Genomic DNA, 57,234 nt, shown 5'->3' with positions numbered 1-57,234 from the left:
GGGCCGCAGGTCCAGCCGGTACAGGTACACCCGCTCGTGCCGCACATCGGTGCGCACGCCAATCAGGTCACGCTCATCGGCGGTCACGTAGAACAGTTCGTAATGGTGGAAGAACCCGGCAATGGTGGAATAGGGAAAACGCGCCTGCCGCCGCGTCTCGATGGAGATGGCCAGGTGCTGCCCGTCACTGAAGCCGAAGCTCAGGAACACATGGGCAATGTTCTCCCCCGCCCAGTAGGAGGTGACAAGGTCCACGCTGTCCAGCCGGTTCAGGTCATAGCTGGCATCGTACCACGCGGGCAGGTAATCATTGACCGTGCGGTAGCGGAAATTGCGCACGTTGCGCACATGGATCACATCGCCCGTGCGCCAGGTATCGGCGGGGATGGCGTATTCCCCGGCCCAGACCCGGTCATTGCGCGGCGGGTCGGTCACGTACCACACGCCCGCCATCACCCCCAGCGCCGCCCGCACGCCGTGGCGCGCACAGGCCCCGCGCAGCCACCCCGCCCCCAGCATGCAGGCGGGAAAGGCCACCGCCAGCCCGACCCGCAGCGCATCGGGCAGGATGGTGGAATAATATAGCGCCCCCGTGCCCAGCGCCGTGCCCAGCGCCGTGCCCACGCCCCCCGCGATCCGCCCCGCCCATGGCCCGACGGCCGCCCGGCGGCCCGCCCTCATGGCCCGGCCAGCCGGGCGGGTGTGACGGACAGGCCCGGATTGGCGGCAAGCTGTTCAAGCAGGATGCGCTGTACCTCGGCTATGGTCAGGGGGTTGGACTGGGTGGAATGCTCCGAATTGCGGACAACCAGTTCGGATTCCACGCCGGGAATATGCGCGCTTTCATAGGACACCACGCCATCATCGGCATGGGCCAGGTCACGCGGGTTGCCGCACACGGGTATGATGGAATGGGTGTGCACATCGGCCACGATGGGAATGGTGGGCAGCGTGCGCATGAACGCGCTGCGTGGCGACATGGCGTAAACGCTGCCCAGGCGGGGAATGCTGTTGCGCAGGTGCGTGCTGTCGCCCGCCGCACTGGTCACGATCTCACGCGCGGTTTCCGTTACACTCAATGGCAGGCTGGCCATGCCCCCGATCAGGCGGGCCACCGACAGCCCGGCCAGGTAGCTGCCATGCTGGGGGGTGGAGATGAACACCACGCGCTCGATTTCCGGCATGGGGGTGGGGAACATCGTCTTTTCCACCAGCGCGCGGGTTTTCGCATCCAGATGGAAGGACGAAAGCGGGCGCCCCGCCGTGCCGTCCCACAGCCGGCTGCCGGGGTCGATCACCAGCATGCGCGCAAGCAGCCCCCCCTGGCTGTGGCCCACCAGCGTGATGTGCCCCAGCGCCGGGTCCGCCGCAACGCCACCCAGATCCGCCACCGCCTGTTCAATGGCATGGCGCAGCTGCCAGGCGGAATAGGGTATGGGACTGGCGGTGGCGTAGGAGAAGAACCAGAAGTCAAAATGGTTGCGGATGGCCGGGTCTTCCAGCAGGTCGTTGACCATGCTGGCCCAGCGGTACGGGCTGGAGGCGGTGCCATGCACGAATATCACCGGCATGCTGCCCCGGTGGCGCGGCGTCATGGCCACCAGGCGCGGGCGGGTGCCGTCAAAGGTCGTGCCATCAAAAAAGCCCCGGTATTCCTTCGTGCCCAGCGCGGTATCAACCAGGCTTAGCGCGCGGCCCGCCGTCTGGTCATACGCCACCGGCACCCGTGCCGTGCCAATGGGGGTGGTGGCGGTGCCCTGTTCCATCACGCGCAGCACCAGCCGCCCGTGCAGCCGCGTGCCCAGCACCTGCGCGCGCGGGCTGTCCAGTTCCATAAGCAGGCTGGCGGGCATGCGCAGCCGGTCGGACACGCTGAAGCTGCCATCGGGCACGGCCGCCACGTCCGGCACGGGGGCGGCGGGGGCCGTGGGGTCGGGACGGGCCTGCACGGTCAGGGCCTCCCCCAGGCCGGGGGTGCGGTAGATGTTGTTGATGCCGCTTACGCCCATCGTGGCGGTGGGGCGGATATTGTCCAGCACGCGGCCGTGCCAGTGCAGCTGCGCGGGATCGGCCACAAGATCGATCGTGCCAAAGGGCAGCGCCAGGTGCTGGTCCGCCACCGTGACCGACGCGCCGAAGGCCGCCGCCAGCCCCAGGTTGTACAGATCCCCCGCCTGCCGGAAGCGCGGATCATATCCGTCCGGCCCACCCGCCTGCCCCGGCTGCAGATAGGCATAGGCATAGACGGCGGCAGCCAGGAAATCCTGAGGCCGGTGATGGCGCAGCCCCTGCCGGTAGCTGAGTTCGGCCAGCGCGAACAGCACGTCCGCCCCGTCATCATGGCCCGACGCCTGCGTGCGCAGGGTGGCGATGGCGCGGTCGGGGCTGGCGCGCCACAGGGCCAGAAGCGCGTGGCGGCGCAGCACGATCAGCGTGCTGTCACCGGGCCTGCCGCCCTGCAGGGCGGTGCGCGCGCCCTCACGGTAACTGTGCACCAGCGAGACCTGCCGCACGCTGACCGGCCCCGCACAGCCCGCAAGCCCCGCCAGCGCCAGCAGGCAGGCAATCCGGGACGCGCGACCCGCGCGGGCGGTGGGGGGCAGGGCTGTGCGCGTTTCGGTCCATTTCATGGGGCAAGGTTAAGCACCAGTTCGGGCCAGTGGGAAGATAGGATGGGAAGAAGGGGACGCAAAGAGGGTGTTGACAGCCCCGCCCCCCTGGCGTGCATGGTGGGGTGATGCAGCAGCCCTTTACCTGCGCCAATGCGCGCTACCGCACCGATACGGGCACGGGCCACCCCCATGGCGCGGGACAGGCACGGGGCAGCGTGCTGCCCGCCCCGCTGGTCACCCGCGCCGATACGGGCGATACATTATGGCTGGAATACGTGGCCGGGCCGGAAGGCCGGGTGTTCTGGCTGATGTGGTACGACGCCAGCGGCCAGCCGCGCCTGACCCACAGCGCGGTGATGGACCGGGCCAACATGCAGGTCATGCTGCACCGGCTGAGCCATGGGGGGCACGGGCCGGCCCGGCCTGCTGTGGCAGCGGTTTCAGGGTAGGCCGCCTGCCCCCGCACCGGGGCGGCGCGTTCGGAATACGGGCTTTTCTGGCAGCCACCGGCCACGGCGCCGCGCCGCCCTGCCCAACCAGTGAAGGACACGACATGACCCCGCCTTTCCCGCCCCGCAGGCACCACGGCCCGCGGGCCGTCATGGCCCTGACCGCCCTGTCCGCCGCCCTGGCGGGCCTGTGCGGCCCGGATCTGGCGCATGCCGCCCCCGCGCGCACCGGCATGGCCAACCCGGCTTCGGTTTACTGCCAGCAGCGCGGCGGCACGCTGGAACTGCGCCACACGCCACGGGGGGTGACCGGCTGGTGCCATCTGCCCGATGGCACGGTGGTGGAGGAATGGGCCCTGCTGCGCCGCCAGTACCCTTTGTCCACCCCCACACCCTGACGGCGCGGCCGGGATGAACCGCCGCCGCGCGCCCCTGCCCATCCTGCCCCTGCCCAGCCTGCCCGTGCCCGCCCTGCCCATGCCCGCCCTGCCCATGCTGGTGCTGCTTGTGCCGGTCCTGCTGGTGCCGGGCGGCTGCACCGATGCGCTGATGGCGCGCAACCTGCCCCCGCAGCAGGACTGTGCCCGGCGCGGCGGCGCATGGCAGGTGACGGACCAGGGCCATACCGGCCTGTGCCGCCTGCCGCCGGGCAGCCGGGTTGCGGGATGGGTGGTGGGATAGCACACGGGGCGCTGGCCCCGGCGGCGGCCATGCAACCCCGTCCCCGGCCGCCCGTTCTGGTGGGCATGCCAACGGAGGAAAACGTGTCCATTCCCTTCCCTGCCCTGCGGCGGCTCCCGGCCGCATCCCGCCCCCTTGCCCTTCTGGCCCTGTGCGCGGGGCTGGCCCTGCCACTGGCCGCCTGCACCGGCAGGATTGGCGAGGACGCCTGCTTTTCCTGCGCGGCGGAAAAGAAAGCCGCCAGCACCGATACCGCGCAGGCCACCCCCACCACCCTCCCGGTGGGACAGGGCACGGGCGACCAGCCGGGCTCATCCCGCCCGGCGTCCCAGGCCCGCGGGCCGGGCGTGGCCACCGCGCCGGGCCTGTAGCCCCGCCGCCATGCCCGTGGCGGGACAGGCCCGTGGCGTCACATCCCCATCGTGTCACACCAATGTGTTCGCCCGCCGTCCCGCCGGGCTGAACCCCTGCCCCGCCCGCCACGTTGACCCCATGCCAGCCAGTCGGGGCGCACACCCCCTACAGACACGGCCGGGCATGGCCTGCCACGGCGGACGCGACAGGCCACGGGACGGGACGACGGCAGACCGGGGCAGGACACACCGCCTGCCGGCCACGGCGCAGACAAGACGGGCCACAAGCCCGCGCGCCCCCCCCGCCCGCCTGCATGCCGGAACGCCATGCAGGGCTGGTAGATGCGTGTTCCATGACTGTCACACCCGCTATTGCTGCAGGAGGCCCACCATGGCCATCACACGTAATGTAGCCCATCTGACCACCCGCATCGGAGATTTCCTGACCGGCGCGCAGGGGGACCGTTCCGGCGCGCTTTCGGTGCTGAATGACATACTCGGCCCCCTGCCCGCGCCCGAACACCCCAGCATGCTGGAAAACCGGGCCGAGGCCGCCGGCCTGCTGCCCACCATCCGCGCCTGGCAGGAACACGCGCAGAGCCCGCCCGCCGATGAGGCCACGATCCACGCGCTGTTCCGCCCCGCGGAGCTGGAACGGTTTTCCACCCAGACCGGGCTGTCCGAACCTGCGGCGATGAACATCCTGCGCGAAATGCTGCCCACCGCCGTGCGCCACCGCGCGGTAACCGCACAGGCCAGCCGCGCCGCCCCGCCGGTGCAGTAACCCCGGCCCGTTCGGGCCATACCGGCACCAGGCCGGGATACGGGCCACCACCTGCCCGCCCGCACGGGGTCCACCCCGCCGCGTGGCGGGCTTTTTCATGCATAAGCGGCCCTGCCGGCCGGACGATGCGATATCGCAACATGTCCGTGAATTTTTCAGGATGGGGGACTGGATTTTTTTATACTGGTCAGATTATATGAAAAACGGAATGAAACAGTTCTCCATGCAGGAAAATATGGCCTGTATCCGTTTTTTTTAATAGCGAGCGGCTTGTGACAGATATTTTCTATAGTAGATATTTTGACGCCCTGCAGGCATGCAGGGGCCACTCCAGGGATGATACTGTCGAACGCAATGGAATATCCGGCGAGGCCCTGAATGACCGGTATGGACCCGATCTTGATAATATCTATACTTTCCTGAAAAAACTGGCCCACAGGGTCGCACTGTGCGCGGACGGCCTGAATGACGGCCGGGCCGGTTACCTGGAATGGCATAACGACAAAGGCATGCCGAAACGGATCGATTCCGAAACAGGATTCAATACCGAGCCATGGATCCGTCTCTACCCCCACGTCGCAACCGACAAGGTGGCATACCGGCTGGGGGTTACCGCCAACCTGAATGGCAGGTCCGTGCGGGCCTTCACGCTTGGCATGCTGGCAGCCAGCCCCAGGATGAAGTCTGTGGCGCTTGAGGAAGTCGACGCCAGTAAACTGGCCGATGCCAGTGGCAACATATCCATGGATACGCTTGTGAAATGGTGCTGCGGGGCCATGACAAAACTTCCGGCCTATACCAGCCCGTTCGAAAAGACCGACGACAATACAAGCCTGCTCCAGTCCGCCACGTGGAAAGTCATGGAACAGCCGCTGAACGTCATTTATTACGGCCCCCCCGGCACAGGCAAGACCCACAGGGTGCAGGGCATCATCGAGAGGATGCGCAAGGATGGTGAAAGGGAGGATGATTTTTACCGTTTCGTGACGTTCCACCCCTCCTACGCCTATGAAGATTTTGTGGAGGGCATCCGCCCGGGCGTGACGGAAAACGGACAGGTCGATTACAGCGTCAAGGACGGCGTGTTCAAGGAACTGTGCAACCAGGCGCGCGAAAACCCCACCCAGCCCTATGTCATGGTCATCGATGAGATAAACCGGGGCAACATCAGCAGCATATTCGGGGAACTGATCACCCTGATCGAGCAGAGCAAGCGCGAATTCATGCCCGGCGGGCTGAGTGTCACGCTGCCCTATTCGCAGGAGAAGTTCTCGGTACCCGCCAATGTATTCATTTATGGCACCATGAATACGGCCGACCGTTCGCTTACCCTGATCGACACGGCGCTGCGCCGCCGCTTTGAATTCGTGGAAGTCAGCCCCGATCCCGCGCTGCTCGACAAACTGATGGTTCCGGGCGCCAGCAAAGAAAAACCCATCAATATCCGGCGCATGCTGGAAGAAATGAACAGGCGCCTGGAGCTGCTGTATGACCATGACCATACCATCGGCCACGCCTATTTCACTGAACTGTGCAAGCTGCGGGAAGACATGCGCTTTGAGCGGCTGTCGCGGATCATGGAGAAAAAGATCATTCCCCTGCTGGAGGAATACTTCTTTGATGACCTGAAAAAAGCCGCCATCGTGCTGGGCGACAACCGGAAAAGCGATCGCGACTGCCGGTTCCTGATTACGGGCAGCACGGCAGAAGACCGCGAAATACTGGACGAAGCCGGCAGGTCCGTCCACGCCACCTGCAAGCGCAACGCGAAAGCCCTGAACAACCCCGATGCCTATATCGGCATATACGAAACATCGGGCGCGGAGGGCCAGAAAAAGGCATGACACGGGATACGCCCGATCCGTCCGGAAACCCGTTTTATGAATATGAAATCGTAACGCTTGACCGCTGCAGGGCAACCTATGACGATGATCAGGCCACGATGGTATTCGAATGGCTGAAGCACGAAGGCCGCGCCGGCGGCCGCGCCCTGCCCCGGCAGCATGACACCAGATCCGACCCATGGGTCGGCACGCCCTTCCAGCACCGCATGATGGTGGACGGGCGCTGGCAGGTGGTGGATGCGGTCAGGTTTTCAAGCTGGGTCGGTGTGGTGCGTACGCCCTGCGGGGCCCAGATCGAGATCCTGCCCAAGACGGGCAATGACAGGGGGGCGGACAGGAAAGCGGCGCCTGCCAGCACACGCAGGCAGTTCATACAGATGCTGGCCTGCCTGCCGGAAATGCAGCATATCCGCCATCCCCTGCGGGCACTTGTGGACACGCAGATGGATATGCCGCTGGGGGACATATTCCTCAGCGCCTTCCTGCACAGCGTGGCCGGCCTTCTGGGCCGGGGCATGCGGCGTGATTATGTCCGGCACGAAGACAACCTGCCCACCCTGCGTGGCAGGCTGTGCATGGCCGCGCAGATGCGCCACAACCTGGTCCGCCGTGACCGCTTTTACACCCGCCATGACGAATTCAGCGCCAACAGGGCGGAAAACAGGCTGATCCACACCGCCCTGCTCCGCGTGCTGGAAATGGCGGGAACGGACGCCAACCACAGCCTGACGCGCCGGCTGCTGGTGGCGTTTGATGGCGTGCCCCTGTCCACCGATATTGCCCGTGACATGGAACTGGTTCGGCATGAGCGGGACATGCATTACTATCACGAAGCCCTGTCCTGGACGGTGTTCATCCTCAACGACCTGTTCCCCCTGACCGCGCGGACAAGGAAAAACACGGACACGCAGCACGAAGCCGCCTTCATGCTCTTCCCCATGGAATGCGTGTTTGAAAAGGCGGTGGCCGTGGCGCTGGCCACCCAGATGCCGCAGGGCTACCGGCTGGAGGAACAGTTCACGTCACGCCATCTGGTCACCTGCCTGCCAAAGGCGGGACAGGAACCGGAACAGCGCTTTTCCCTCAGGCCCGACATGGTGGTGCTGCGGCCTGACAGCCGTACGGTCTGCATGGTGCTGGACACAAAGTGGAAACGCCCCGTACCTGACGCCTCCGTTCCCCTGGCCTTCCGTGACAGCTGGATAAACCAGAGTGACCTGTACCAGATGAAGGCCTATGGTGATAATTACCTGAACGAGGGCAATGGTCCCGTTGTGCTGGTCTATCCCCGCACCAACAACTTCATTACGGCATCGCAACCCTTTATCTTCAACAGCGCCGACGGCACAGTGGCCGATATGGAAGACAGGCTGCAACTATGGCTTGTGCCCTTCTGCCTGGACCGGCACATCCTTGTCCTGCCCGATGCGGACGGCAAGGCGGAAAAGGACATGCCGCCTGCGGAAAATGCCTCCCGCCCGCTTGATTTCGGGCAGTTTATTACCGACACGCCCGCCCGGCGCTATCAGCTGGGCCTGGACATGGGCAGGGCGGACTGACGCTGGCACGCCGCCACGCCCGCCCCGGTGGGCGTGCCCCGATTAGCATATACCGGTTAGCATGCACCGGTTAGCATGCCCTGGGGCCACTACCGGGCGGGGTGGCGGAAACAGCCGGGTTCATGGTCATGCACCATGCCGGCCGCCTGCATCCAGGCATAGGCAATGACCGGCCCCACAAACCGGAACCCCCGCGCCCGTAGCGCCACAGCCATTGCATGGGACAGCGGCGAGGACGCCAGCACCCGCCCCGACAGGTTGCGCACCGGCGCCGCGGGCACCATGCCCCATGCAAAACGGGCAAAATCCTCCCCCCCATCGCGCATGGCCACATAGGCGCGCGCATTGCCAATGGTGGCGCGGATCTTGGCACGCGCGCGGATGATGCGTGGGTCCGCCATCAGCCGTTCCTCATCCGCCGCATCAAAGCGGGCCACGCGGTCGGGGTCGAAACCGGCAAAGGCGGCGCGCAGCCCCTCGCGCCGTCGCAGCACCGTGCGCCATGACAGCCCGGCCTGAAAGCTTTCCAGCACCAGCATTTCCCACAGCATGCGGCTGTCATGCACGGGCTGGCCCCATTCGTGGTCGTGATAGGCCATCATCATCGCATCCGCCTGTGCCCAGGCACAGCGCGGGCGGGTGGGGTCGGGTGCGGGAGTAATGGCCATGCAATAATCCATAATAAAAAGTTTTTGGTGAAGCTTTTTCCAAAAAGCTCCAGAGAACGCCGCCTTTTTGAAAAAAGGCGGCACCCAAAAACTTTTATACGTTTTTCATACGCATAAAAAAACCGGGACCGCATGGTGCGGCCCCGGTTCCCTCACCCCGCAGGGGGATCGGATCAGTTCACGTTGTCCAGCGCATAGACTACCAGGTCATCCGTCACCGGCGTCATCATGAAGTGGTGGCCACCGGCCATGATGGCGACATACTGCTTGCCCTTGTACTCATACGTCATGGGTGTCGCCTGCCCGCCACCGGGCAGCACGTCGTTCCACACTTCCCGGCCGGTATGGATGTCGAAGGCATGGATCATGTTGTCCGTTGTCGCGGCAACAAAGATCAGGCCACCAGCGGTAATGACCGGGCCGCCATTGTTGGGCGTGCCGATGGTCAGCGGCAGGTGCGTGGGCAGGCCGAACGGGCCGTTGGCGCGCGCGCTGCCCAGCGGGTGCTGCCACAGCACCTTCTGCGTGTGCATGTCGATGGCGGTGATCATGCCATAGGGCGGGCGGTTGCACATCATGCCCGTATATTCATCCCAGAACGGCGAGACCACGATGCCGTACGGCGTCTCGGCCATGGCGCCCGCGCCCTCGGCGCCACCGCCACCGGGCTTGTAGTTGGGGTCATCGACCGGCATCAGGCCAAGCTGGTCGGCCTTCTTGCGGCTGACAAGCTGGTCATACATCGGCGTGTTGTTCCAGTTGGCGATCAGGATGCCGGTCTTTTCATCATAGGCAACACTGCCCCAGTCGGACCCGCCATTATAGCCGGGATATTCCAGCCACGGCTTGTCAATGCTGGGGGGCGTGAACTCACCCACATAATGCGCGCGGCGGTATTTCAGGCGGCAGTAAAGCTGGTCGATGGGGGACATGCCCCACATGTCGGCTTCCTTGAGCGGGGCAAAGCCAAGGCGCGGCATGCCCACCGACCAGGGCTGCGTGGGCGCGCGCGGATCACCCGGCACCATGCCCGGCGAGGGCGCGGGCCGTTCTTCCACCGGCAGCACCGGCTCACCCGTGCGGCGGTCCAGCACGAAGGTCTGGCCACGCTTGGTGGGCATGATCAGCGCGGGCACGCTGCTGCCATCGGGCTTGGTGAAATCCATCAGCGTGGGCTGGGAGCCGATGTCGTAATCCCACACATCCTTGTGCACCGTCTGGAACACCCAGCGCGGCTCACCCGTCTTGACATCGATCGCCACCACGGCGGAGGAGACCTTGTTTTCCTCCGGTGAACGCATGGCGCTGTAGTAATCGGCGGCCGAATTGCCGGTGGGCACGTAAACCAGCCCCAGCGCGTTGTCACCAATCATCGCGGCCCAGGAATTGGGGGTGCCACGGCTGTAATGCTCGCCTTCCTTCGGCTCGCCATGTTCATGCGGGCGGTTGACATCCCATGCCCACAGGAAGCGCCCGGTCTCGGCATCGTAACCACGGATCACGCCCGATGGCGCCCAGCGGCGCTGGCCGTCAAGGATTTCCTGGTTGGTGATGATCGCGCCATTGACGATGGGCGGCGGCGCGGTCTCGGCCACGAAGCCGGGCACGGACTCACCCATCCCCTTCATCAGGTTGACCATGCCGTGCCAGCCAAAGCCCTCGCACACCTTGCCGTCCTCGCTGTCCACCTCGATCAGGCGTTCATCCAGCGTGGCTTCAAGGATGCGGTGATGGCAGTGCTCGCCTTCCGGCACGGTGGAGGAAGTGTAGTACACCACCGCCTTGCACGCTGCCGTATACGGAATGCTCTCGTATTTCTCATTGGCGTGGAAATGCCAGACTTCCTTGCCCGTGGCGGGGTCGATGCGCATCATGTCGTTCAGTGCCGAACACATGTACATCCCGTCACCCACCTTGATGGGCGTGGTTTCGGCCGCCCATTTGTTCACCTGCCCCGGCCCCGGCTTGCTGCCGGTGTGGTAGATGAAGGCGCGCTTGAGGTGGCTGATGTTGGCCGGCGTGATCTGGTCCAGCGGCGAATAGCGCGTGGCTCTGTCATCACGGGCATAGCCGGGCCAGTCATCATGGGCGGGGTTGGCCACCACCTGCTCGACCATGGGTGTTGCCTCGCTGGGTTCGGCGGGCGGGCCGTCGGGGATGTTGGCGGCATTCACGCCGGGGGCCTGCGGGCCGTTGGGCGACGGGGCCGAGAACGCATCCGCCGGCGGCGTGGGCTGGGCCGGTGGCACGGTGGCATTGCCAGTGCCGGGCGGCTGGTCGGCGGGGGGAACCTGCGCAAGGGCCGTGGCACAGGACAGGCCGGTGATGATGGTTGCGCCCAGCAGCAGGCCGCGCGGCATCGGGGTCCGGGACATTACGCGACCTCCCGCACAAGGGTCGAGCGCGCGGCTTCGGCGCGTTTGAGAACAGGCAGGCACGCCAGCACGCCCAGGGCCAGCAGCGTGGGGCCAAACACGCGGGGCAGCAGGCCCCAGCCGTCAAGCCCCACTTCCCACAGCGCCCACAGCCACGTAAAGGCCACGGCGGCAAGATAGAGCAGCCCGCCGGCCACCCGGCCCATGGCCATGAGAAGGCCCGCCACCGTCACGGCAAGCCCGACAATGACGTAGTACCACGACCCGCCAATAAAGGCGAGTTCCGCCCCCATGTACAGTAGTGGCAGGCCCAGCAGGATGATGATGACCGCAAGACCCAGCGTCGCCCATCCGGCGGGGGTCTGTGGTGTTACGAAAGCAGACATGATGGATGTTCCTCCAGTATCATGATGCGGAGGCTAGTCCCGCCTTCGTTAAACGTGAAAAAACGAAACCGTGAGAGTGGTAACGACTTTATGAGTATTGTTACACCCTTATCAGTATTCCGCCAAAAATTAACAGCGCGCATTCCGCTTTTGACCAGCAGGTCTGCACTATACGGGCAATTAAATATTAATTTTTACCTGTCCCGTTCCCTGACGGAACCGTTTCGTATTCAGGACAGTCCGGCATGACCACAGGGCGCCAGCCATGCGATACGGCGCGGCAATCCGCGCGGGAAGGGACAGGGCACCGCCGGCATGCCCCTGCCCGCGCCGGTGCGGGCGGAAAAGGCCGGCCGGTAATCACGGGCGCATTCCAGGTGAAGCCCTGCCGCGCAAACGCCCCGGCCCCTGCCCGCATACGGGGGCAGGCAGGGCGGCAGGCGTGCCCGCATCCCCCATCAGGGCGGCGGAGACGGGGCACATCTATATATGTACATATATAGACAAGGGCGGCACTACCTCATCCATCGTGGTGGTATCAGGCCCTCCGGTCCGGCAGGATATCGTTCAGCGTCGTCTCGTCCAGAACCTTGAGGAAGGCACGCATGGATTGCGCCAGCAGATGACGCAGGCGACATATGTCTGCCAGCAGGCAGTGCTGGCCGTTTTCCGGCTGGCACGCGACAACGGAATCCATGTCCGTTTCCATCAGCCGCACGATATCACCAATAACGATTTCATGCGGCAGGCACGGCAGCTGCAACCCGCCAGACCGGCCACGACGCGCCACCACCACCCCGCTATGCGACAGGCGGTTGACGACCTTGACCAGATGGTTGTGGGAAATACCGTGACTGTCGGAAATTTCGTGTACGGATACACGCCGTTCGGGATTACGCGCCAGATAGACCAGAACGCGGATGGCATAAGCTGTATGAAGGGTCAGGCGCATGATGGCTTGTCGGTAGCCTCCTTGCGTGGTCTGCCTGATGCGCGCATGGCTGTGGAAAAGCGCTGCCGTGGCACCGGACTTCCCGCAACTGGCGTCAGGTCGGTCATGAGCATGTAACGGGACATCCCTACACCGCACGTCTGGAAATTGTACATCATGGTACCATATTCATTCCATATGTCGTTATAATTAAAAATTATGTTCCAGGCGCACCAGTACGGACCCGCAATACAGGTTCCGACAATAAAAAGCCAGTCCCGCGGCTGTCATATCCGGGCCTGCCGTCAGGTTATGTTTCCGCGTTGTCCGGTCTTTCCATGGTCACACAGCATGTCATGCAATGTCAAGCGGTCCAGCACGGCCATGAAGGCATTCATGGACTTGGAAAACAGTTTCCGCAGGCGGCAGGCATCGGCCAGGATACATTGCTGGCCACTGCCCGGTATGCATGAAACAATGGCCGATACATCTGATTCCATCAGCCGCACGACATCACCGATCACGATCTGACGCGGCGTGTGGGCCAGTTCCACACCCCCGTTGCGGCCCCGGCGCGCCAGCACCACCCCGTTGGTGGACAGGCGGTTGATCACCTTCACCAGATGGTTCTGGGAAATCCGGTGGGTATCCGCAATTTCCTGAATCGCGACCCGCCTGCCCGGGTTCTGTCCCAGATAGATCAGGGCGCGAATGGAATAATCGGTGTGGAGTGTCAGGCGCATGCCCCCTCATGACGCCTGTAGCGTGATTTCGGTATGATCTGGCGCAAAGATATGCTCCGCCAGCACAAGATTCGCGGCCGAAATGGGGGGCGAAATATAAAAACCCTGAATCCGGTCCACGCCAATCGCACGCAGGATTTCCATCTGTCCGCGCGTTTCCACCCCGCTGACCGTAACGCTCTGCCCGAAGGCATGGGCCAGGCCGGACAGGTGGGCAATCACGTCACGGGCCTGCTGGTCATGTTCGATTTCACGGACCAGCTTGCGCGAAATCTTGGCCTGCGTGAAACGGATGTCACGCAGGGCGGAAATGGGCAGGGTTGCCAGCCCGAAATCATCCAGCGCCAGCTGGAACCCCATGGCCGCCAGTTCCTGCAGGCGCAGCAGTTCCCGGTCCGACCGGCGCCCGGCCAGCACGCTTTCCGATATTTCCAGCACGTAGTCGGACGCCTTGCTGCCCTGGCGCTTTATTTCGGCCTCCAGATCGTTCTGGAACCCGATATTGAGCAGGTCCAGCCGCGAGAGGTTGATGGTCAGGTTGGGATAGGTATCCAGCGTGTTGTTCCACAGCCGCATGTCATTCTGGAACGCCTTGACCAGGCGGGGGCTCATGGCCTGCGCCAGCGCCGCATCCAGGAACACGTCATGGAAGCTTTCCGCCGCCAGCAGCCCGCGCTGCGGATGGTGCCAGCGCAGCAGGGCCTCGATCTGGTCGCACCGGCCGGTGGCCAGGTTCAGGATCGGCTGGTAGTACAGCTCGAACTGGTCCTTTTCCACCCCCGTGCGGGCATCGGTCAGGATCTGGGCGCGTTCCAGCGCGTGCTGGTGCAGCGTGATGTCGAACATCCGCGCCTGATGGCCACCGGCGCGCTTTGCGGCATACAGCGCGATATCGGCGTTCTTCTGCAGTGATTCGGCGCTTTCCTGGCTGGCCACGGGGCTGACGCCAATGCTGCCCGACACGTTGACCATGGTGTTGCCCACCTCGATCGGGGCTTCAAGCTCGGCCAGAAGCTGGTCAAGGATATCCTGCAGCGGCCTCCTGGTCAGGGTATGGTCCAGGATCAGCGCGAACTCGTCGCCCCCCAGGCGGCAGACCGCGTCCTCCGGGCTGACCAGCGCCATGAGGCGGGCGGAAATGACCTTCAGCACCACATCGCCCGCATGGTGGCCATGGATGTCATTGATCTGCTTGAACCCGTCCAGGTCGAACATGACCAGCATGATCTCGCGCGTGATGTTCTGCGCCTTGTGCTCCACCGCCTTCTGCAGCACGTTGTTGAAGCCGCCACGGTTGAACAGCCCCGTCAGCGGGTCGGTGGAGGCAAGGGATTTCAGCCGGTCACGGGTGTTCATAAGCTCCGTGATCTCGAAACGCGTGGCCACGTAGCCCTCGATCGCGCCAAGCGAATTGTGCTTGGGCATGATGGTGGTGGCCACCCAGTACAGCGTCCCGTCCTTCGCCCGGTTGCAGATATTGCCACGCCAGATCTCGCCCGTGCGGATGGTACGGTACATCTGGCGGAAGAAGCTGGCGTCATGATACCCGGAATTGACGATCCGGTGCGTGGACCCCAGCAGTTCCTCACGCGGGTAGCGGCTGATTTCGCAAAAGCGGTCGTTCACATAGGTGATCACGCCGCGCACGTCGGTAATGGCCACGATCAGCACATTATCGACCACATCGGCCCAGAAATCGGAATCCTGGTGGGTCAGTGCGCGCAGGCGGTCATCGTGTTTGAGTGACATGGCTTATGGCTCCCTCTGTCGCCCTGAAGGGATCAGGATCGGTTTGTGGTTGTCGTTGCTGCGGCCTCCCCGGGGGCCGTCGTGGACGTGTCCTTTCCTGTGGGTGAAGTAGCCGGCTGCGCGGCCGTGGCGGGTCTGGCGGGGCCGGGCTGGCCTTTATCCGGTGCGGCCTGCGCACCCCCTGTCGCACCCCCTGCCGCGCGTGCCGCCTCGATATCGCGGATCACGGCGGGTGCGCCGCCATGGCGCACCCATTCCTCCAGGTCACGCGGCGCCAGCGGCTTGGCGAACAGGTAGCCCTGCATCACGTCGCAGTTCAGTTCCTCCAGCAGGGCGCGCTGCTGCTCGGTCTCGACCCCCTCGGTCACCACGGTCATGCCAAGGCGCGAGCCGATGCCGATCACCGCCATGGTCACGGCCTGGGCATTGGTGTCGTATTCGAAATCGTTGATGAAGCTGCGGTCGATCTTGATCTCGGTCAGCGGCAGGCGCGTCAGGCGCGAAAGCGATGAATAGCCGGTGCCAAAATCATCCATCGACAGCCCGCAGCCCAGGTTGCGGATGGACTGGAGCACCTCCTCGGTGTCGCTGCTGCTGTCCATCATCACGCTCTCGGTAATTTCCACCGTCAGGCGCGAGGGCTTGAGGTTGTGGTCCTTGAGCAGGGCGGCAATATGCTCGGGCAGCGCGCGGTTGCGGAAATGCACCGCCGACAGGTTGACCGCCACGGTCGGCACGTACACCCCGTCAGCATCCCATTTCACGATCTGGCGGCACGCTTCCAGCAGGGACCACCGGCCGATGGCCTCGATCTGCCCGGTTTCCTCCGCCACGGCAATGAAGCGGGAGGGATAGATGTTGCCCAGCGTGGGGTGATGCCAGCGCGACAGGGCCTCCACCCCGCTCAGTTCCAGCGTGTGGGTGCGCACCTGCGGCTGGTAGTGCAGCTGCAGCATGCCCTGCGCCAGGGAATCGCGCAGGGCGGAACCCAGCACCAGCCGGTCCTGCGCCACCTGGTTCTTTTCCAGGTTGGCGAAGCGGTATATGCCGCGCCCGTCTTCCTTGGCCTGGCGCATGGCGGTATCGGCATGGCTGAGCAGGGATTCACTGTCCGGCCCGTTGGCGGGGAACGTGCTGATGCCAATGCTGCACGAGATGGAAAGCGTGTTCTGCCCGATCTGCAGCGGGCGGCCGATGGTATCGAGCAGGCTGCGCGCGATCTCCTCTATGCGCGGGCCATCGCAGTCGGGCACCACCAGTACGAATTCATCCCCGCCCGAGCGGCTGAGCACGTAGTCATCACGGGCAATGGAGCGGATGCGGGCCGCGATCTCGACCAGGAACTGGTCGGCATGGACATGGCCCAGCGCGTCGTTGATATCGCGGAAGCGGTCGATATCAAGCATGAAGATGGCCAGCGTGCGGTTGCCGGGCTGGGCGATCATTTCCTCCATCACCCGGTGCAGCGCGCCACGGTTGAGCAGGCCGGTCAGCGAATCATAGCGGGCAAGCTGCGTCATGTGGGTCTTGGTGGCGTGCTGCTCCAGCGCCACCGCGCAGAACGGCAGGCACGCACCGACCAGCCGCTGCGGCCAGGCGCCCAGCTGGTTGTTCTCACGCAGGTACAGGGCGAAGATGCCCGTGATCCGCCCGTCGGCCGCCAGCACCGGGGCCGCGTAGCATGACTGCAGCCCCAGCGAGCGGCACATGGACTGGTAATTGTCCCATACCAGCCGCCCGGTATAGGACGGGTTGGCCTGCAGCTTCTCCACATCGGAGGGCGAGGGTATGGTGGTTTCCAGCGCATTGCGGATACGCCGCGGCAGGGCAGGCGTGCAGATCACGCGCCAGGGCTGGTTGTCATCAAGCACCAGCATGGCGGCCACCGCGTTGGGCACGAAGGCTTCCACCTTGCGGCAGATCAGTTCGCCAATATCCTGTATCAGCATGTCGCTGGCCAGCGCCTGCAGCACGTCGTTCTGCAGGATCAGGATCTTGCGGCGCTGGCTTTCGTCCGTGACGTTCTTCATCACGCCCATGTAGTAGATCTGCCGCTTCGCCCCCTGCCCGATCTCCACCTTGGACAGCGAAAGCTCGCCACAGATGTATTCGCCATCGGCGCGGGTGAACTCCACCTCACGCGATGTGCCGACAATGCGGTTGTGGCCGGTTTCGCGGTTGCGGTCGATGTAGCGGTCGTGCTCGTGGCGCAGGCGGACGGGCACCAGGCAGTCCACGTTGCGGCCGATCACCTCCTCACGCGGGATGCCCCACAGGGAAGCGGCGGCCTGGTTGTAGAAGATGATCTCGTTATCCTGGCCGATGATGACGGTGGCGTCGATCGCCTGTTCAAGGGCGGGCAGCAGGATTTCGGTCGTGAGCGCTGTAATCTCGGGCATCTTGGTACTGTCTTTCCTGGGTGTCATTCCGGGGTGGCCACGATCGCGCGCAGGCGGTCCGGGTCGAGAATGTGGATGGCACGACGCTCACGCGAGATGAGCTTTTCACGGTGGAAGGTGCTGAGCAGGCGGCTCACGGTTTCGGTGGTCAGGCCAAGGAAGTCGGCTATGTCGGCGCGGGACAGGGCGGGGTCGACCGGCCACAGTTCATGCGTGCCCATGCGCGTGCCCTGCCCGATCAGGAAGGCGGCCAGGCGTTCGCGCGCGGTCTGGCGCCCCAGCATGAGCAGGCGGCTGTGCATGCCCACCAGCAGGTGGCACGCGCTTTGCAGCGACGCGGCACAGGCACCGGGCGACGTGTCATGCAGGTGGTGGATCACCGGGGTGGGCACGCAGGTCACCTGCACGCCCCGCATGGCTTCGGCGCTGTAGGGATAACGGGCGCAGGGATAGGCGGGCAGCACGTCGCCCCTGTGGGCGAAGCCGATGATCTGCCGCCGCCCGTCGGGCAGGGACTTGAACAGGCGCGCCCCACCACTCACCACATGGAAATGCATGCTGGCGGGGGTGTTTTCCGTCATGAATTCCTGGCGTTCGGAAAAACTGCGTTTCAGTCCGTCGGTCGGAATGGGGAGCTGCGCAAAAGACATGAATTTATTTCTCGTTTCCAACAGGATTGCGGCTGTTTGTTATTCATGACACATTTTTGCCATAAGTTAATTTGTAAAATACATGCATAATAAATGCGGTATCATTCCTATATTTTCAGCATATTTTATTCTTTCATGTAATTATGAAGGACACACCCGCGTGAGCCACCAGCCATTAATGGTCACGACCGGCGTGCGCCCGACTGTATGATTGCGGTATAGAAACAGTAATCATTACTGTTCCGGTCAATATCCGCACCACCAGCATCCCGCCTGCGGGGCGTGAATATTTGCACGCGCGCCGCACCGGTCGTACCGGCATGGGTCGGGGCCGCCATGACGCGGTATGGCCCGGTCTTTCGCGGTCCGCCGGGTGGGGACCGTGCCTGTCCTGTCTCCCCTGCACCGTGGGGCAGGGACCTGTCCTGCCCGGTGCGTCCGTTGCGTTGCCTCGCCTGCCGCCACTTGGTAAACGAACCCGTGGCGTAAAGTTTATTTCCGCCCGCGCGGCAGTGATGCGGAACGGACTGGTCCTGAATGCCCGCGTGGTCAGCATTCAGACCATTGTGGTCCGGTCTATTCCAGTAATGTGCCGGTACGGGCTGCAAGTCGTCCGTCCATTATTGGGTCGCGCCCGTCCCGCATCCACCACCGGATGGCGGCACATGACACGGGAAGGGTCCATTCCTGCCTGTCTCATCTGCCAGCCATGAGTGCCAACTATCGTGCTGACAGTTTAAGATTTCATGAAAGCTTCATAAAATACACGACTGAAAAACATGCATGATCGCCCCGGGCAGCCGGGATAACAGGGTTAAAAAAATCCTGTTTTTTTCCCCATGCCGTGGGGGTCGTGGCACGGCGGCGCCCGCAGGGGGGTCAACACGGCGTGAGGCCCGTCCGGGCGGGCCGTTTCAGCCCGTCACGCCGCCCTTCGCGGCACCGGGCAGGCCGGTCAGGATCATGGCGGTGGCGGGACGGGTGGCGGCCACGTACAGCAGCTGCTGGGCTTCCAGCACGTTTGTGGCGGCGCGGCGGGCAATATCGCCCACATCCACGAACACCCGGCCAAACGTGCTGCCCTGCGCGGTATGCACGGTCATGGCGTACACCGCCTGCAGGTGGCCCAGGCCACGGCGGAACACGAAGCGGTGCTGCCAGCGCGCGCGTTCAGTCGCGGCCTCGGTTTTCAGGCGGCGTTCTATGGCGGCCATGTCGGCGCCGGGGCGCAGGATGGGCACCGGCGTCTCATCACCCGACAGGGTGCGCAGGATCACGTCATACACCGGCAGTTCCGTGGTCCATCCCGCCACCTTCGACGTGGCGGGAAAGGCATGGCGCAGGATACCGGGGCGGATGTCGGCAATCTCGGCTTCCTCGTTGGTGGCCACCACCACGCGGCGGCCTTCCACATCCAGCACCGGGGCGCGGGTGATCACGCGCTCGCCGGGCATGAAGGGGGTGGGCGTGTCACCGCCATGAACCCAGCGCCGCACGGTGCGGTTGACCGCCTCCACCCGCGCATTGGTCCAGCACAGGTAGCGGAAGGCATCGCTGCTGGCGCGGAATTCATCGGATGTGAAGGCGCGCTGCATCCACGCATCGGGCGTGCGTGGCACGAACAGCCCCGCGCCATCATGGTGGCTGGCGCGGCACCAGGACCAGTCCATCGGCCCGCCCTGGCTTTCGCGTATGGTGGTGGCGGCGGCCACAAGCGGGTTGCCCGCCGCCTGCCGCACCACGGTTTCCAGATGGGATGCGGAGCGGATGGCGAATGACGGGCTGATCGCCTCCCCCACCGGGGGCAGCTGGGCCGGGTCGCCCACGAACAGCACGAAGCGGTCGGGCACCAGTTCACGCACCCAGCGCATCAACCCCGCGCCCACCATGCTGCATTCATCTATGATGATGACATCGGCCGTGATCGGTTCCGGCCGGTCGGCGCGCTGCAGCACCTCGCGCCCATCCTGCGCCGAGGGCTGGAGCGAAAGCACGTTATGGATGGTCCGGCATGGCGCCAGGCTGCCCACCCGCGCCCGCAGCACCGCCGTGGCCTTGTGGGTGGCGGCGGTGAACACCACTTCCGCCCCCTGCTTGCGCAGCGCGCGGGCGACGTGGCGCATGAGCGTGGTCTTGCCGGTCCCGGCATAGCCGGTCAGCAGGTGGGTCGCACAGGTGCCGCGCGCTGCCAGTATTTCCGCCAGCGCGCGTTCCTGGCACGCGGTCAGGACCGTGCGGGACATGGGCGGGGCCTGCTGGGGCATGGGGCGCGGTAATGGGCCATGGGGCCGGGCATGTTCCTTGGTCCGGGCGAAGGGGCGGGGTATCGTGCCCTGTATGTAGGCCGCCCCACGCCGCCGGGCCAGTGCAAATGCACGGGGGCGGGCTTGACGGGTGGCGTGCAATCCTTTCACTGGCCGGTGCGTTCCCTGCCTGCCTTCCCTGCCTGCCGTGCCGGGACCACGCAGCGGGCAGGCCCTGTCCGCACGGCCTGCCGGACCTGAAAAACGGAGAGTTCCGATGCCCGCCCTTCCCCCTGCCCCGCGCGCCGGCGCGCCCGTGCCCCCGCCATGCGGCACCGCCCCCATGGCCGCCCGGACGGGACGGGCACGGCCCCACCCGCGGCCGCCGCGCATGCGGGGCTGAGCGGGTTGGCCCTGTCCGCTGCCGCCTGGGCTGCGCGCACACTGCGTTCCCTGCGCCATCGCAACTATGCCATCTGGGCCTCGGGCGCCGTGGTGTCCAATATCGGCACATGGATGCAGCGCACGGCGCAGGACTGGCTGGTCCTGACCCAGCTGACCGCGCATGACGCCACCGCCATGGGCCTGACCATGGCCTTCCAGATGGCGCCGCAGGTGCTGCTGCTGCCCTGGACCGGCCATGCCGCCGACCGCCTTGACCGCCGCGCGCTGCTTATGCTGACACAGGGGCTGATGGGCGTGCTGGCGCTGGGGCTGGGCGCGCTGACCATAAGCGGGGCGGCGCGACTGTGGGAGGTGTGTATGTTCGCCTTCATCTTCGGCTCGGTTGCCGCCTTTGACGGGCCGGCGCGCCACAGCTTTGTCTCCGAACTGGTGCCCGTGGCCGACCTGCCCAATGCCGTGGCGCTCAATTCCGTCTCGTTCAACGCGGGCCGCATGCTGGGGCCGGTGGCGGCGGGGGCGTGCATTGCCGCCATCGGCACGGGGTGGGCGTTCGTGCTCAACGGGGTATCATTCATTGCCGTGCTGCTTTCGCTTACCGCGTTGCGGGGGCGGGCCGTGCCCGTGCGCGCCCGCGGCAGCGGGCGCGACATCCTGGCCGGGTTCCGCTACGTGTGGGCCCAGCCCGACCTGCGGACCATGGTGGGGGTCCTGCTGCTGATCGGCATGTTCGGGCTGAACTTTCCCATCTTCATTTCCACCATGGCGGTGGGTGTGTTCCATGTGGGGGCGGGCGGCTACGGGCTGCTGACCACCGCCATGGCCGTGGGCACCATGGCGGGCGCGGTACTGGCGGCGGGGCGCGAACGGGTAACGCTGGCCACGGTGGAGGCCAGCGCGCTGTTTTTCGGGACCGGCGGCCTGCTGGCGGCGCTGGCCCCCGGCTATGCCCTGTTTGCCGCGGCCCTTGCACTGGTGGGGGTGGCCAGCCTTACGCTTGCCACCGGTTCCAACAGCTTCATGCAGCTTGCCGCCGCCCCCGCGATGCGCGGGCGGGTCATGGCCATCCGGCTTGCGGTCATCATGGGGGGCACGCCGCTGGGAGCGCCGGTCATGGGGTGGGTGGCCAACCATTTCGGCCCGCGCTGGGCGCTGGGGCTGGGGGCATCGTCCGGCTTTGCCGCGGCCCTGGTGGTCAGGCTGCGCAGGCGGCAGGGTTAGGGCCTGCGGCGTTCAGGCCCGGCGGCGGCCTTCCACCCAGACCTCCTGCACCGTCAGGTCGGGGCCAAGCACCACCATGTCCGCCCGGCGGCCGGGCAGCAGCGCGCCCCGGTCATGCAGCCCCAGCCAGTTGGCGGCATGCGTGCTGACCAGTGCCGCCGCCTGTGGCAGGGATACCCCGGCCTGCAGCGCGTTGCGCAGCGCCTGGTCCAGTGTCAGCACACTGCCCGCCAGCGTGCCATCGGCCAGCCTTGCCACGCCATCGGCCACCATCACCTCCTGCCCGCCCAGCGTGCTGGGGCCATCGCCCGCCCCGGTGGCGCGCATGGAATCCGTAACAAACACCAGCCTGCCGCCCATGACCCGATGCGCCAGGCGGAACAGGGCGGGATGGACATGGTGGGTATCGAACACCATCTCGGCATAGGCGGCGTCGCTGCACATCAGCGCCGTGGCCGGTCCCGGCGCGCGCGCGGCAATGGGGGGCATGGCATTGAACAGATGGGTGCCGCCCACCGTGCCGCCGGGGCCGCAGACAAGGCAGATCGCCCGTTCCGTCTGGTCATGGTCTGCCAGCGTATGGCCGATATTGACCCGTATCCCGGCATTGACAAACGCCTGTATGGCGGCATCGGCATGTTCGATCTCGGGCGCAAGCGTCACCACCCTGACCGCCCCGCTGCGCAGCACGGCGGTCATGCGCGCAGGCCCCGGCACCTGCGTAAAGGGCGGCTGGGCGCCCAGCCTGTGGGGATTGATGAACGGCCCTTCCAGATGCGCGCCGGGAATGGACGGCCCGCCATGGATGCCCGTGCGCATGACATCGGCCACGGCATACAGCGCATCCATGATGTCCGACCACGGCGCGGTCATGGTGGTGGGCAGCAGCGTGGTGGTGCCCTGCGCCATGTGGAACAGCGCCATGTGGCGGATCGCGTCCACCCCATCCATGGTATCCGCCCCGCCACCGCCATGGACGTGGCCGTCAATGAAGCCGGGCAGGATGTAACGGTCAGGCACATGCGACAGGGGCCGCACATCGGCAATCATCTGATCGAACATGATGCGGCCGGGCATGACCCGGTCGGGCAGTACGAGGTGGCCATCAATGTTCACGTAGCGGCGTTCCCTGTTCTGGCGGGTGAATGCGTCCGCAATGTGTTAGACCACTGTGGTCCTTAATGCCATACGGTAAGGCAGGGCGTGAAAAGCGCATCTGGCAGACATCGTGCCCCCATCAAGGAATTTCTGGTGGCGCTTTTTTCACGAAGCCCTGGCCCCCGCCCCCTGGACCGGGGGACTGCGCCGCCCCCTTACCCTTCCGGCCCGGCCCGCCATTCGCCACTGCCCAGCCTGACCGCTCCTGCCTGACCGCTGCTGCCTGATCACCCGGCCGGGACGGCTGGTGGCGGCCAGCGGGGACCGGGGCGCCGGGATATATGCCCCCTGCCCCGCTTACCCGGACAGGCCGCTGGGCTGGTAGGCGGCGAACCAGGCGGCCAGTTCCTCGGCCGGCAGCGGCTTGGAGAACATGTAGCCCTGCAGCACGTCGCACTCCATTTCCGCCAGCAGGCGGCGCTGTTCCTCGTGCTCGACACCTTCGGCCACCACGGTCATGCCAAGGCTCTGGCCAATGCGCACCACCGCCATCACCACGGCGCGCACCTTTTCTATGCTTTCCAGCCCGGTCATGAAGCTGCGGTCGATCTTCACCTCGTTCACCGGCAGGCCCGCAAGGTTGGACAGGCTGGAGAACCCGGTGCCGAAATCATCCATCGACATGCCCACCCCCATCTCACGCAGGCGCTGGGCCACGCGGATGGTGCGGTCATAATTGTCGATCATGGTGCTTTCGGTAATTTCTATGGTCAGGCTGTGCGGCGGGATGCCGGTCTCCGCCAGCAGTTCGCTTACGAACCGGGGCAGCGTCTCGTCCCGGAAATGCAGTGGCGAGAGGTTGACCGACACCACCGGCACCTCCACCCCGTCGCGTATCCACTGCGCCATCTGCCGGCACGCGGCACGCAGCGACCATTTGCCGATCGCCTCGATCTGGCCGGTTTCCTCCGCCACGGCAATGAAGCGCGCGGGGGAGACAAAGCCCAGTGACGGGTCGATCCAGCGCGAAAGTGCTTCCACCCCATACAGCGTGCCGCTGCACGCATGCACCTGCGGCTGGTAGAACAGGCGCAGCCGATCGTGGGCTATGGCGTCACGCAATGCTGCCGCCAGGATCAGCCGGTCACTGGCCTGCTGGTTCATGCGCGGGCTGAAGAAGCAGCAGTGCCCGCCGCCATTGGCCTTGGCCTGGAACATGGCGGTCTCGGCGTTCTTGAGCAGCGTGTCCCCGTCCTCGCCATTTTCGGGGTGGACGGCAACGCCCAGACTGGCCGAAAGGCTGACCGGCACGTCGCCAATATGGGTGGGCACCGCCAGCGCGCGCAGGATGGCGGCACTCAGGGTGGAGGCATGCTGCTGTTCGCCATTGGTCACGATGGTGAACTGGTCGCCGCCGCTGCGCACCAGCGTATCATCGATCGAGATCGCCTCACGCAGCTTGCCACCGATCTGGGTAATCAGTTCATCGCCCGCCGTATGGCCGAACACGTCATTGATATGCTTGAAGTTGTCCACGCCCACGGTCAGCAGCATGATGTTGCCGCGCACGGCGCGGCGCAGGATGCGGGCCATGTTCTGGCGCAGCCAGCGGCGGTTGGGCAGGCTGGTCAGCAGGTCGAAATCCGACAGGCGGTTGATGTGTTCCTTCGCCTCGTGCCGCTCTATGGCCAGCGTGCACAGGTGCAGGCTGGTGGCCACCGCCTTCTGGCAGGCGGCGTCGGGCAGTGAATCGGTGCGTGAATAGCAGGTGAACACGCCCGCCACCCGGTTGTCGCGCAATATGACGGGGGTGGCGCGGGCGGCGCGGATGCCGTTATGCAGCGTCTGTTCCCGCAGGTGGTGCCAGCGCGGGTCATGGGCGATGTCGGGGCTTTCGGCCACCGTGCCGGTGCTGGCGGCAATGCCCGAACACGCGGCATCCGGCCCGATGGGCAGCGTGTCATACAGCTTGACCAGCGACAGCGGCAGGCTGGCGCGGCCCTTGCATTTCAGCCGGTCGTCCTTTTCCACCAGATAGATGGCGGGCATGACATCGGGGATATAGTGCTCGATGCGGCGGCAGATGAAGTCCAGCACCTCATGCAGGCCCAGGTCGCTCGATATCGCCTCCAGCGTGTCGCGCTGCAGGCTGTCCAGGAAGTGCTGTTCGGTAATGTCGGTCAGCACGACGACGATGTTCTCGATCTCGCCATCATTGTTGAACACCGGGTTCATCGCCGCCGAAACCCAGATGTCCCGCCCGCTGGCGTGGCGGGCGCGGATGTCCAGCGTGAAGCCACGGGCGTTGCGCGCGCCTTCATGCAACTGGTTGAGGATGCCGATATCCGTCGTATCCCCCGCCAGGATGACCGACAGCCCATGCCCCGTCACCCGCTCGGGGCCGAAGCCGAACATGTCGCTGAAGGCACGGTTGACGTAGATGATGCGGAATTCCGGGTCCAGGATGGCAACGCCGCGGTCGGTCTCGCGCACCACCAGCGACAGCAGGCGGATCTTCTCGCGGTCATCCACTTCCTGCGAGATGTCGCGGATCAGCGCCATGTAGCCGATCTTGCCATCCACCGCGATGCGCGAAAGCGACAGGTTGGCCCAGAAGGTCGTGCCATCGAAGCGTTCGACCAGCACCTCGCGGCTGGTGCCCACGATCTTGTTGATCCCCGTCTCGCGGTTATGGCGGATCAGGTCGTCATGGGTGGAGCGGATGTTGCGCGGCACGAGAATGTTGACGTTGCGCCCGATCACGTCCTGGCGCACGCAGTGCCACAGGCCTTCCGCCGCCTTGTTGAAAAAGGTGACGGTATTGTTTTCATCAATCAGGACAACGCCAAGAATGGTCTGTTCCAGCGCGGGCAGGACCGTAACCTGCATGTCGTCTATCATGTCGCGGGGCATTTGACTGTTGGTCTCCTGCTGGCTGAAAGCGAACGGGGATGGATCTGAACTGTGACACCCGACACGGGCGTTCCGGGCCACTGTAATGAGTGACAGCCAGCATGGTGTTTCATGCACCCGCCGGCGTTAACAAAGTGTGTATGCCCCGCCTGCCGAAATAATGTATCTCATGCACCGGATATGCCCGCCCGCCACGCCGTGCGCCGCATGGCCGCGGGCGGGCCACCCGGCGCGGCACGGAAAAGTGATCTGTGCGCCCCCGGCCCGAAGGGGTATGATCACGCCCGTCCCCATGCGGCCAGGCCGCGCGGGGGACGACACGGGTGGCGGGGCTGGCCGCGCCACCGGCTACGCGGGGGCCATGATGGCACGAACTGGGGCATATCGCGCATGGCGGCGGGCCAGACGCACGGCGGCGGGTGGCCCACCGCATGCCTGATGGCGCGATACAGCCGCATGGCTGGCTGCTGGTGTGCGACGGACGCCTGGACCATGTCATGCGCTGGTCCGCCAATGCCCCCGCCCATCTGGGCCACGGGGCGCTGGAAGCGGGGCTGCGCCTGTCCGACCTGATCGGGCGGGAAGCGACCCACAACATCCGCAACGCGCTGGCCACCCATGGCGAGGCCCATCGCCGCCCGGCGCTGGTGTTTGGCCAGGCGCTGCCCGGTGGCGGCCGCTTTGACGTGGCGATCCACACGGCCGGGCGGGAGATCATGCTGGAATGGGAACCCGCACTCCAGACCGACCGCGATGGCGCCTACCTGTCCCACCTGCGCACCATGATCGACCGCATCCGCGAGATCACGGATTTCGAGCGCCTGTTCCGCACCGTGGTCCGGCTGGTGGCGGGGGTACTGCGCTATGACCGGGTCATGCTCTACCGCTTTTCCGAAGATGGCAGCGGCCGGGTGGAGGCGGAATACCACGCCCCCACGCTGGAAAGCTTCCTGGGGCAGCATTTCTCCCTCAGTGACATGCCCGACCCGGTGCGCAGGCTGTACAGCACCAACCTGATCCGCGTGATCGGGGATGTGGACGCGGTGGCCATTCGCCTTGTCTCCCCGCCCGGCATGGACGCGCCCGACCTGTCGCATGCCCACCTGCGCACCGGAATGCCCGGGCACTGCGCCTATCTGCGCGGCATGGGGGTGGTGGCCAGCCTGAGCGTGTCGATTGTGGTGGACGGACGGCTGTGGGGCATGATCGCGGCCCATCACCACGGCGCGCGCGTGCTGAACATGAGCGAGCGCATCGTCGCGCGCATGTTTGGCGAGTTCCTTTCGCTCCAGATCACCAACCTGCTGCGCACCCGGCGGCTGGGCATGACACGCCAGACCCATGCGCTGATCGAGACGTTCCTGAAAGGTGCCGCCCCAGTGGCGGACATGCCCGCCTACCTGATGGCGCACCTGCCCGACATGCTGACCTTCGTGCAGTGCGATGGCGCGGCGCTGTGGGTGGGGGGGGAATGGACCTATCACGGCGCGCATCCCCCGCCCGATGCCATGCCCGCCCTGCTGGAACTGGCGCGCACGCAGGCGGGCAGCCAGCTATGGCACACGGCCCGGCTGTGCGCCTTCGTTCCCGATGCCGATGCATACGCGACACAGGCGGCGGGGGCGATGGTCGTGCCCATCTCGTCACAGCCGGGGGATTACCTGATGGTGTTCCGCCGCGAGGTGGTGCGGACGCTGAAATGGGGCGCGGACACCACGTCCGGCGCGGCGGGGGATGTCTATTTCGGCCCGCGCAGCGGCTTCGAGATCTGGACCCAGCAGGTCACGCGGGAATGCCTGCCCTGGTCGGGGGATGACCTGGAGGCCGCCACCCTTGTCCGCTCCGCGCTGATCGAGGTGATGGGCGCCTACCACCAGCTGCAGCTGCGCGAGCGCGCCACCGCCGACCTGCGCCAGCGCATGTTGAACGAGGAGCTGAACCACCGCGTCAAGAACATCCTGTCCGTCGTACAGTCGCTGGTCAGCCAGCCCATCGAACCCGGCAGCACGCCCGCCCAGCATGTCGCCCGCCTGCGCGGGCGCGTGCAGGCGCTGGGCCTGGCCCATGACCAGGCGGTGCGCAGCGAGGGGGGTGGCCTGCTGGACGCGCTGCTGGACGCGGAACTTGCCCCCTACCGGGAGCGTTGCTTCGTCACGCGCAGCGGGCCGCGCATCTGGCTGACCGGCCGGGCGCTGTCCGTGCTGGCGCTGGTGGTGCATGAAATGGCCACGAACGCCGTCAAATACGGCGCGCTCAGCCATGCGCGCGGGCGGCTGGACATCACATGGTCGCTTGATGCGGCGCGGGATGTCTGGCGCATCGTCTGGCGTGAAAGCGGCGGCCCGGCGGTCGCCCCGCGCAGGCGGCGTGGCTTCGGTTCCGTGCTGATCGAGCGCGGCTTCCCGCACGAGCTGGGCGGCACGACCGAGGTCGATTACGGCCCCGGCGGCATATCGGTCACGCTGGGCCTGCCCGCCCGCCACGTCAACCCCGCCCCGGACGCCCCCGCCGGGGCCGATGCCGCCAGCCCCCCCGGCCCGGCGCGCAGGAAGGAGACCACAGTGCTTGATGCCGACATCCTGCTGGTAGAGGACCAGTTCCTGATTGCGATGGAAGCCGAGGGAGCGATCGAGGAAATGAATATCGGGCAGGTCCGCACCGTGGCCTCGGTCTATGAAGCGCTGAGCGCCATCCGTGCCCGCCTGCCCGATGTGGCGATACTGGACGTGAACCTGGGCGGGGAAAGCTCGGTCGAGGTCGCGCGCGTGCTGCGCGCGCGCGGCGTGCCCTTCATCTTCGCCACCGGCTATGCCGACCGCACCATGATCCCGCCCGAACTGCGTGACGTACCGGTCGAGCGCAAGCCCTACTCCGCCACCGCCCTGGCCGAACGGATCCGCGAGATCGTATCCTGACCGGCCACCCCAACGGAGAACCGCCCATGCCGCCCACCCCGCTGCGCGCAGCCTGCATCCTGCTGGGCCTGTGCGCCCCCGCCGCCGCCCATGCCGCCCCGCGCATGGACCTGCTGCGGGTGCCCGATGGCTTCAGCATCACCCTGGTATCGGACCACGTCCCCAATGCCAGGGCCATGGCGCGCGGCGCGCGGGGCACGATTTTCGTGGGCAGCCGGGCGGCGGGCAATGTCTATGCGCTGACCGGGGTGGATGGCGGCGGCCCGGTGCGGGTGTACACCATCGCCCACGGGCTGGATATGCCGGTGGGCGTGGCCTACCATGATGGCGACCTGTATGTGTCGGACACGAAGCGCATCGTGGTCCTGCGCGCGATCGAGGACCATCTGGACGCCCCGCCCCGCCCGCAGGTGGTGGTGGACGGCCTGCCCTACCGCGATGGCGACCATTCATGGAAGTTCATCGCCTTCGGCCCGGACAACCGGCTGTACGTGCCCATCGGCGCGCCGTGCAACATATGCGACGTGGGGCATGACTATGCCCGCCTGATCAGCATGGCGCCCGATGGCACCGACCGGCGCGACGTGGCATACGGCATCCGCAACACGGTGGGCTTTACCTGGCAACCGGGCACGGACACGCTGTGGTTTACCGATAACGGCCGCGACATGATGGGCGATGACGTGCCATCGGACGAACTGGACCGGCTGGATACGCCGGGCCAGTCCTTTGGCTACCCCTACTGCCATCAGGGCAACATACCCGACCCCCAGTTTGGCAGCCAGCATGCGTGCAGCGAGTTCACGCCCCCCGCCCTGCTGCTGGGCGCGCATGTGGCCGCCCTTGGCCTGCGGTTTTATGAAGGCAGTGCCTTCCCCGCCGCCTATCACGGCAACCTGATGATTGCCGAACACGGGTCATGGAACCGCAGCCAGCTTTCGGGGTATCAGGTGGTGAGCGTGCATTTCGGCCCTGACAACACGCCCCGGCCGCCCACGGTGCTGGTCAGCGGTTTCCGGCAGGGGCAGAGTGCGTGGGGCCGTCCGGCCGACGTGCTGCCCCTGCCCGACGGCTCCATGCTGATCAGCGATGACCTGGCGGGCGCGGTCTACCGCCTGAGCTACGGGACGGGGCGATAGGAACCGGAAGTCCTGGTAAAGCCCTGTCCGGAACGCTTCAGGGAACGCCGCCTTCCTGAAAAAGGGCGGCGGGAAAGACCTGTGCCTGTCCATCGGGGCCCCGCCTTCCCATATCCAAGGAGAATTGCCATGCCCCCCCGCATGACCGTCCTGCCCACGGCCTGTATCATCGCCCTGCTGTCCGCCCTGCCCGCGCGGGCCACCGTGCCGCCCGCATCCCCGGCCCCGGCCGCCCTGCCCGATCCCACCCGGCCGCCGCCGCCCCAGCGGCAGTACCGGCATTTATGGACCGATGCGCAGGGCATCAGCCACATCACCACCTGCCCGGTGCGGGATTTCTTCCTCAAAAGCATGTCGCCCCCCGCCGGGCCGCAATGGCAGGACCCCATGGCCCCGCAGGTGGCCACCGTCATGATGACCGTCCAGCCCGCGCACTGGAACGGCATCTGGCACCCCGACCCCAGGCCGCAATGGATCATACCGCTACAGGGGCGGTGGTATGTCCGCGCCATGGACGGGACCCGGGTGGAGATGGGGCCGGGTGACATCCTGTTTGGCGAGGACCAGAACGTCCGCCCCATGGAAACCGGTCCCTATCGCGGGAAAAAGGGCCATGACGCGGGCAATGTTGGCGATGGGCCGGTCACACTCATGGTGATCCAGTCCGCCAACGCGCCGGTGGCCGGCCAGCCCTGCCGCTATCATTAACGGCCTGCCCGCGCGTCATCAGGGTGCCGCGTGGAACGCCGTCCTTGCTGAAAAAAGGCGGCACCCGGAAACTTTTGGTCTTCCGGTCAGTCGGTTGCTGCGGGGCTCGCGCTTATCCACAGATTCAGGGGATAGTCAGAAAGATAACCCTGTGGACAAATGGTGGAGATCCCGATTTGCCCGCCATATTCAACATATTATCAGGCGGGTTTGCGGTTTGCCTCCCCGCCTGCCGCCCCTGTGCCATCCGGTCTGGGCAGGCGCGTGCAATGCATGGATAATGGGCCGGTCATGCAACAACAGACCGGAACATCCCGCTATGGATGAATTCGTGATCCGGGGGCCGGTCATCAATCCGCCAACCCCCACACAGGCCGAACAGGTAACGCGCGTGGTCCATGTGGGGCCGGATGGCACCATTGCCGCCTGCCCCGCGGCCGATACGCCCGCCGCCCGCACGCTGCTGGCCCAGACCCGCCAGCGCGGTGTGCCGGTGCACGACCTTGGCCCTGCCCAGCTGCTCATGCCCGGCTTTGCCGACCTGCACGTCCATGCCCCGCAATGGCCGCAGATGGGCCGCGCGCTGGACCTGCCCCTGCGTGCGTGGCTGGAGCAGCGGACCTTCCCGCTGGAAGCCCGCTTTGCCGACCCGGCCTTCGCCGCCCCGGTCTATGAGGAACTGGTCCGCACCCTGCTGGCCAATGGCACCACCACGGCGGTATTCTTCGCCACCATTCATGAGGAAAGCAGCCTGCTGCTGGCGCGCACCTGCCTGCGGCTGGGCCTGCGCGCCCATGTCGGGCTGGTGGCGATGGATGACCCGGACCTGTGCCCCGAAAATTACCGCAACCCCGGCGTGGAACAGGCACTGGACGCAACGCGGCGCTTCATCCACGCCGTACGCGCCCTGCCGGGCAATGCGGCGGGACTGGTGCGCCCCATGGTCACGCCGCGCTTCATCCCCGCCTGCACGGACGCGCTGCTGCGCGGGCTGGGGGAACTGGCGGCGCATGAGGACTGCCTGATCCAGACCCACTGTTCGGAAAGTGACTGGGAACATGACTACGTCCGCCAGCGCATGGGGGTGAATGATACCGTGGCCCTTGACCGCCTTGGCCTGTTGCGCCGGGGCACGGTGCTGGCGCATTCGTGCTTCATGACAGCGCGGGACATGGCGCTGGTGCAGGCGCGGGGTGCCGCCATTGCCCACTGCCCGCTGTCCAACGCCTATTTCGCGGGCGCTGTCCTGCCGCTGCGCGCGGCGTGGCAGGCGGGGATGCATGTGGGGCTGGGCACGGACATATCCGGCGGGTATTCGCCCTCCATCGCGGTCAATGCCGCCATGGCGGTGACCGCCGCACGCATGCTGGATACCGGCACCAACCCTGACCTGCCGGCGGAAAAACGCGGCCGGCCCGGCGCGCGGCTGGGCTTTACCGAAGCGCTGTGGCTGGCCACCCGGGGCGGCACGGCGGCCCTTGGCTGCAATGCCGGGCAGCTTGTGGCGGGACAGGCGTTTGACGCCATCCTGATCGATCGCGCGGCACCCGGCAGCAATATCATGCCATCCGGGCATGATACGGATGCACAGGATCTGGTGCAGCAGATCCTGTGCAATATCGGGCGGCCCAACATCCGCACCGTGTGGGTGGCGGGGCGCAGGGTGCATGAATCCTGTCCATAACCCCACGCAGGCAGGGCAACCCCGCGCAGCCCGGGCAGCAAGCGCCGGCTGGGCGGGCCCCTATGGCAGCCCGCTTACCCCCTGCACCGCCCAGTCCCAGTCATAGAGTTCCAGATCGTTCATGGTCTTCCCTTCGGCCACGCGCAACTGGCCATGCTGGTCATGGATCGGACCGGCAAAGGGGGACCAGCCCGCCATGATGCGTGCGCGCACGCCATCCGCCCGGTCTCGCACATCCTGCGGTACACGCTGGCCCCACGGGTCACGGTCCACGCCATTGCCCATCATCAGCAGTTGCGGCACGGGCCGCCACGTACCCGCCAGCCGCGCGCGGACCTGCGCGATGTAGAACTGCGCGAAGTCCAGCACCACGGACGCCACATAGGCATCCGGCCCGAACTGGCGGATGTCCTTGTTCCACATTGCCGCCCACAGCCCGCGTTCCTGCGCCACGTGCAGGTAGCCCGCCTCGTCCATGATGCCGAACAGGAAGTCACACCCCTTGTCCGCCAGCGCGTTGGCGGCCTGGATGGCGGCCTGCGGGTCGAACCAGGCATTGATGCTGATGACCTGCATGGTGGCATCGGGGTTGACCGTGCGGGCACCCAGCAGCGCGGCATTGGCCCCGGCATAGGCCGAAGGCAGCGGGAAGGAGGCGATGAACCCCAGCTTCCCGCTTCTGCTCAGCAGCCCCGCCGCCACGCCAATCACGTAGCTGACATACCAGTGAGCGATATAATACCAGCTTACATTGCCGCGCAGCGGGCGGCCATCGCACTGCATGAAGGCCGTCTGCGGCGCGCGGGCGGCCACATCGGTCAGGAAATCCCCGTAATCCGCCCCGGTCATGACCAGCTGCGCGCCCTCGGCCACGAATTCGCGCAACAGCCGGGTGGCATCGGCGGAATAGGGCATGCTTTCCACATAGACCGTGCGCAGGCGCGGAAAGGCCCGGCGCACGGCCTGTAGCGCCACATGGTGCATTTCGGTCCAGCCGCCATCGCTGGTCGGGCCGACATAGCCCAGCGCCAGCAGCGCGTCCTCCTCCGCCACCGGGGGCATGGGGGGCACGTTGGCGTACGGGGCGGCAAGGGCCGCCAGCAGCCCTTCGGTCGTGGTGGCGGCATGGCCGTGGCGCGGCACGAAGCCGGAGGCCACGGCCGCCCCCGCCGTGGCCAGAAGCCGCCTGCGGGGCAGGATCATGCGGTCCGTCCCTGTGCAAAGGGCAGGATATGGGCCAGCGTGCCCATGGGGTCGGCCACCTGCGGGGCGTGGCCGGTATGCATGCTGACCACCCGCGCGCCGGGCACAAGGGCCTGCATGCGGCGCTGCACCGGCAGGATGACGGAACGGTCGCCCGTTGCTTCCACATACAGGCGCGGGATGCGGCCAAAGCGTTCGGCCGTAAGCCGTGCGCGCAGGTCCAGCCCGCCCAGCCCCTGTGGCGTCAGGCGGCGGGAGGCGGCAATGGCCACATCGGGCGGGCAGTCATGCAGGAAGATGGCAACGGCGGCTTCCGGCGGCACGACGGATACAACACCCGGCTCCGGCCAGCGCAGCCAGGGGTTGATGCCCGTGGCATCCGGGTGGTCGGTCACCATCCGCGCCACCACCTGCCCGAATCCCACGCCCGAAGGCAGCATCATGCCCGCCAGATAGGCGATGCGGCGCACCCGCCCGGGCCAGCGCTCGGCCACGGCGGAGGCCACGACCCCGCCGCCCGAATGGGCCACAAGGCTGACCGGGCGGCCAAGCCGGTCCATCACGTCGCCCACATGGGCCACGTAGCGTTCAAGGCTGGCATCGCGCGCGGGCAGCCCGTCCACCCCGTTGCCCGGCAGGTCAACCGCATGGACGGGAATGGCGGTATGCCGCCGCCATGCATCCACAAAGCGCGCCCATGCCCACGCCCCCTGCCACGCGCCGTGGATCAGGATGACCGGATCGTCCCCGCCGCTCATCGGCCATAGGTCCGGGCGTACATGGCGCGCAGGTGGTCCTCTACCGTTACGGGGGGCCAGAGCGGAGCCTCCCCTTCAGGCACGCAGCCCGGCAGGCAGGCAATGACCTGATCGGGGTTGCCGGTATGGAAGAACGGCACCGAATAGCGTTCCCGCCCCGATGTGTTGATGACCCGGTGCAGGGTAGAACGGTAGCGGTTGTTGGTCCAGCGCGCGATCATGTCCCCCAGGTTGACGACAAAGCTGCCGGGAATGGGGGCAGCGTCCAGCCAGGTGCCATCGGCGGCCCTGACCTGCAGGCCGCCACTGTCATCCTGCAGCAGCAGGGTCAGGCCGCCAAAATCGGTATGGGCACCCGCCCCCTTTTCCCCCGGCAGGGGGCGCGCGGGCTGCGGCGGGTAATGCAGCAGGCGCAGCGTGGTCAGCGGGTCGTGGCAGAAGGCGGCGAAATAATCCTCCGCCAGCCCCAGTGACAGGGCGATGCCGCGCATCAGCGTTTCGGCCAGACGGGTCATGACGGTGCTGTATTCGCTCATCACCGCGCGAAAATCCGGCAGTGCGGCAGGCCACTGGTTCGGCCCCTGATTGAAGCGCCCGGCCCGCACGGCCGGGTCATCCAGCGGTTTTTCCGGTCCGCTATAAAACCCTTCCTTCACGTCGGGCGGCGTGCCCGGCTCCAGCGTCTGGTCACGCAGCGGCTCGTAGCCCCGGTTGCACGGCGAACGGTTCTTGTGCACCGCCAGCCTGTCCGCCATGGGCAGGGCGAAGAACTGGCGCGACTGCGCGAACACGGCGGCAATCAGTTCCGGCTTCACGCCGTGGTCGATGCAATAGAAAAAACCCGTTTCGCTACAGGCGGCATGCAGCGCGCGACCGACCGCCGCGCGGGCCTGCGGATCGGGCGACTGAAGGCCCGCCACCGAAATGACGGGCAGTGTCCGCGCGGGGATGGCCCGCGTGGTGTGCTGCATCATGAAAGGGTCCCCCGGCTTGATGGTTCGGGCACGCCGCCCCGGCGGCCCTGTGCCCCATTGGAGGGCAGTACGGCCCGTCAGTCCAGCTTCTGTATGCGCCGTGCTTCCCGCGCATGGCGGTGCAGGGCATCGGCCAGGCCGGATTGCAGGGGGCGCCCATCTTCCACCAGCACCTGGCCATTGACAATGGTGGTGCCCGCGACCATCGGCCCGTAGCGCAGCCAGGCCTCGACCGGGTCTGTCATGGCGCCTGCCAGCGCCACCGGGCTTGACTGCCAGATAACCAGGTCCGCGCAGGCGCCGGGGCGCAGGTGGCCGATCTCGTCATCCCAGCCCAGGCAGGCGGCGCCGCCACGGGTCGCCATGTCCAGCGCGTCCCGCGCCACCATGGAGGCGGGACCATTGCGGATGCGCCCCAGCAGCATGGCGTTGCGTGCCTCCATCCACATGCAGGCCATGTCCGTCGTGGCCGAGCCGTTGGTGCCCAGCCCCACATTCATGCCCCGTTCGCGCAGGTCCATGGCATCGGCGCTGCCATTGCCGATCATCATGTTGGAACTGGGGCACTGGACCATGCCCACGCCCGCGCGGATCAGGCGCTCGGCCTCGGACGTGGAGGGATAGATGTAATGCGCGATCCATGCGCGCGGCGTGGCCCAGCCCATCCGCTCGAAATGCTCGGTGGGGGTACAGCCGTAAATGCTCAGGCTGTAGTCATCCTCCTCCACATCTTCGGCCAGATGGGTATGCAGGCGCAGGTCGTCACGTTCGGCCATGGCCAGGCAGTCGCGCATGATCTGTTCGGATGCGGAAAACAGCGAGACCGGGCCAAGCGCCACCCGTGTCATCGCGCCGGGCGCGGGATCATGGAATCTGGCCACCACGCGCTCGCAGTCGGCCATGATCGTGTCCTCGTCCTGCACCACGGCGGCGGGGGGCAGGCCGCCATTTTCCTGTGACCGGGTCATGCAGCCCCGCGTGGCCAGGAAGCGGAAGCCGATGTCACGCGCGGCGGCGAACCCCGCATCCATCAGGTACGGACGCGGATGCACGTACATATGGTCGGTGGACGTGGTGCAGCCGCCCAGCAGCAGTTCCACCATGGAAATGTAGCTGGACAGGTAGACCGCTTCCCCGTCCAGTCCGGTCCAGAGGGGATAGAGCGTTTCCAGCCATGAAAACAGGCCATTGCGCGTAACAGGGGCATAGGCGCGTGTCAGGTTCTGGAACATGTGGTGGTGGGCGTTGACCAGCCCGGGCGTGACCAGCCGCCCCCTGGCATTGATGATACGCGCGGCCGCCGGCATGGGCTGGCCGGGGCCACCTGCGGAATGGACGCGGTTCTTTTCGATCGCGATCCAGCCGCCGGCAATTTCCCAGTCACGGTCCAGGTAAAGGTGGGCATCACAAATCAGGATATCGATCATTACTTACCCAGGTTACTCCAGTCCAATCGCCGGTGGCCTGCATCTGGCCGCCACCTGCTGCTCCGGTTTCCGGAGGTTGGATATCGAACATTACTTAAGTGATTTATGTATGTATTTTTTTCGGAACATGCCATCATCATGTCAGCGTGTCCATATGTATAGACGGGAATATTTTTCGGAATACAGGACAAGACAACCCCGGATTGCAGAAAATTAAATAAATGCCAAATTTGAAACACGACTTGTGCTGCCCGTATTGTGAATTTTTTTGAAAAATAAGATAAAATCCGGCCTGTCCAATGCGCCACAGGGCCAGGACAGGCGGAATCAGAGCAGAAAACAGTTAATTTATACTTTACGGTATATAAGTTTATGCGGTTCAGGCCCCGGCATTTCCAAAGGAATGACAGGTAAGGTTTAGGAAGGTTTTCCTATTTGGCAAGTATCCATATCCGGTTTTTCAATGTGCGGATCACCACCCCGGCAGAACCCGGTAAGGGTATTCTGACATAGGGGTTTTCCGTAACCATATCAGCCAGTATCTGTAAATGACCCGGCGGCCGGACAGGACATCCGTTTCTTGGGCGATATTACATGATTATGTCCAAAATCGGGCGGGCATTACCCCCGGCGGGTGGCGTTCGGGTTCTCCTGTGGAAGAAACGGACAATATACGCGCATTATAATCAAAAAATTGATAATAAATATTCAGTGTTCCGAGCGTATTGACTACTTGCGGTTGCGGAAACGCCCGGAAAACCCGGATAATCGCGCGCATGTGATCGGGATGCCCCGGCAAGGCCCGCACCCGGCGGTACGGGGGCGGGCATTGCATGGCACGCGGTGCTATTTTATCCTTGGTGACATTCCGTCGCGGGCAGGCCCGCACCCATCCGGCAGGAGCCCCCGCATGACAGGACAGACCAGTGCAACCCGCTTCCTTGCACGGCACGGCGTGCCGTTTTCGGTACATGATTACGATTACGCGCCCGGTGGCGGGCTGATCGGCATGCAGGCCGCGTCCTCCATCGGGGCGGACCCGGCCTGCGTGCTCAAGACACTGGTGGTGGAGGTGGACCGCGCCACCCCCGTCTGCCTGGTGGTGCCGGCCGACCACAAGGTGAATTTCAAGAAGGTGGCGGCCCTGTTCGGTGGCCGCAACGCGCGCATGATGGCGCCGGAGCGCTCGATGGAACTGACCGGATTCCGCGCGGGGGGCACCAGCCCCTTCGGGCAGGCAACGCCACTGCCCGTGGTGCTGTCGGACGCGGCGATGGGGTTGCCGCATGTCTATGTCAATGCCGGTGAACGCGGGCTGGTGGTGCGCATCGCCCCGGCCGACGCACGGACGGTGGTGGACGCGCGCGTTGCCGATATTTCCGCCCCCGCCATTCCCGCCCCGCCGGCACCCTGATCCCGCCTGCCCCGCCGCCACGGCGCGTGACCCGATATCGCACGGGCCGGATTGCTGCTATGGCCGGAAGCATGAACACGACCCTGCCTTCCCGCCGGCTGTTCCTTGCCGTGACGGTTGCCATCCTGTCCTGGGCCAGTGCCTATCCCGTGGTACGGATTGCCCTGCGTGGCATCCCGCCGGTGCCGCTTGCGGCCATACGCTATGCGCTGGCGGCGCTGATTGCCGTGGCCTGGCTGGTGCTGCGCCGCCAGCCACTGCCCGCCGCGCGCGACATGCCGCGCCTGGTGGCGTGCGCGGGCATCGGCATTTCGCTTTACAATATACTGTTCAACATGGGGGAGGTCACCGTGTCGGCCGGGGCGGCCAGCCTGCTCATCGCCTCCTCCCCGCTCATGACCGCGCTGATCGCCATGCCGGTGCTGGGGGAACGGCTGACCGCATGGGGGTGGCTGGGCTCGCTGCTCAGCCTTGCCGGCGTGGGGCTGATTGCGGGCGGGCAGGCAGGCGGCATCACCTTCGGTTCGGGGGCGACGCTGGTGCTGGGGGCGGCGCTGTGCTCGGCCACCTACATCATCCTGCTGCGCCAGCTGCTGCGCCGGTATGACGGGCTGACCTGCATGGCCTATATCCTGATCATCGGCGCGGTGCTGCTGCTGCCATGGCTGCCGCGCGCCTGTGCCATCACGCTGCGGGCGTCATGGCCATGCGTGTGGGCGGTGGTGGAACTGGGTGTCTTTCCCGCCGCCATCGGTTACGGGGCGTGGACTTTCGTGATCGGGCAGATGGGGGCGGCACGCGGTTCGGCGCTGCTGTACACGCTGCCGCCGGTCACCATGGTGCTGGCCTTCCTGCTGACGGGCGAGATACCGGGCCTGCGTACCCTGTGCGGTGGCGCGGTCGTGATGGCGGGCGTGCTGGTCATGAACACATGGGGCCACCCGGCACGCAGGGCCACCACCCCCACCAAAAATTAACCTTTGTGCCGCATAACCCCCTGACCATGGATGAAGGACAGGGATGCATGAGGGCTGTTTCCTCCACGCTCGCGGAAACGGCTGCCGGATGGGCCGCGTTCGACCCTGCATGGTACTGCACGCGCCATGCCGCCCTGCTGGACACGCTGGGGGTGGAACCGGGGGAAGCCCACGCCTTCTATACCACCCATGGCGCGGCGCTGGGCCATTCACCCAACGCGTTCTTTGACGAGACATGGTACCGCCAGGCCTATCCCGGCGTGGCGCGGGCCATAGCGCAGGGCATATGGCCCAGCGGCTTCGCCCATTACCTGCAGGCCGGGCTGCGCACCCACAGCCCCCACTGGCTGTTTGACGAACACGCCTACCGCGCCGCCTGCCCCGACCTGACGCAGGCCGTGATGGAGGACGGGGGCTACCGCAACGGCTATGACCATTACCTGCGCGCGGGTGACGGGGAAATGCGTACCGGATCGTGTTTTTTCGATCCCGTCACCTGCCTTGCCCTTGTACCCGAAAACGGGCGGGACGCAGCCGCCCATCCCTTTGTGGACTACCTGCTGCGCGGCATGGCCGCCATGCCCGACCGGGCAGTATCGGTCTATTTCGATGCCGGATGGTACGTGCGGACCTATCCCGCGGTGCAGGCCGCGATCGACCGGGGGGAATGGCTGTGCGCCCTGCACCATTACCTGTGCAATACCACGCCGCTGGCGTTTGACCCGGGGCCGTTCTTTTCCGAATCCTTCTATGCCTCCGTCAATCCCGACGTGCTGGAAGCGGTGGAAAGCGGCAGGCTGCGCAACGGCTATGCCCATTACCTGAGTGACGGGGTGTTCGAGCAGCGCAAGCCGTGCTCCATGCTCGACCTTGCGGCCTATATGCGTGACCCTGCGGTACAGGCGGACCTGGCGGCCGGCCGCGCGCGCGACGGGCTGGGCCATTACCTTGTCGCCCGGCCCGACCTGCGCCCGCCCCCCGCCCCCCCCGTGACCGAGGAACAGACCCGCGCCCTGTTCCGCCACATGTGCGCGGTGCGGCTGCCGCTGCTGCTGGGGGGGCGGATCGACTTTGCCAGTGACGCCCCGCCGGAACTGAGCGTGATCATCATCGCCCACAACCAGTTTGCCATGACGCTGTCCACGCTGGCCTCGCTACGGGCGAACTACCATGGCGCCATGCAGGTCATCGTGGTGGATTCCGGCTCCCGCGATGGGGTGGCCAGTATCGAGCGGCATGTGAAGGGCATCGAGGTGCTGCGCTTCGCGGGCAATATCGGCTTCGTGCGCGGGTGCAACGCCGCCCTTGCGCGGGTGCGGGCACCGGCCACGCTGTACCTTAACAATGACGTGGACCTGCAGTTCGGCGCCATTGCCAGTGCGCTGGCCCGGCTGGGGGCGGAAGACACGACCGGGGCCGTGGGCGCGCGCGTGCTGCGCACCCACGGCATGCTGCAGGAGGCGGGCAGCATCATCTGGCGTGACGGTTCGGTGCAGGGCTACATGCGCGATGCCCATCCCGCCGTGCCGGAAGCGGGCTTCGTGCGCGCGGTGGATTTCTGTTCCGGCGTGTTCCTGATGGTACGCACCGACATACTGCGCACGCTTGACGGTTTTGACGAAGCCTATGCCCCCGCCTATTTCGAGGAGACGGACCTGTGCATGCGCATCCGCGCGCTGGGCCACGCCATTCTGTACGACCCCGCCGTGTGCCTGGTGCATTATGAATGCGGCACGTCGGATTCCACCAGTGCGGCAAGGCTGATCGCGCGCAACAGCACCCTGTTCACCCGCAGCCATGCCCGCCCGCTGCGGCGCAAGCTCATGCGCCACCCCGCCCTGCAGGCCCGCGCGCGCCATGCCGATGGCGGGGGACGCCACATCCTGTTCATCGAGGACCGGCTGCCACTGCGCCATCTTGGCTCGGGCTTCACGCGTTCGAACGACATCATCGCAACCCTTGCGGCGCTGGGCTACCACGTCACGGTCTACCCGGTCTTCCGCCCGGTAGAGGACGCGGCCACGCTGGCCACCGCCTTCCCCCCCGGCGTGGAGGTGATCCATGACCGTGAACTGCCCGACCTTGCCGCTTTTCTGGAAGACCGCGCGGGCAGCCTGGATGCAATCTGGATCGCGCGCACCCACAATGCCGCGCGTCTGGCCGGTATCCTGAACGACGCCGCCGCCGCCATTCCCGCAGGTCGTGTCATTGTCGATACCGAGGCCATTGCCGCCTGCCGGGACGAGGAATATGCCCGCCTGCACGACCGGCCGCCCGGCCAGCCCCTTGCCCGGCGGCTGGAGGCCGAACTGGCCCCCCTGTTCGTGGCGGACCGGGTGGTGGCGGTCAATGATGCCGAGGCCCGGCTGCTGCATGGCGCCGGGTTCGATAACGTATCGGTGCTGGGGCACATGCAGGTGCCACGCCCCACCGGGCCGGGATGGGCCGCGCGGCGCGATATCCTGTTCCTGGGCGCGGTGCATGACATGGCTGCGCCCAATCTTGACTCCCTTGCCTGGTTCAGCGGCGCGGTGCTGCCCCTGCTGGTGGACCGGCTTGGCCCGGGCATACGCTTTGGCGTGTGCGGCCATGTCAACCCGCGCGTGGACCTTGGCCCGCTGCGCCGCCACCCCAATGTCAACCTGCTGGGGCAGGTGGCCGATACCGCCCCGGTCTATGACCACCACCGCGTGTTCGTGGCCCCCACCCGCTTTGCCGCGGGCATTGCCTATAAGCTGCATGAGGCGGCGGCCAACGGCCTGCCGGTGGTCGGCTCCCCCCTGCTGTGCCGCCAGGCAGGGTGGCAGGACGGGCAGGACATGCTCTGCGCCGACGTGACCGACCCGGCCGCCTTTGCCGCGCAGGTGGTCCGCCTCTATCAGGATCAGGCGCTGTGGGATACGGTGCGTGACAACGCACTCCAGCGCGTGGCGCGCGAACACGCCCCACAGGACTACCGCACCCGTGTGGCCGAAATCATGGCGGAGGTATTCGCCCCGCCGGGCTGACGGCGCATACAGGACAAGGCAGGACGCCCCATGGATGACACAGCCGACATTTCCTTCGCACCCGGCATGGACCCGGCCCTGCGCGCCCGCGTGCTGGCGGCCCCGCATTTCCGCCGGTGGCATGACGGCATGCGGGCGCGCTTCACATTGCGCCATGTGCTGGTGCGCGATGCGGTAGCCTTTGGCCCCACGCGCATGGGCTTCATCCTGGTCGAGGCCGATGCCCTGCACCAGGGCCAGCGCGTACCCGGCCTGGCGCTGCTGCGCGGCGATAGCGTGTCGGTGCTGCTGGTGCTGAAATGCCCCGGCTACCCTGACCGCACCGTACTGACCTGCGAGGCCCGCGTGCCCGTGGCCCGGCCGGACCTGCTGGCGCTGCCCGCGGGCATGCTGGATGGGGGCGCGTTTGAAAGCACGGCACTGCGGGAACTGTCGGAAGAAGTGGGGGCGGACCTGCGGGTGCGGGCGCAGGACCTTGTGGCCCTGACGCGGGTCTGGCTTTCCCCCGGCGGGTGTGATGAGGCGATCGGCCTGTATTATGCCGAACTGGACATTGACGAAGGGCTAGCCCGCCGCCTGTCCGACCGCCAGACCGGCCTTGCGCGCGAACATGAGCATATCCGCCTGCATGTCATCGACCTGGACCAGATCCCCCATATCGGCATGACGGATGCCAAGACCCTGCTTTCATGGCACCTGTACCAGGCACGGTAACGGGCCATCGCTTTTTCTTGTTGACACAACCGCGTGAGGACCCGCATAAGGTCGGGAAGCAGCATGCCCTGTGCAACTGCTTCTTGGACGTTTCCTCCCTAAACTCAGCGGTGCCTCTGCACCGCTTTTTTTTGTCCTATTTTTATAGAATTTTTCCATAACTGTACATCGTGTAGTATAATAGCCTCCATTGTAACGAGAGACGGGACCAAGAGCACGATGAGCGGTATTTTCAATGACGTCATGGGCAAGCTGAGCGATCTGGCCGGTTCCACCGGCCTGTCACAGCAGGTACATTCCTATCTGTCGCAGCTGCTGACACCGGCCACCATCACCTCCCTGCTGGCGCAGGCGGACCAGGCCGGGCTGGGCGACAAGGTACGGTCATGGATCGGTGACGGCCACAACCTGCCCATCTCCACCGATGAACTGCGCAGCCTGCTGAGCAGCCAGCAGGTCCAGGCCATGGTGGACAAGACCGGCCTGCCCGCCGCCACCATCCTGCCCGTTCTGGCCCATCTGCTGCCCGAAGCCGTCAATACCCAGACCCCGGCGGGCGACGTCTCCAAAACGGCCTGATCCCGCTGGCCTGACATACTGGCGGAACCGTGCCATGGTCCGGTTCCGCCCCGTTTCATTCCGCCGCCTGCCCCGGGGCCAGCATCCCGCCATAGCGGATGATGTCCGCCACCACATCCATCATCACCGCCTGCACGCGGGCAAAGCCCGCATGGGGCTGCAGGGTGGTCTGGTCCATGTACAGCGCGCGGCTGATTTCCAGCTGCACCGCCTGCACGCCGCGCCGTGGCCGGCCGTAATGGCGGGTGACATATCCCCCGGCAAAGGGCACGTTGCGCGCCACGCTGTAGCCATGGCGGGTCAGGACCTGTTCCATGACCGTGGCCAGTTGCGGCGTGCAGGCGGTGCCCCATGCGGTGCCCAGCACGAAATCCGGCTGGTCCCGCCGCCCGGCCACCACGGGCATGGAATGGGCATCCAGCACGATGCAGCAGCCGTGATGCTCCACCCTGTCGCGCACAAGCCGCGCCAGCGCATCATGATAGGGCTGCCAGCAGGTGCGGATGCGGGCCTCGGCCTCGCTGAAGGGCAGCGGGCGGGGATAGATCGGCCCATCGCGCGAGACGATGCGCGCGATCGTGCCAAATCCCGCCTGCACCTTGCGGCTGGTGGTGTTGCACCAGTGCGGCAGCGGGTCGCGGAACATGGTGGGGTCCAGTTCCCACGGTTCCCGGTTGGCATCGCAATAGGCACGGGGAAAGGTGGCGTGCAGCAACGTGGCCCCCTGCCCCGGCGCGCCTTCGAACAGCTGCTCCACATAACAGTCCTCGCTCCGGCGCAGGGCATGCGCACCAAGGCGGGACATGCGCAGGAACGCATCGGTATAGTTCCGCCCCGAATGGGCGGAGGCGACAACAAGCGGCGCCTGCTTCCCCGTGGCTTCGATAATGGAGTAGGGCGGGATGGCGGAATCAGCCATGTGGCGCGGCCTGTTCCAGCAGGCGCGCACGGTAGGGCACGCCCCCTGCATGGTCGGGGTCATCTCCCTGCACGGCCCGGCGGAAGCACGGAAAAGAAGCAGCACGGCACATGGCTGTCATAGGGACAGCAGGCGGCTTTCGGGTCAATGTGATTTTTTGAAAAATGGGGGTTGCGCCCCGCCAGAGGGATGAGTAAAAGCCTGTTCACCGGAGCCGATCGGGCGCATAGCTCAGCGGTAGAGCACTACCTTGACATGGTAGGGGTCACAGGTTCAATCCCTGTTGCGCCCACCATCCGTTCCGGCAGAAAACCAACGGTTTTCTGAGACTTACGCATCGGAGTGCCATCCTTTGCAATTGAGTCTAGCACGCTGTTAGCACGCATGTTGAAATTTACCATCGATCGGGCTGCTACCCGGTCGATGGCGCTTGCGACCTCGTCAATAGCCTGCTTGGCGTTTGCGAGGAAGTCCGGACGCACGTGCACATAGCGGCCTGTGGTACGGAGATTTGGCATGACATGCCCCATGAGCGAGGCAACTTCTATCTCTGGTACGCCACGCGTAATCAGTTCGGTCGCCATAGTATGGCGAATTGTGTAGGGCACGATTTCTGACGGCAGTCCTGCTGATTCGCGCGCGGCGCGCCAAGCTCCGTTGATCTTGAGAATCGGCTTGTCTTTGTAGGTCACGAGATGACCCGAGGCCACGCTCTCAATCCATGACCTCAAAAACTCCGGCACCGGGATACGTGGTCTCCGCTTCTTCGTTCGAGCACGGCCTGGCGGGTTAAGGTCAATCACCCCGTGCCCCAGATCGCATTGCTCACGAGTGAGTTGCAGAAGCGCCTCAGGGCGTGACGCCGTTCCAATCAGAAGTGCAAGAAACATGCGAAGATGGGGCGGCATATCTGTCTCCCAAAGCCGAGCCATCTCCTGAATCGTCATAATGCGCTCGCGCCCCTCGCCTTCAGGTGGAAGCACAATCGGGACCTGACGATCGATCTCGCCATTCTTCCAGGCCCAGTTCACGGCGGCAGCGGCGATACCCATGACGCGGCGGGTATAACCGGCAGAATAACCCTTGCCACGCAAGCACGAGGCGATGCGTTTTTGTTCGGCCACGGTGTACCCAGCAACGGAAGCACCTGGCTCCATGCTATCCAGCATCAACTCCAGCGCCCTTCTGTTTGGACCAGCACTCCGTGTTTTCTCGCTATGATGCTTGAAATATCGCATAAAAACAGAAGCCAAACCCGTCTCTGACGTTGGTTCGTTTCTTCTCTTGGCGTATTCTGTTACATATTCTGCGAGCTTTATTTTCGCTTCTTGAAGAACATTTGTGCCAAGAGATGCTCGCTTTGTTTGTCTGGTTTTGGGATCATACCAGCACGCGCACCATGAATCCGAGTTTGGACGTTTTCCAAGGAAGTATTGTCCAATTCGGAACACGGCGTCAGTCTCGGACATCTTTCATTCCTTGCGAGGTAATCTATCAAATGAACTTCGGCGTAGCGCACTCGCGAACGGATTTTCAGATAACCGATCCGGCCCTCCTGCCTTTCTCGCCGCAGTGTAATTGAAGAAATGCCAAGGCGAGAAGCGGCTTCCGGCTCTGTGTATAATAGATAATTCGCCATCATTCACGCAACCTCGCGCATTGTGCCTGCCTCGGAAGGAATACTTCTTTTTCCGTTCTTTTTTTGAGAACGCGCCTCGCTCTTTCTCGAAAAACCTGCAAATACATCGCGAATACTTCACCGTAGCACTCCAAAAATGCCCGATGAATCGATTCGTATGACCACTCCTCGTCACGAAAACGGCGCAGATCGTCAACGTGGCGGATAAGAAGTGAACGACATGCGCCCGTACCATTTGGAATTGGCAAGTTAGGTTTTTTCTGAAGCACGCCCATCGGTTCGCTCCGATCACCTGGATCAATCAAAGTTTACGAGTATCAAGAGCAAACGTTATCAAGCGTTTTAAGTCGTGTCAAAAATATATTTGACGTATATTTATTCTTTACTTCTTCACGTGAAGTATTCTTTCCTTCTTTCCTTCTTTCCTTCTTTCCTTCTTTCCTTCTTTCCTTCTTTCCTTGTATTTAAAGGCCAAATTCCACGAGAGACAGAGGAGTAAGATTTTTATTGCTGCTCCGCGCTTACTGCGTCACTCCGGTAAGGGTTGGGATACAGTAGATCGTCTGAGCATTGGGGGCGTGGTGCATTCTTCGCCTTCTCTCCGGCCCCTATCGGTTCCCGAAAGGCAGAAGCGGCGGCATACCGCCCTTTTCCTCTATCAGCTTGCTCAGATAGCTGACGTTGCCTTGCTGCATGTCTGCGGTGAGTTCACCCGGCAATGGATGCTCGTAACCATTCAAACGGCGCACCTGGCCGTAAGTCCGGTTGATGGATCGTATCTCCTGGTCGAGCCCCTGGACGCTCTCCCCACCAAACCGCCGACGCACATAGGGCATCGTGCCTGGCACAAGCCCCTTTGCCTTGTAGGGCTCCTGTAGCTGCTCCTGGCACTGGAACTTGCGTGTCAGTGTCATGTGCCGGCATTGCCGCTGCTCATCGGCTTTCATGGCCGCCTGTGTTGCCTGCCACTCGGGATCTATGACCTGCGCGTGAGCCGCGCGAATCTCGCCCATACCCAACCCGGCCACCACTGCGGCCAACAATAGAGCCTGTCTCATATCAGTCACTCGACGCTGTAAAAGCCTGCACCTTTTGCAGATGCTTAAGATTCTTTTCGGCAATGTCGTTCTCGACTTCCAGTTGCCGGATGTGCTGCTGAAAAGCCATGTCCGCCGTGGTCTGCTGTAACTGCAAGCTGGCGTCGTTCTGATGCAACGCAGTGGACTGCTCGACCGCAATGAGCTGCGTGGATGCCCCCACATCATCATCCCCCAGGTCGGCCAGAGCCTCGTCCTGTCGCTGCATCGCCTGGGCCGATGCCTGACGATACTCGTTCACTGACGCCAGAGATGCGGCCTCCCGCATGGACTGGTTGGTATCACGGGCCGCCCGATCGTATCCGGCATCTGTCGGGCTATCCGATGCCAGGTGTGAGTGCTGGTTGTAATCTCCCCAAATGTGCTGGTTGAAAATTCCCCAGCGCGATGCCGTCGGGAGCGGGCATCCACCCCATCAGTTCTCAGTGAAAATCAACAGTCATGTCCTTGCCCGGATAGCAGCGGTTCAGGCGCGAAAGCGTCTGGACGGCCTGAATCCCGCCAAGTTTCCGGTCCACATACATGCCGCACAGCAATGGCTGATCGAAACCCGTCTGAAACTTGTTCGCCACAATCAGAATTCGCCATGGATCTTCAGCAAAAACCTCCCTCAGGTCACGCCCCTTCAGCGCGGGGTTGATATTGCTTTCCGTAAAGGGCTCCGGGCCACTTTCCGGATCATCCACTTCGCCCGAGAATGCTGCGAGAAGCCCGAATGGATAATGCTTTTCCTTCACGTAGCGATCCATAGCCAGTTTCCAGCGTACGGCCTCCTTACGGCTGGCCGTCACGACCATGGCGCGAGCCTTGCCGCCAAGGAGAGGCTGCACATTCTGGCGGAAATGCTCCACCACGATCTGCACCCGTGCAGCGATGTTGGTGGGGTGCAGTCGCACCCACTTCATCAGCGCTTTCTTTGCCTCCGAAGCCTCGACTTCCGTGTCATCCAGAATCTGCCCGTTCTGGCTCAGGCGAAACGCCTGTTTCCAGGACACATAATTCTGCAACACATCAAGGATGAAGCCTTCCTCGATAGCCTGCCGCATGGAATAGACATGGAACGCCTCAGGCTTATTGTCCTCGTCCTTGGGCTGATCCGGATGCGGCAGACGCCCGAACAGTTCCAGCGTTTTGGCCTTTGGCGTAGCCGTGAAAGCAATAAAGGAAATGCCCGCGTCTGCCGCAGTCCTTTGCGCCATTTCCGCCGCCAGCAGGTCTTCCGTGCTGATCTCCCCTCCATCCGCAAGCTCCGCCAGTTCACCAGATGACAGAGCGGCTTTGAGCTTGCTGGCCGATGTCCCGGTCTGCGAGGAATGAGCCTCATCAGCAATCACGGCGAAATGCTTGCCCTCCGTCGCCGCAAGCTGACGGATTTCCTCCAGAGCGAACGGAAAGGTCTGAATCGTGCAGATGATGATTTTCTTGCCGGCATGTAGGGCCGCCGCAAGCTCCTGACTCTTGCTTCCCCCATTGCCGGAGATCGACGCCACAACGCCGCGCGTGCGCTCAAAACTCTCGATGGTTTCCGAAAGCTGCCGGTCCAGAACCGTACGGTCTGACACCACAATGACAGTATCGAACAGCTTGTGATTGTGCGCGTCATGCAGATCGGACAGAAAATGCGCCGTCCACGCGATGGAGTTTGTCTTGCCCGACCCGGCAGAGTGCTGGATCAGGTAACGCTGCCCCGGCCCCTCCTCCAGAATGGTGGAGACCAGCAGCCGTGTGGCGGCAAGCTGATGATAGCGCGGAAAGATCCAGCCCGAAATCTTCCCCTTTTTCTTCACCGGAATGATGTAGCGGCCAAGAATATCCAGCCATGAATCTGGCTGCCATACCTCCCGCCACAGATACGCCGTGGTGCCGGGATTGCCCGCACCGCCATCGTTCCCCTGATTGAACGGCAGAAAACGACTGTGTGCGCCATCCAGATGGGCGCACATCATCACGTCACTGTTGCTGACAGCAAAATGCACGACCGCACCGCCAGGCACCGAAAGCAGCGGCTCCGCAGGCTTGCCGGGCGGTTTTGGCAGTCGGTCCGTGCAATACTGCTCCACCGCATCCTGAACTGACTGAGTGTAGTTCGATTTCAGCTCGGCGGTCGCAACCGGAACGCCATTGAGAAACAGCACCAGATCCAGCTCATTGCCGTTACTGGCCGAATAACGCACCTGCCGCACAACGCGCAGGCGATTGGCGTCATAACGATGCTGCAAATGCGGATTCATCGTCAGGGCCGGGCGGAACTGACAGATCTTCAGCGTCTTTGTCAGTCCGATAATGTCCAGCCCGTCACGTAGGACAACAAGCGTGCCCCGCGTGTTCAGCGCGTCCCGTACCCGCTGGCATAAAACAGCACCAGCCGAGGCTCCATGCGTTTTCTCCAGCGTCTCCCACGCCTCGGGCTCGCATTCGCACACCCACGCCAGCAGATCTTCGGGAAACAGGGCCTGCGCCACGTCATACCGCGCGGCAGAACCATCTTCATAGAGCCAGCCGGAGCATCCAAGGTAATCGCAGATTTCGGATTCCAGATGGTGCTCCTTGTGAAGATCGGTCATTCAGCGGTGCCTTTTTCTATTACGGCATCAAGCTGATGCGTCTGCCAGTCGCGGAACGAGATGTCCGTATTGTTCGCCAGCTTCCACGCAGCAGGCCCGCTCACGGAATGTCCGAACACAATCGCCGCCGCCGCAGTCGGACTTCTGAACGCGTAGTCTCTGGTGAATACCATGTGCTTTCCGTCCGGACGCAGAACACCAGAACGCACAAGCTCATCCTGCAACGGCTTATATGACCCGGCCTGAACGCTCTTCTCATTCATCCATTCAGTACGAGCGTGCGAACCGGCTTCCACAATAAACTCGCCATTCTGAAAAATCGCTGTCGCTGTCAGATCAAGCGTGGGTTTATTCAGGATAAATCGCACCGCCTGTGCGTTCTCACCATCTCCTGACGCCCCAGCCTCTTCCGACGCCTCAAAGACCGGAACGGGTCGCGATGATCCCGCCGGACGGCTGCGCTGGATGAACATATCCACCCGGATGGCCGGCAGAACCACCATCAGGCTGGCAAGAAACGCCTCCATCTTGGCAATATCCGCTTCCGTCAGTCCAGGCAGCTTTGGAGAATTGCCGTTGTGCAGTGGCGTATGCCCGATCTCCCGCGCCATGACGATCAGCCGCGCTTCCAGATACTTCACATGCGCCTTGTTGAGCCGGTTCGCGCTGGCGGAGACCAGAACAGCCGTCTCCCACCAGTCCTTGTCGCTCGCCGCTGCGTGCTGTTTCAGCCTGACACCGAGATCTTCGGCCTCCCCGATATAGGCGAAGTCCTGCCCGTCCTTCTCACCCAGCAGCAGATAGACCCCGGCGTAACCGGCCTCCTCCCGTCTGAGCGCTTCGGTCAGGCGCGTGCGCGGCGTGACGAACACATGCCCCGTCCAGTTGAAGAGTTCGGCAGTGATCATGCCGTCCGGATGACCATCGATATAGAAAAGCTCCAGAGAGCGGCCTTTGGTATCGATCATGCTGCAAGCGCCTTGCTCTGGGCGCGCACGTCGATTTTGCCCGTAACAGCGGCGGAAATGAGAGCAGCACGGCGTTCTTTAAGAAGTGTGATGGCATTGCGCGCAGTAGTGGCGAGAGCGTCAAAATGCCCTGTTTTTTCTTTGAGAAAATTTAAAATTTCATCTTGTTCTTTTAATATTGGCAGAGGAATACAAATTTTTTTGAATTCTTCCCAGTAAAGTCTAAGCCGGAAATCTGTCACTCCTCGCGAATATCGTTTCATTTCAGAAATTGCATTTGGAGTTCTCAAAAGAAGTTCGATAAAATCAGTTTTTTGTCGAGATATATTCTTCGGTCTAGCTACAACATACGCGGGACTAACCATCCCCATAACTTGGACAGTGCCAAAGCCACCTTGCCAAGCTCGCATCATGTTATATGTCAGATCTCCAGGACGAACTGCTATGTATTTTGACCTGTCATCACTGCGCGTCACCTTGCGGTCCAACTTTTCATCAGAAAGTTCTTCGTCGGAAACTCCCGTATGAATTGACACGCTCAGAATCGGTAGATTTTCATTCCCAGATTCATTGACCTCTTCAAAAATTGTTCCCAATCGCACAATCTCCCATTCTTCCGACACCATCCCGATCCACGGGATACCAGAGTCCTTCATGGGCGCGTTGGGGTTCAGGCCTTTTGTGACGGCGTGGGAGATGACGGCCTGCCGCTTTTCTGCAAGGAGGGCAATCAGCCGTTCCTGTTCGGCAATCAGGGCATCAATCTTCCCGCACTCACGGTCCAGAAAGCTAGCTATTGCCTGCTGTTCGGGAAGCGGTGGGAGAAATAAAATTGTATTTTTTATTTGCTCTGTGGATATTGCTTCATAAGTACTACCTGTTGATATACTATGAAAATATTCTTCCAAAAATAAAATAGTGTATAGAAAATACTTCTTGTCGTGACTTGAAGATGGACGAATACTACATAAGCCACGACCTATTCCATATTGACGATCTGCCACATTAAGCCGACCGACAGGAGCTCTCACAGATAAAAGAATATCTTCCTTGCAACAGGATTTGGGTGGAATTGTACAATAGTTTTTAGGGACAGGATAACAAACGCCAAAATCAGCGCAGCCCTGCAAGAATGGGAGACCACACCCCTCTGTATTGCAATCAGTCGAAGCGGGAGATTGTCCGGCGTCAACAATGGCTACATGCTTCAAACAAGCAGAGTGCCACCCAACCGGAATCTCCCCAATCCACTCAACTCCACTATCTTTATAAGCTGGATATTTCGGAAAGCTCATGCCGAAAGCTCCCCAAGCATGGCCATGATTTTCGCGGTCACCTCTTTCAGATCCGCATCAATCTCCTCAAGCGGACGCGGTGGCTCGAACACATAGAAATACCGGTTAAACGGAATTTCATAGCCGATCTTTGTCTTATCCTCGTCAATCCACGCATCCGGGGCATGGGGCAGAACTTCGCGTTTGAAGTAGGTGTGAATGTCCTCATCCAGCGGCACGTTTTCCGTATCGCGCAGGCTGCTGTCAGGCACGGGCTTGCCCTTTGCCTTACCACGCTGACCGAGGACGATCTTGCCGTCCTCACCACGCTGCGGACGCTCCACGGTGATGGTCTGGTAGCCAAACTCCTGATTGCGGAAGATGCGGCTCAACGGCGCGAGCCTGACCTTGCCGCCTTCGGACGCTTCCGGTGGTTCCGCGCCCTTCATCACGACCTCACGCGTCTGCGTGCCATCGGCGGCGATTATGGTGGCAAGCTGCGCCTCCTGCGCATCGCGGAACAGGCGCGTGACGAGGGTAATGTCGTCTTCTCCCATTTCCTTGCGTTTGGAACCAAGACTTTTCCGCATTTTCTGCCAGAAGGACGAGGCGTCGATCAGCTGCACCTTGCCCTTGCGGTTCGTTGGCTTGCGATTAGTGAGCACCCAGACATAGGTGGCGATGCCGGTGTTGAAGAACATATCAGTCGGCAACGCGATGATGGCTTCGACCAGATCCTCTTCCAGCACGAAACGACGGATTTCGGACTCACCAGACCCGGCGGCACCCGTAAACAGGGGCGAGCCGTTCAGGACGATACCAAAGCGCGCGCCGCCATCCTTCACCGGACGCATCTTGTGGACCAAGTGGAGCAGGAACAGCATGGAACCGTCCGAGATGCGCGGCAGGCCGGGGCCGAAGCGCCCGTCATATCCCAATTTTTCATGCTCGGCCCGGACGGCTTTCTCAACCTTCTTCCATTCCACGCCAAAAGGCGGGTTGGAGAGCATGTAGTCGAATTTGTGATCCGCCAGTTCGTCATCAGAGAGCGTGTTGCCAAGGCGGATGTTGCTGACGTCCTGATTACGGATCAGCATGTCAGCCTTACATATAGCATAAGATTCCGGGTTCAGTTCCTGCCCGAACATGGTCAGACGGGCGTCCGGGTTGTGATCGAGCAGGAACTCTTCCGCGACGGAGAGCATACCGCCGGTGCCGGCCGTCGGATCATAGATGGTGCGCACGGCGGCATTGCCGGGGGTCAGCAGACTGTCATCTTCGGCAAAGATCAGGTTCACCATCAGCCTGATGACTTCGCGCGGAGTGAAGTGCTCACCGGCTGTCTCATTGGAGGCTTCCGAGAACTTGCGGATCAGTTCCTCGAACACCTGTCCCATCTGGTGGTTATCGACAGCTTTGTCGCTGAGGTCGAAGCTGATGAATTTTTCAAGCACCAGATAGAGCAGATTTGCCTTTGCCAGACGGTCTGTCTGCTCGGTGAAGCGGAAGTGGTCGAAGATGTCACGGGCGGTGGGTGAGAAGGCGTTGATATAGGCTGAAAGGTTCTGGGTCAGGTTATCCGGATCGCCCAGCACGCCTTTCAGTGTGAAATCGGACGTGTTCACGAACTTCAGACCGGCGACTTTCTCCATGAAAGGCATGGGGTCGATGCCTTTGCTTTCCCACTTCTCCTTTTCCTTCAGCACCTTGTCACGGGTTGGGGCCAGAACGGCATCAAGGCGGCGCAGAACGGTAAAGGGCAGGATGACCCGACCGTATTCGGCTGGTTTGAAGTCGCCCCGCAGGAGATCGGCGACCTGCCAGATCATGGAGGACAGGGAGGCAGTGCGGGGTGTCGTGCTCATAAGAAAATCTGGTCCGATATCGAAAGTGTGGAATCACTGGTTTTGAAAATGTTGCCGGAGCCAGACCGCGAACGCGTCTTCCTCCATTGCGCCAGACGCAAGAGCCACCATGGTTTCGACAGCTTCCGGAGCGCCGACCTGCACACGAGTGCCATTCAACCTCAGGAAAAGGGCGCAGCAACTCCATGCTGTTCGCTTGTTGGCGTCATTGAAGGGATGATTGCGAGCAATGCCATAAGCGTAGGCCGCAGCCAGAGTCGCGGTGTCCGGCGGAAGCTCTTCAGCATAGTGCCAGCGGTTTTCTGCGCGGGCTAACGCGCTGTGCAGCAGATCCTCGCTTTTGAGCCCGTGGGTTCCGCCGTATTCCTTCAGGGCCTGATCGTGCATGAACAGCACCGCGTCAGGTTCCAGAAACTCAGGCAGCACACCCGGCATCAGCGCTTGGCCAGTTCCTGAAGAACGTCAGCCTGCTCACGCAGCGTCTCACGCGCCATCTGCATCTGGCGTTCAAGCCTGAGATTGCGCTTCACGAGCTTGATTCCGTCAGCCATTTCGACCAGCGTGAGTTCCTGCCCGACTTCCAGACCAAGGCGGATACGCGTTTCCGCCGGAAGGGTAACACCGACAGAATTGCCCTGTTTGCGAACGACAACCGTTTCCATGGGCCCATCTCCATATTACATGTCGTAATACGTAACAGGGCCACATCAGGGGTGACAAGCGCAAATACCCCTTTGGCAATGCTGATCAGACAGAATTGCAGGTCAGATGGTTTCCCATCCTTTGATGATTTCGATCCACTCGGCGGGTGAAAGCTGGCTTGGACCGTGCGGTTCCGGGTATCGACGCCCTGAAAGCAGCCGTTTCTCCTCAATATGTATATCTCTGGACGCCTTCTGCGCCATCCTGTCACTTACAACCTGCACACCACGGAAAATAGCGCGGGCCATATGCTTTCCGGCTGAGCGAACCTGATCGGTGGTCTTGATAAGCAGCCTGTAGGTATTGCTGGTTCTTACCCATCGACTACCAACCAGCTTCCTGCGGTAGGTCCGCTCGATCAGTCCGAGTTCATAGCCCCGTTCAAGCGCCCGGATGACCGTCCGTACGGAATACCGGCAGGCCCGAGCGATTGCATCGTGGCTTGGGTAGAGTCCATCCGCCCCCAAAAAGGTGGCAAGCGTCATGAGCACAGATTTTTCGGAAGGCTTCAGTTGGTGGTCAAAATAGAGGGTCAGAACCTGCTTGCGGAAAGCCGCCTTGACGGAAGCATGGCGGCTCATCGCTTTGCACTCCCGGTCGAAACCAGAACGCGATGAAAAAAACTTGCCTGACAGGCCCGGAGATCCGTGACAACAGAGTCAGTTTCTAGTACGCTGCTCGCACGCATTGCACGATTTTTCCTTGATCGTGCGTGCCGTTTTTGAACGTGTTTGACTCTGTAAGTCTCTGATTTCGTTGGGGTCAGCCGGTTTTGACATGGTAGGGGTCACAAGTTCAATCCCTGTTGCGCCCACCACTCGGCTCCGGTCAGACCCCCTTGAAAACATCAGCTTTTACAGCTTTCGTGCTGTCTGTTCCGCCCTGGGCCGGGTTGCGCCGGTATGGGCCATACAGGCTGTCCCGCCACGCCCTGCCCTACCGGGGCCGGTCCCGACCGGAGCCATTATCCGTACGGGCCGTATCCCCCCGGCAGGGCCGGAGCGGTAACGGACCTGCGATATCCAGCCATGGACAGTCCAACAGAAGAAGTCGGCCCATGATAACGGAAGGTGCCGTGTCGCGGCAGCTGCTCCTGCGCCATGGGCCACTGCGGATCGGCCTGATGCTGGACAGGCTGGGCGCAGGTGACCGGCCGGCTCCGGCCATGGCACGGCGCGTGACCGGCTTGATCCCTTTTTCCGCGAGGGGCTGAGGCCCGGCCGCCGCCAGATGGTCCCTCTCTCCACCGACCGGGATACGGCGCGGCACGGGAAGGCCGTTCTCCCGGGCGTCGGGGCTGGCCGGATGTTTCATGACGGATATGCCTTCCATAAAGCCAATAACGGCCTCTGGCTGACCTTGGCGGTGCCCCGGCATATCTGGCCTTCCAGTCCGGGGCAGGAAACGGCCCCTCAGCCTTGCTGCGCGCCATTGCCGCTGAAAACCGTGCCGCGGCCCTTCGTACGATGATGGGTCAGGAGCGTAATTGTGCATCGAATCCGGTACCAAGGCAGGCTACAGTAAACCATGCATCCTGCTGCCGGTAACCGCAGGCCCGCAGCAAGGTCAGCATGGAAGGACGGGAAAACCGGGTGCTTGTTCACGAAGGCGCGGACCGCAATGCCGTAATCGACCGGCGTCTTGGCTGCTCGCTGGCCGCCATTGCCGGGGCGGTGAATGCCGCCGGATTTCTGGCGGTCGGCTATTATTCCGCCAACATGACCGGCAACATATCGGCGCTGGCCACCGGCCTGCATGAAGGCCACCTGCGGGCCGTGCTGTCATGCTGCGGGCTGGTGCTGGCCTTTGTGGCCGGTGGGGTCCTTTCGGCGCTTGTGGTCAATGCCGGGCGCCGCCGGCGCCTGCCTTCCATCTATGCGCGTAGCATCCTGCTGGAAGCCTGCCTGCTCGGGCTGCTGGGGCTGGCCGACATGCTGCTTTCCGCACAGCCACGCGGCCCCATGCTGGCATACGGGCTGAGTTTTCTCATGGGGTTGCAGAACGCGACCGTAACCCGCATCTCGGGCGCGCGGGTCCGCACCACCCACATGACCGGCATGCTGACCGATGTCGGCCTGGAACTGGCGGACTGGATGGACGCCATCATCCACCGCACCGACCCCGCGCAGCGCGCACGCACCCGCGAACGGCTGGGCCTGCATGCCGCGATTGTCCTGTCCTTCACCACCGGCGGGATTGCCGGGGCATTTCTTTATGGCTGGTGGTCGGCCCTGTTCCTGCTACTGCTGGCGGCGGGGCTGGCCTGCCTGTCGCTGCCCGGCGCGCTGGCCCCCGTGGAGGCCCCCCGCGCAACGGTGGATGGCACGCAGGAACCACAGGCGGGACGCTGACGCAAAACGGGCCAATCCGGGGGCGTCCGCCCCAGGGCCACGGGGTGCCGGAGAATTCTGGAAGAGGACCGGCCGGGAATAGCCGGCGCCTGGCCACGCCCATGGGGCATGGCCAGGTGCCGCTGCCCTTACGCCGTTACAAGGACCGCTTCGGCCGCGGGCGGGTGCACCTGCCGGCGGCCCGCGTCCACATCCGTGATTTCACGGTCGATTTCACCAATCACCTGCCGCGAAAACGGGCCAAGATGCAGGTACAGCGCACTGGTCATGACCACGTAAGGCAGCGCCCTGGGGT

The 57,234-nt window shown here is 63.9% G+C and carries 51 protein-coding genes and 1 tRNA gene (2 of these 52 running past the window's edge); 21 read left to right on the top strand and 31 right to left on the bottom strand.

Annotated features, from left to right (window positions below; all coding sequences use genetic code 11):
- On the bottom strand, positions 1–681 hold the 5' portion of the coding sequence (locus tag GWK63_RS07430; RefSeq protein ID WP_099963234.1) for an Lnb N-terminal periplasmic domain-containing protein. 345 nt of this gene lie to the left of the window's left edge; the window shows 681 of its 1,026 coding nt (coding positions 1–681); its start codon is at positions 679–681; its stop codon lies off the left edge, out of view.
- Complete coding sequence (locus GWK63_RS07425) at positions 678–2,630, bottom strand: esterase/lipase family protein (RefSeq protein ID WP_099963235.1); 1,953 nt, start codon at positions 2,628–2,630, stop codon at positions 678–680. Before GWK63_RS07425 ends, GWK63_RS07430 begins: the two co-directional genes overlap by 4 nt.
- A gap of 107 nt (positions 2,631–2,737) precedes the next feature.
- Between GWK63_RS07425 and GWK63_RS07420 the strand changes: the two genes are divergently transcribed.
- From GWK63_RS07420 to GWK63_RS07390, 7 genes are all read left to right on the top strand, one after another.
- On the top strand, positions 2,738–3,061 hold the full coding sequence (locus GWK63_RS07420; protein ID WP_034932196.1) for a hypothetical protein: 324 nt from the start codon (positions 2,738–2,740) through the stop codon (positions 3,059–3,061).
- Between the two features lie 104 nt (positions 3,062–3,165).
- Positions 3,166–3,459: a putative hemolysin gene (locus GWK63_RS07415; RefSeq protein WP_223846676.1), complete on the top strand. Its 294-nt coding sequence runs from the start codon at positions 3,166–3,168 to the stop codon at positions 3,457–3,459.
- A gap of 13 nt (positions 3,460–3,472) precedes the next feature.
- Positions 3,473–3,742, top strand: a complete 270-nt coding sequence (locus GWK63_RS07410; RefSeq protein ID WP_051672135.1) for a hypothetical protein — start codon at positions 3,473–3,475, stop codon at positions 3,740–3,742.
- Between the two features lie 29 nt (positions 3,743–3,771).
- Positions 3,772–4,113: a hypothetical protein gene (locus tag GWK63_RS07405; protein WP_139064284.1), complete on the top strand. Its 342-nt coding sequence runs from the start codon at positions 3,772–3,774 to the stop codon at positions 4,111–4,113.
- 373 nt (positions 4,114–4,486) lie between these two features.
- Positions 4,487–4,879: a hypothetical protein gene (locus GWK63_RS07400; protein ID WP_007398434.1), complete on the top strand. Its 393-nt coding sequence runs from the start codon at positions 4,487–4,489 to the stop codon at positions 4,877–4,879.
- Positions 4,880–5,388: 509 nt separating this feature from the next.
- Positions 5,389–6,723 carry an McrB family protein gene (locus GWK63_RS07395; protein WP_085948981.1) on the top strand — a complete coding sequence of 445 codons (1,335 nt, stop codon included), beginning with the start codon at positions 5,389–5,391 and terminating at the stop codon, positions 6,721–6,723.
- Positions 6,720–8,282 (top strand): McrC family protein, encoded by a 1,563-nt coding sequence (locus GWK63_RS07390; protein ID WP_007398431.1) that lies wholly within the window; start codon positions 6,720–6,722, stop codon positions 8,280–8,282. Before GWK63_RS07395 ends, GWK63_RS07390 begins: the two co-directional genes overlap by 4 nt.
- An 89-nt stretch (positions 8,283–8,371) precedes the next feature.
- On the opposite strand, the gene GWK63_RS07385 is transcribed toward GWK63_RS07390, so the two are convergent.
- The 7 genes from GWK63_RS07385 to GWK63_RS07355 all read right to left on the bottom strand — a co-directional run bounded on the left by GWK63_RS07385 (position 8,372) and on the right by GWK63_RS07355 (position 17,533).
- Positions 8,372–8,950: a DNA-3-methyladenine glycosylase I gene (locus tag GWK63_RS07385; protein WP_223846675.1), complete on the bottom strand. Its 579-nt coding sequence runs from the start codon at positions 8,948–8,950 to the stop codon at positions 8,372–8,374.
- A gap of 173 nt (positions 8,951–9,123) precedes the next feature.
- Positions 9,124–11,310, bottom strand: coding sequence for a pyrroloquinoline quinone-dependent dehydrogenase (locus GWK63_RS07380; protein ID WP_034932200.1), 2,187 nt, complete (start codon positions 11,308–11,310; stop codon positions 9,124–9,126).
- A gap of 14 nt (positions 11,311–11,324) precedes the next feature.
- Positions 11,325–11,711, bottom strand: coding sequence for a hypothetical protein (locus tag GWK63_RS07375; protein ID WP_007398427.1), 387 nt, complete (start codon positions 11,709–11,711; stop codon positions 11,325–11,327).
- Positions 11,712–12,249: 538 nt separating this feature from the next.
- The gene (locus tag GWK63_RS07370) at positions 12,250–12,663 is read right to left on the bottom strand and encodes an RrF2 family transcriptional regulator (RefSeq protein ID WP_112209990.1); all 414 of its coding nucleotides are present in this window, start codon (positions 12,661–12,663) and stop codon (positions 12,250–12,252) included.
- A gap of 284 nt (positions 12,664–12,947) precedes the next feature.
- Positions 12,948–13,385 (bottom strand): Rrf2 family transcriptional regulator, encoded by a 438-nt coding sequence (locus tag GWK63_RS07365; RefSeq protein ID WP_007398423.1) that lies wholly within the window; start codon positions 13,383–13,385, stop codon positions 12,948–12,950.
- 6 nt (positions 13,386–13,391) lie between these two features.
- A complete protein-coding gene (locus GWK63_RS07360; protein WP_112209988.1) occupies positions 13,392–15,134 on the bottom strand; it encodes a putative bifunctional diguanylate cyclase/phosphodiesterase in 1,743 nt (580 codons plus the stop codon).
- Between the two features lie 32 nt (positions 15,135–15,166).
- Entirely contained in the window at positions 15,167–17,533 is a 2,367-nt protein-coding gene (locus tag GWK63_RS07355; protein ID WP_240919167.1) for an EAL domain-containing protein, read from the bottom strand.
- Here GWK63_RS07355 and GWK63_RS17600 point away from each other — a divergent pair.
- The gene (locus GWK63_RS17600) at positions 17,457–17,633 is read left to right on the top strand and encodes a DUF3309 family protein (RefSeq protein ID WP_456305859.1); all 177 of its coding nucleotides are present in this window, start codon (positions 17,457–17,459) and stop codon (positions 17,631–17,633) included. The genes GWK63_RS07355 and GWK63_RS17600 overlap by 77 nt on opposite strands.
- Here GWK63_RS17600 and GWK63_RS07350 read toward each other — a convergent pair.
- Positions 17,557–18,183: a Crp/Fnr family transcriptional regulator gene (locus GWK63_RS07350; RefSeq protein ID WP_050800664.1), complete on the bottom strand. Its 627-nt coding sequence runs from the start codon at positions 18,181–18,183 to the stop codon at positions 17,557–17,559. The genes GWK63_RS17600 and GWK63_RS07350 overlap by 77 nt on opposite strands.
- Before the next feature lie 914 nt (positions 18,184–19,097).
- Complete coding sequence (locus tag GWK63_RS07345; protein WP_034927432.1) at positions 19,098–20,426, bottom strand: ATP-dependent DNA helicase; 1,329 nt, start codon at positions 20,424–20,426, stop codon at positions 19,098–19,100.
- 327 nt (positions 20,427–20,753) lie between these two features.
- Here GWK63_RS07345 and GWK63_RS07340 point away from each other — a divergent pair, with 327 nt between their 5' ends.
- Positions 20,754–22,049: an MFS transporter gene (locus tag GWK63_RS07340; RefSeq protein ID WP_317983809.1), complete on the top strand. Its 1,296-nt coding sequence runs from the start codon at positions 20,754–20,756 to the stop codon at positions 22,047–22,049.
- A 12-nt stretch (positions 22,050–22,061) separates the two neighbouring features.
- On the opposite strand, the gene GWK63_RS07335 is transcribed toward GWK63_RS07340, so the two are convergent.
- Positions 22,062–23,165: an N-acetylglucosamine-6-phosphate deacetylase gene (locus tag GWK63_RS07335; protein ID WP_007398415.1), complete on the bottom strand. Its 1,104-nt coding sequence runs from the start codon at positions 23,163–23,165 to the stop codon at positions 22,062–22,064.
- A gap of 339 nt (positions 23,166–23,504) precedes the next feature.
- Positions 23,505–26,060, bottom strand: a complete 2,556-nt coding sequence (locus tag GWK63_RS07330) for an EAL domain-containing protein (RefSeq protein ID WP_039998787.1) — start codon at positions 26,058–26,060, stop codon at positions 23,505–23,507.
- Between the two features lie 431 nt (positions 26,061–26,491).
- Between GWK63_RS07330 and GWK63_RS07325 the strand changes: the two genes are divergently transcribed.
- The 4 genes from GWK63_RS07325 (at position 26,492) to GWK63_RS07310 (ending at position 32,506) form a co-directional block, all read left to right on the top strand.
- A complete protein-coding gene (locus GWK63_RS07325) occupies positions 26,492–28,975 on the top strand; it encodes an HWE histidine kinase domain-containing protein (RefSeq protein ID WP_039998862.1) in 2,484 nt (827 codons plus the stop codon).
- 26 nt (positions 28,976–29,001) lie between these two features.
- Positions 29,002–30,114, top strand: a complete 1,113-nt coding sequence (locus tag GWK63_RS07320) for a PQQ-dependent sugar dehydrogenase (protein ID WP_007398410.1) — start codon at positions 29,002–29,004, stop codon at positions 30,112–30,114.
- A gap of 129 nt (positions 30,115–30,243) precedes the next feature.
- A complete protein-coding gene (locus tag GWK63_RS07315) occupies positions 30,244–30,822 on the top strand; it encodes a cupin domain-containing protein (protein WP_039998786.1) in 579 nt (192 codons plus the stop codon).
- Positions 30,823–31,141: 319 nt separating this feature from the next.
- A complete protein-coding gene (locus GWK63_RS07310) occupies positions 31,142–32,506 on the top strand; it encodes an amidohydrolase family protein (RefSeq protein ID WP_007398407.1) in 1,365 nt (454 codons plus the stop codon).
- 60 nt (positions 32,507–32,566) lie between these two features.
- Here the strand turns inward: GWK63_RS07310 and GWK63_RS07305 are convergent, their stop codons facing one another.
- From GWK63_RS07305 to GWK63_RS07290, 4 genes are all read right to left on the bottom strand, one after another.
- A complete protein-coding gene (locus GWK63_RS07305) occupies positions 32,567–33,709 on the bottom strand; it encodes a BMP family ABC transporter substrate-binding protein (protein ID WP_007398406.1) in 1,143 nt (380 codons plus the stop codon).
- Positions 33,706–34,467 (bottom strand): alpha/beta fold hydrolase, encoded by a 762-nt coding sequence (locus GWK63_RS07300; protein ID WP_039998784.1) that lies wholly within the window; start codon positions 34,465–34,467, stop codon positions 33,706–33,708. Before GWK63_RS07300 ends, GWK63_RS07305 begins: the two co-directional genes overlap by 4 nt.
- Positions 34,464–35,441 (bottom strand): isopenicillin N synthase family dioxygenase, encoded by a 978-nt coding sequence (locus GWK63_RS07295; protein WP_223846674.1) that lies wholly within the window; start codon positions 35,439–35,441, stop codon positions 34,464–34,466. The genes GWK63_RS07300 and GWK63_RS07295 overlap by 4 nt, the downstream gene beginning before the upstream one ends.
- A gap of 77 nt (positions 35,442–35,518) precedes the next feature.
- Positions 35,519–36,868: an amidohydrolase family protein gene (locus GWK63_RS07290; RefSeq protein WP_007398401.1), complete on the bottom strand. Its 1,350-nt coding sequence runs from the start codon at positions 36,866–36,868 to the stop codon at positions 35,519–35,521.
- A gap of 910 nt (positions 36,869–37,778) precedes the next feature.
- Here GWK63_RS07290 and GWK63_RS07285 point away from each other — a divergent pair.
- The 5 genes from GWK63_RS07285 to GWK63_RS07265 all read left to right on the top strand — a co-directional run bounded on the left by GWK63_RS07285 (position 37,779) and on the right by GWK63_RS07265 (position 43,560).
- Positions 37,779–38,282 carry an aminoacyl-tRNA deacylase gene (locus GWK63_RS07285; RefSeq protein ID WP_112209980.1) on the top strand — a complete coding sequence of 168 codons (504 nt, stop codon included), beginning with the start codon at positions 37,779–37,781 and terminating at the stop codon, positions 38,280–38,282.
- A 71-nt stretch (positions 38,283–38,353) separates the two neighbouring features.
- Positions 38,354–39,259: a DMT family transporter gene (locus GWK63_RS07280; protein WP_034932291.1), complete on the top strand. Its 906-nt coding sequence runs from the start codon at positions 38,354–38,356 to the stop codon at positions 39,257–39,259.
- Positions 39,260–39,306: 47 nt separating this feature from the next.
- A complete protein-coding gene (locus tag GWK63_RS07275) occupies positions 39,307–42,267 on the top strand; it encodes a glycosyltransferase (protein ID WP_039998857.1) in 2,961 nt (986 codons plus the stop codon).
- A 30-nt stretch (positions 42,268–42,297) separates the two neighbouring features.
- Positions 42,298–42,981, top strand: a complete 684-nt coding sequence (locus GWK63_RS07270) for an NUDIX domain-containing protein (protein ID WP_007398396.1) — start codon at positions 42,298–42,300, stop codon at positions 42,979–42,981.
- 219 nt (positions 42,982–43,200) lie between these two features.
- Entirely contained in the window at positions 43,201–43,560 is a 360-nt protein-coding gene (locus GWK63_RS07265) for a YidB family protein (protein ID WP_007398394.1), read from the top strand.
- 55 nt (positions 43,561–43,615) lie between these two features.
- On the opposite strand, the gene GWK63_RS07260 is transcribed toward GWK63_RS07265, so the two are convergent.
- Positions 43,616–44,479: an N-formylglutamate amidohydrolase gene (locus GWK63_RS07260; RefSeq protein WP_007398393.1), complete on the bottom strand. Its 864-nt coding sequence runs from the start codon at positions 44,477–44,479 to the stop codon at positions 43,616–43,618.
- 220 nt (positions 44,480–44,699) lie between these two features.
- On the opposite strand from GWK63_RS07260, the gene GWK63_RS07255 reads away from it, so the two are divergent.
- Positions 44,700–44,774, top strand: a tRNA-Val gene (locus GWK63_RS07255).
- Here GWK63_RS07255 and GWK63_RS17535 read toward each other — a convergent pair.
- The 12 genes from GWK63_RS17535 to GWK63_RS07200 all read right to left on the bottom strand — a co-directional run bounded on the left by GWK63_RS17535 (position 44,725) and on the right by GWK63_RS07200 (position 55,169).
- The gene (locus tag GWK63_RS17535; RefSeq protein WP_408885915.1) at positions 44,725–45,369 is read right to left on the bottom strand and encodes a tyrosine-type recombinase/integrase; all 645 of its coding nucleotides are present in this window, start codon (positions 45,367–45,369) and stop codon (positions 44,725–44,727) included. The two genes, GWK63_RS07255 and GWK63_RS17535, sit on opposite strands and share 50 nt — an antisense overlap.
- 425 nt (positions 45,370–45,794) lie before the next feature.
- Positions 45,795–46,118, bottom strand: a complete 324-nt coding sequence (locus GWK63_RS17530; RefSeq protein ID WP_223846701.1) for a helix-turn-helix domain-containing protein — start codon at positions 46,116–46,118, stop codon at positions 45,795–45,797.
- Entirely contained in the window at positions 46,118–46,393 is a 276-nt protein-coding gene (locus tag GWK63_RS07245; protein WP_157998289.1) for a hypothetical protein, read from the bottom strand. Before GWK63_RS07245 ends, GWK63_RS17530 begins: the two co-directional genes overlap by 1 nt.
- Before the next feature lie 333 nt (positions 46,394–46,726).
- Entirely contained in the window at positions 46,727–47,149 is a 423-nt protein-coding gene (locus tag GWK63_RS07240) for a hypothetical protein (protein WP_223846700.1), read from the bottom strand.
- A 28-nt stretch (positions 47,150–47,177) separates the two neighbouring features.
- Positions 47,178–47,483, bottom strand: a complete 306-nt coding sequence (locus GWK63_RS07235) for a hypothetical protein (RefSeq protein ID WP_166498139.1) — start codon at positions 47,481–47,483, stop codon at positions 47,178–47,180.
- Between the two features lie 154 nt (positions 47,484–47,637).
- A complete protein-coding gene (locus GWK63_RS07230) occupies positions 47,638–49,779 on the bottom strand; it encodes a type I restriction endonuclease subunit R (RefSeq protein ID WP_223846673.1) in 2,142 nt (713 codons plus the stop codon).
- Positions 49,776–50,747, bottom strand: a complete 972-nt coding sequence (locus GWK63_RS07225) for a GIY-YIG nuclease family protein (RefSeq protein WP_007398383.1) — start codon at positions 50,745–50,747, stop codon at positions 49,776–49,778. Before GWK63_RS07225 ends, GWK63_RS07230 begins: the two co-directional genes overlap by 4 nt.
- The gene (locus GWK63_RS07220) at positions 50,744–52,042 is read right to left on the bottom strand and encodes a restriction endonuclease subunit S (protein ID WP_007398382.1); all 1,299 of its coding nucleotides are present in this window, start codon (positions 52,040–52,042) and stop codon (positions 50,744–50,746) included. The genes GWK63_RS07225 and GWK63_RS07220 overlap by 4 nt, the downstream gene beginning before the upstream one ends.
- The gene (locus GWK63_RS07215) at positions 52,039–53,886 is read right to left on the bottom strand and encodes a type I restriction-modification system subunit M (RefSeq protein ID WP_223846672.1); all 1,848 of its coding nucleotides are present in this window, start codon (positions 53,884–53,886) and stop codon (positions 52,039–52,041) included. Before GWK63_RS07215 ends, GWK63_RS07220 begins: the two co-directional genes overlap by 4 nt.
- Before the next feature lie 33 nt (positions 53,887–53,919).
- Positions 53,920–54,321: a type II toxin-antitoxin system death-on-curing family toxin gene (locus GWK63_RS07210; protein ID WP_007398379.1), complete on the bottom strand. Its 402-nt coding sequence runs from the start codon at positions 54,319–54,321 to the stop codon at positions 53,920–53,922.
- On the bottom strand, positions 54,321–54,548 hold the full coding sequence (locus GWK63_RS07205) for an AbrB/MazE/SpoVT family DNA-binding domain-containing protein (RefSeq protein WP_003630907.1): 228 nt from the start codon (positions 54,546–54,548) through the stop codon (positions 54,321–54,323). The genes GWK63_RS07210 and GWK63_RS07205 overlap by 1 nt, the downstream gene beginning before the upstream one ends.
- 102 nt (positions 54,549–54,650) lie before the next feature.
- Entirely contained in the window at positions 54,651–55,169 is a 519-nt protein-coding gene (locus GWK63_RS07200) for a helix-turn-helix domain-containing protein (RefSeq protein ID WP_007398378.1), read from the bottom strand.
- Positions 55,170–55,797: 628 nt separating this feature from the next.
- Between GWK63_RS07200 and GWK63_RS17465 the strand changes: the two genes are divergently transcribed.
- The gene (locus tag GWK63_RS17465) at positions 55,798–56,058 is read left to right on the top strand and encodes an RNA 2'-phosphotransferase family protein (protein ID WP_338034130.1); all 261 of its coding nucleotides are present in this window, start codon (positions 55,798–55,800) and stop codon (positions 56,056–56,058) included.
- Positions 56,059–56,180: 122 nt separating this feature from the next.
- Positions 56,181–56,939, top strand: a complete 759-nt coding sequence (locus GWK63_RS07195; RefSeq protein WP_034932297.1) for a YoaK family protein — start codon at positions 56,181–56,183, stop codon at positions 56,937–56,939.
- A 128-nt stretch (positions 56,940–57,067) separates the two neighbouring features.
- Here GWK63_RS07195 and GWK63_RS07190 read toward each other — a convergent pair whose 3' ends face one another.
- A protein-coding gene (locus GWK63_RS07190) for a B12-binding domain-containing radical SAM protein (RefSeq protein ID WP_039998781.1) crosses the window boundary here: on the bottom strand, positions 57,068–57,234 show its end. Its footprint extends 1,426 nt past the window's final position; only the last 167 of its 1,593 coding nucleotides appear in the window; the start codon falls outside the window, past its right edge — the gene reads right to left on this strand; the stop codon is at positions 57,068–57,070.

It is taken from the genome of Komagataeibacter rhaeticus (genome assembly GCF_011611525.1).
Classification (GTDB): Bacteria; Pseudomonadota; Alphaproteobacteria; order Acetobacterales; family Acetobacteraceae; genus Komagataeibacter; species Komagataeibacter rhaeticus.
The sequence above is the reverse complement of the archived record's forward strand: the minus strand, read 5'-3'. Positions and strand labels throughout refer to the sequence as shown.

What these genes read in the sequence shown, in the direction of transcription:
- GWK63_RS07425 (WP_099963235.1), bottom strand. Translation starts at nt 2,630, where the DNA reads ATGAAATGGACCGAAACGCGCACAGCCCTGCCCCCCACCGCCCGCGCG.
- GWK63_RS07420 (WP_034932196.1), top strand. Translation starts at nt 2,738, where the DNA reads ATGCAGCAGCCCTTTACCTGCGCCAATGCGCGCTACCGCACCGATACG.
- GWK63_RS07415 (WP_223846676.1), top strand. Translation starts at nt 3,166, where the DNA reads ATGACCCCGCCTTTCCCGCCCCGCAGGCACCACGGCCCGCGGGCCGTC.
- GWK63_RS07410 (WP_051672135.1), top strand. Translation starts at nt 3,473, where the DNA reads ATGAACCGCCGCCGCGCGCCCCTGCCCATCCTGCCCCTGCCCAGCCTG.
- GWK63_RS07405 (WP_139064284.1), top strand. Translation starts at nt 3,772, where the DNA reads ATGCAACCCCGTCCCCGGCCGCCCGTTCTGGTGGGCATGCCAACGGAG.
- GWK63_RS07400 (WP_007398434.1), top strand. Translation starts at nt 4,487, where the DNA reads ATGGCCATCACACGTAATGTAGCCCATCTGACCACCCGCATCGGAGAT.
- GWK63_RS07395 (WP_085948981.1), top strand. Translation starts at nt 5,389, where the DNA reads ATGCCGAAACGGATCGATTCCGAAACAGGATTCAATACCGAGCCATGG.
- GWK63_RS07390 (WP_007398431.1), top strand. Translation starts at nt 6,720, where the DNA reads ATGACACGGGATACGCCCGATCCGTCCGGAAACCCGTTTTATGAATAT.
- GWK63_RS07385 (WP_223846675.1), bottom strand. Translation starts at nt 8,950, where the DNA reads ATGGCCATTACTCCCGCACCCGACCCCACCCGCCCGCGCTGTGCCTGG.
- GWK63_RS07380 (WP_034932200.1), bottom strand. Translation starts at nt 11,310, where the DNA reads ATGCCGCGCGGCCTGCTGCTGGGCGCAACCATCATCACCGGCCTGTCC.
- GWK63_RS07375 (WP_007398427.1), bottom strand. Translation starts at nt 11,711, where the DNA reads ATGTCTGCTTTCGTAACACCACAGACCCCCGCCGGATGGGCGACGCTG.
- GWK63_RS07370 (WP_112209990.1), bottom strand. Translation starts at nt 12,663, where the DNA reads ATGCGCCTGACCCTTCATACAGCTTATGCCATCCGCGTTCTGGTCTAT.
- GWK63_RS07365 (WP_007398423.1), bottom strand. Translation starts at nt 13,385, where the DNA reads ATGCGCCTGACACTCCACACCGATTATTCCATTCGCGCCCTGATCTAT.
- GWK63_RS07360 (WP_112209988.1), bottom strand. Translation starts at nt 15,134, where the DNA reads ATGTCACTCAAACACGATGACCGCCTGCGCGCACTGACCCACCAGGAT.
- GWK63_RS17600 (WP_456305859.1), top strand. Translation starts at nt 17,457, where the DNA reads ATGATGACGGTGGCGTCGATCGCCTGTTCAAGGGCGGGCAGCAGGATT.
- GWK63_RS07355 (WP_240919167.1), bottom strand. Translation starts at nt 17,533, where the DNA reads ATGCCCGAGATTACAGCGCTCACGACCGAAATCCTGCTGCCCGCCCTT.
- GWK63_RS07350 (WP_050800664.1), bottom strand. Translation starts at nt 18,183, where the DNA reads ATGTCTTTTGCGCAGCTCCCCATTCCGACCGACGGACTGAAACGCAGT.
- GWK63_RS07345 (WP_034927432.1), bottom strand. Translation starts at nt 20,426, where the DNA reads ATGTCCCGCACGGTCCTGACCGCGTGCCAGGAACGCGCGCTGGCGGAA.
- GWK63_RS07340 (WP_317983809.1), top strand. Translation starts at nt 20,754, where the DNA reads ATGCGGCACCGCCCCCATGGCCGCCCGGACGGGACGGGCACGGCCCCA.
- GWK63_RS07330 (WP_039998787.1), bottom strand. Translation starts at nt 26,060, where the DNA reads ATGCCCCGCGACATGATAGACGACATGCAGGTTACGGTCCTGCCCGCG.
- GWK63_RS07325 (WP_039998862.1), top strand. Translation starts at nt 26,492, where the DNA reads ATGCCTGATGGCGCGATACAGCCGCATGGCTGGCTGCTGGTGTGCGAC.
- GWK63_RS07320 (WP_007398410.1), top strand. Translation starts at nt 29,002, where the DNA reads ATGCCGCCCACCCCGCTGCGCGCAGCCTGCATCCTGCTGGGCCTGTGC.
- GWK63_RS07315 (WP_039998786.1), top strand. Translation starts at nt 30,244, where the DNA reads ATGCCCCCCCGCATGACCGTCCTGCCCACGGCCTGTATCATCGCCCTG.
- GWK63_RS07310 (WP_007398407.1), top strand. Translation starts at nt 31,142, where the DNA reads ATGGATGAATTCGTGATCCGGGGGCCGGTCATCAATCCGCCAACCCCC.
- GWK63_RS07305 (WP_007398406.1), bottom strand. Translation starts at nt 33,709, where the DNA reads ATGATCCTGCCCCGCAGGCGGCTTCTGGCCACGGCGGGGGCGGCCGTG.
- GWK63_RS07300 (WP_039998784.1), bottom strand. Translation starts at nt 34,467, where the DNA reads ATGAGCGGCGGGGACGATCCGGTCATCCTGATCCACGGCGCGTGGCAG.
- GWK63_RS07295 (WP_223846674.1), bottom strand. Translation starts at nt 35,441, where the DNA reads ATGATGCAGCACACCACGCGGGCCATCCCCGCGCGGACACTGCCCGTC.
- GWK63_RS07290 (WP_007398401.1), bottom strand. Translation starts at nt 36,868, where the DNA reads ATGATCGATATCCTGATTTGTGATGCCCACCTTTACCTGGACCGTGAC.
- GWK63_RS07285 (WP_112209980.1), top strand. Translation starts at nt 37,779, where the DNA reads ATGACAGGACAGACCAGTGCAACCCGCTTCCTTGCACGGCACGGCGTG.
- GWK63_RS07280 (WP_034932291.1), top strand. Translation starts at nt 38,354, where the DNA reads ATGAACACGACCCTGCCTTCCCGCCGGCTGTTCCTTGCCGTGACGGTT.
- GWK63_RS07275 (WP_039998857.1), top strand. Translation starts at nt 39,307, where the DNA reads ATGAGGGCTGTTTCCTCCACGCTCGCGGAAACGGCTGCCGGATGGGCC.
- GWK63_RS07270 (WP_007398396.1), top strand. Translation starts at nt 42,298, where the DNA reads ATGGATGACACAGCCGACATTTCCTTCGCACCCGGCATGGACCCGGCC.
- GWK63_RS07265 (WP_007398394.1), top strand. Translation starts at nt 43,201, where the DNA reads ATGAGCGGTATTTTCAATGACGTCATGGGCAAGCTGAGCGATCTGGCC.
- GWK63_RS07260 (WP_007398393.1), bottom strand. Translation starts at nt 44,479, where the DNA reads ATGGCTGATTCCGCCATCCCGCCCTACTCCATTATCGAAGCCACGGGG.
- GWK63_RS17535 (WP_408885915.1), bottom strand. Translation starts at nt 45,369, where the DNA reads ATGTTTCTTGCACTTCTGATTGGAACGGCGTCACGCCCTGAGGCGCTT.
- GWK63_RS17530 (WP_223846701.1), bottom strand. Translation starts at nt 46,118, where the DNA reads ATGGCGAATTATCTATTATACACAGAGCCGGAAGCCGCTTCTCGCCTT.
- GWK63_RS07245 (WP_157998289.1), bottom strand. Translation starts at nt 46,393, where the DNA reads ATGGGCGTGCTTCAGAAAAAACCTAACTTGCCAATTCCAAATGGTACG.
- GWK63_RS07235 (WP_166498139.1), bottom strand. Translation starts at nt 47,483, where the DNA reads ATGCGGGAGGCCGCATCTCTGGCGTCAGTGAACGAGTATCGTCAGGCA.
- GWK63_RS07230 (WP_223846673.1), bottom strand. Translation starts at nt 49,779, where the DNA reads ATGACCGATCTTCACAAGGAGCACCATCTGGAATCCGAAATCTGCGAT.
- GWK63_RS07225 (WP_007398383.1), bottom strand. Translation starts at nt 50,747, where the DNA reads ATGATCGATACCAAAGGCCGCTCTCTGGAGCTTTTCTATATCGATGGT.
- GWK63_RS07220 (WP_007398382.1), bottom strand. Translation starts at nt 52,042, where the DNA reads ATGAGCTTTCCGAAATATCCAGCTTATAAAGATAGTGGAGTTGAGTGG.
- GWK63_RS07215 (WP_223846672.1), bottom strand. Translation starts at nt 53,886, where the DNA reads ATGAGCACGACACCCCGCACTGCCTCCCTGTCCTCCATGATCTGGCAG.
- GWK63_RS07210 (WP_007398379.1), bottom strand. Translation starts at nt 54,321, where the DNA reads ATGCCGGGTGTGCTGCCTGAGTTTCTGGAACCTGACGCGGTGCTGTTC.
- GWK63_RS07205 (WP_003630907.1), bottom strand. Translation starts at nt 54,548, where the DNA reads ATGGAAACGGTTGTCGTTCGCAAACAGGGCAATTCTGTCGGTGTTACC.
- GWK63_RS07200 (WP_007398378.1), bottom strand. Translation starts at nt 55,169, where the DNA reads ATGAGCCGCCATGCTTCCGTCAAGGCGGCTTTCCGCAAGCAGGTTCTG.